The sequence below is a fragment of the Flavobacterium agricola genome (genome assembly GCF_025919725.1).
GTDB classification, from domain to species: Bacteria; Bacteroidota; Bacteroidia; order Flavobacteriales; family Flavobacteriaceae; genus Flavobacterium; species Flavobacterium agricola.
On the sequence record NZ_CP081495.1, the window covers coordinates 1841698 to 1899368 of the forward strand.

57 protein-coding genes, 6 tRNA genes and 2 pseudogenes (2 of these 65 only partly in view) are annotated in these 57671 nt (G+C 33.6%); 47 read left to right on the forward strand and 18 right to left on the reverse strand.

Annotated elements, in window-relative coordinates; all coding sequences use genetic code 11:
* Positions 1 to 1290 carry the 3' portion of an L-glutamate gamma-semialdehyde dehydrogenase gene (gene pruA / locus K5I29_RS09220; protein WP_264432718.1) on the forward strand. Its footprint begins 336 nt before the window's first position, so 1290 of the gene's 1626 nt are visible here — the last part of the coding sequence; its start codon lies off the left edge, out of view; the stop codon is at positions 1288 to 1290.
* Positions 1291 to 1327: 37 nt separating this feature from the next.
* On the opposite strand, the gene K5I29_RS09225 is transcribed toward pruA, so the two are convergent.
* From K5I29_RS09225 to rsmG, 4 genes are all read right to left on the reverse strand, one after another.
* Positions 1328 to 1870, reverse strand: coding sequence for a helix-turn-helix domain-containing protein (locus tag K5I29_RS09225; protein WP_264432719.1), 543 nt, complete (start codon positions 1868 to 1870; stop codon positions 1328 to 1330).
* Positions 1871 to 1899: 29 nt separating this feature from the next.
* Entirely contained in the window at positions 1900 to 2109 is a 210-nt protein-coding gene (locus K5I29_RS09230; protein WP_264432721.1) for a heavy-metal-associated domain-containing protein, read from the reverse strand.
* A gap of 10 nt (positions 2110 to 2119) precedes the next feature.
* Positions 2120 to 4507, reverse strand: coding sequence for a heavy metal translocating P-type ATPase (locus tag K5I29_RS09235; RefSeq protein WP_264432722.1), 2388 nt, complete (start codon positions 4505 to 4507; stop codon positions 2120 to 2122).
* A gap of 276 nt (positions 4508 to 4783) precedes the next feature.
* Positions 4784 to 5416 carry a 16S rRNA (guanine(527)-N(7))-methyltransferase RsmG gene (gene rsmG, locus K5I29_RS09240; RefSeq protein ID WP_264432724.1) on the reverse strand — a complete coding sequence of 211 codons (633 nt, stop codon included), beginning with the start codon at positions 5414 to 5416 and terminating at the stop codon, positions 4784 to 4786.
* Between the two features lie 136 nt (positions 5417 to 5552).
* Here rsmG and K5I29_RS09245 point away from each other — a divergent pair, with 136 nt between their 5' ends.
* From K5I29_RS09245 to K5I29_RS09255, 3 genes are all read left to right on the forward strand, one after another.
* Positions 5553 to 6737 (forward strand): pyridoxal phosphate-dependent aminotransferase, encoded by a 1185-nt coding sequence (locus K5I29_RS09245; RefSeq protein ID WP_264432725.1) that lies wholly within the window; start codon positions 5553 to 5555, stop codon positions 6735 to 6737.
* Between the two features lie 192 nt (positions 6738 to 6929).
* The gene (locus tag K5I29_RS09250) at positions 6930 to 7814 is read left to right on the forward strand and encodes a cation diffusion facilitator family transporter (RefSeq protein WP_264432727.1); all 885 of its coding nucleotides are present in this window, start codon (positions 6930 to 6932) and stop codon (positions 7812 to 7814) included.
* A 12-nt stretch (positions 7815 to 7826) separates the two neighbouring features.
* Positions 7827 to 8402, forward strand: coding sequence for a Crp/Fnr family transcriptional regulator (locus K5I29_RS09255; protein WP_264432728.1), 576 nt, complete (start codon positions 7827 to 7829; stop codon positions 8400 to 8402).
* A 232-nt stretch (positions 8403 to 8634) separates the two neighbouring features.
* On the opposite strand, the gene K5I29_RS09260 is transcribed toward K5I29_RS09255, so the two are convergent.
* The 3 genes from K5I29_RS09260 to K5I29_RS09270 form a co-directional block, all read right to left on the reverse strand.
* Positions 8635 to 10908: a cation:proton antiporter gene (locus K5I29_RS09260; protein WP_264432729.1), complete on the reverse strand. Its 2274-nt coding sequence runs from the start codon at positions 10906 to 10908 to the stop codon at positions 8635 to 8637.
* A 107-nt stretch (positions 10909 to 11015) separates the two neighbouring features.
* Positions 11016 to 11720 carry a LytR/AlgR family response regulator transcription factor gene (locus K5I29_RS09265; RefSeq protein WP_264432731.1) on the reverse strand — a complete coding sequence of 235 codons (705 nt, stop codon included), beginning with the start codon at positions 11718 to 11720 and terminating at the stop codon, positions 11016 to 11018.
* On the reverse strand, positions 11707 to 12369 hold the full coding sequence (locus tag K5I29_RS09270) for a histidine kinase (RefSeq protein ID WP_264432732.1): 663 nt from the start codon (positions 12367 to 12369) through the stop codon (positions 11707 to 11709). The genes K5I29_RS09265 and K5I29_RS09270 overlap by 14 nt, the downstream gene beginning before the upstream one ends.
* 221 nt (positions 12370 to 12590) lie before the next feature.
* On the opposite strand from K5I29_RS09270, the gene K5I29_RS09275 reads away from it, so the two are divergent.
* The 32 genes from K5I29_RS09275 (at position 12591) to K5I29_RS09430 (ending at position 35708) form a co-directional block, all read left to right on the forward strand.
* Positions 12591 to 13307, forward strand: a complete 717-nt coding sequence (locus K5I29_RS09275) for a pirin family protein (RefSeq protein WP_264432735.1) — start codon at positions 12591 to 12593, stop codon at positions 13305 to 13307.
* A gap of 25 nt (positions 13308 to 13332) precedes the next feature.
* Positions 13333 to 13866: a YceI family protein gene (locus K5I29_RS09280; RefSeq protein WP_264432737.1), complete on the forward strand. Its 534-nt coding sequence runs from the start codon at positions 13333 to 13335 to the stop codon at positions 13864 to 13866.
* Positions 13867 to 13972: 106 nt separating this feature from the next.
* On the forward strand, positions 13973 to 14752 hold the full coding sequence (locus K5I29_RS09285) for a HipA family kinase (protein ID WP_264432739.1): 780 nt from the start codon (positions 13973 to 13975) through the stop codon (positions 14750 to 14752).
* Positions 14742 to 15125: a DUF3037 domain-containing protein gene (locus K5I29_RS09290; protein ID WP_264432742.1), complete on the forward strand. Its 384-nt coding sequence runs from the start codon at positions 14742 to 14744 to the stop codon at positions 15123 to 15125. Before K5I29_RS09285 ends, K5I29_RS09290 begins: the two co-directional genes overlap by 11 nt.
* A gap of 156 nt (positions 15126 to 15281) precedes the next feature.
* Complete coding sequence (locus K5I29_RS09295; protein ID WP_264432744.1) at positions 15282 to 16166, forward strand: AraC family transcriptional regulator; 885 nt, start codon at positions 15282 to 15284, stop codon at positions 16164 to 16166.
* Positions 16167 to 16277: 111 nt separating this feature from the next.
* Positions 16278 to 17399 (forward strand): muconate/chloromuconate family cycloisomerase, encoded by a 1122-nt coding sequence (locus K5I29_RS09300; protein ID WP_264432746.1) that lies wholly within the window; start codon positions 16278 to 16280, stop codon positions 17397 to 17399.
* 2 nt (positions 17400 to 17401) lie between these two features.
* Positions 17402 to 17692, forward strand: a complete 291-nt coding sequence (locus tag K5I29_RS09305; RefSeq protein WP_264432749.1) for a muconolactone Delta-isomerase family protein — start codon at positions 17402 to 17404, stop codon at positions 17690 to 17692.
* Positions 17693 to 17726: 34 nt separating this feature from the next.
* A complete protein-coding gene (locus K5I29_RS09310) occupies positions 17727 to 18650 on the forward strand; it encodes a dioxygenase family protein (protein ID WP_264432751.1) in 924 nt (307 codons plus the stop codon).
* Positions 18651 to 18731: 81 nt separating this feature from the next.
* Complete coding sequence (locus K5I29_RS09315; protein ID WP_264432753.1) at positions 18732 to 20075, forward strand: Rieske 2Fe-2S domain-containing protein; 1344 nt, start codon at positions 18732 to 18734, stop codon at positions 20073 to 20075.
* Between the two features lie 10 nt (positions 20076 to 20085).
* Entirely contained in the window at positions 20086 to 20571 is a 486-nt protein-coding gene (benB, locus tag K5I29_RS09320; RefSeq protein WP_264432755.1) for a benzoate 1,2-dioxygenase small subunit, read from the forward strand.
* A 12-nt stretch (positions 20572 to 20583) separates the two neighbouring features.
* Entirely contained in the window at positions 20584 to 21594 is a 1011-nt protein-coding gene (gene benC, locus K5I29_RS09325) for a benzoate 1,2-dioxygenase electron transfer component BenC (protein ID WP_264432757.1), read from the forward strand.
* Between the two features lie 10 nt (positions 21595 to 21604).
* Positions 21605 to 22390: a 1,6-dihydroxycyclohexa-2,4-diene-1-carboxylate dehydrogenase gene (locus K5I29_RS09330; protein WP_264432760.1), complete on the forward strand. Its 786-nt coding sequence runs from the start codon at positions 21605 to 21607 to the stop codon at positions 22388 to 22390.
* Between the two features lie 97 nt (positions 22391 to 22487).
* Entirely contained in the window at positions 22488 to 23267 is a 780-nt protein-coding gene (gene pcaD, locus K5I29_RS09335; protein WP_264432763.1) for a 3-oxoadipate enol-lactonase, read from the forward strand.
* 15 nt (positions 23268 to 23282) lie between these two features.
* Positions 23283 to 24200 (forward strand): 3-oxoacid CoA-transferase, encoded by a 918-nt coding sequence (locus K5I29_RS09340; RefSeq protein WP_264432765.1) that lies wholly within the window; start codon positions 23283 to 23285, stop codon positions 24198 to 24200.
* Position 24201: 1 nt separating this feature from the next.
* Positions 24202 to 24627, forward strand: a complete 426-nt coding sequence (locus tag K5I29_RS09345; protein ID WP_317134313.1) for a CoA-transferase — start codon at positions 24202 to 24204, stop codon at positions 24625 to 24627.
* A 135-nt stretch (positions 24628 to 24762) separates the two neighbouring features.
* Positions 24763 to 25182 carry an FUSC family protein gene (locus K5I29_RS09350; protein WP_264432770.1) on the forward strand — a complete coding sequence of 140 codons (420 nt, stop codon included), beginning with the start codon at positions 24763 to 24765 and terminating at the stop codon, positions 25180 to 25182.
* Positions 25183 to 25193: 11 nt separating this feature from the next.
* On the forward strand, positions 25194 to 26402 hold the full coding sequence (pcaF, locus tag K5I29_RS09355; protein WP_264432772.1) for a 3-oxoadipyl-CoA thiolase: 1209 nt from the start codon (positions 25194 to 25196) through the stop codon (positions 26400 to 26402).
* A 12-nt stretch (positions 26403 to 26414) separates the two neighbouring features.
* Positions 26415 to 26951, forward strand: a complete 537-nt coding sequence (locus K5I29_RS09360) for a TetR/AcrR family transcriptional regulator (protein WP_264432773.1) — start codon at positions 26415 to 26417, stop codon at positions 26949 to 26951.
* A 79-nt stretch (positions 26952 to 27030) separates the two neighbouring features.
* On the forward strand, positions 27031 to 29625 hold the full coding sequence (gene mutS / locus K5I29_RS09365; RefSeq protein ID WP_264432775.1) for a DNA mismatch repair protein MutS: 2595 nt from the start codon (positions 27031 to 27033) through the stop codon (positions 29623 to 29625).
* Complete coding sequence (locus tag K5I29_RS09370) at positions 29625 to 30185, forward strand: HPP family protein (RefSeq protein WP_264432777.1); 561 nt, start codon at positions 29625 to 29627, stop codon at positions 30183 to 30185. The genes mutS and K5I29_RS09370 overlap by 1 nt, the downstream gene beginning before the upstream one ends.
* Positions 30186 to 30264: 79 nt before the next feature.
* Positions 30265 to 31224, forward strand: coding sequence for a DUF2157 domain-containing protein (locus tag K5I29_RS09375; protein WP_264432780.1), 960 nt, complete (start codon positions 30265 to 30267; stop codon positions 31222 to 31224).
* The gene (locus K5I29_RS09380; protein WP_264432782.1) at positions 31211 to 32260 is read left to right on the forward strand and encodes a DUF4401 domain-containing protein; all 1050 of its coding nucleotides are present in this window, start codon (positions 31211 to 31213) and stop codon (positions 32258 to 32260) included. Before K5I29_RS09375 ends, K5I29_RS09380 begins: the two co-directional genes overlap by 14 nt.
* Positions 32247 to 32744 carry a GDYXXLXY domain-containing protein gene (locus tag K5I29_RS09385; protein WP_264432784.1) on the forward strand — a complete coding sequence of 166 codons (498 nt, stop codon included), beginning with the start codon at positions 32247 to 32249 and terminating at the stop codon, positions 32742 to 32744. Before K5I29_RS09380 ends, K5I29_RS09385 begins: the two co-directional genes overlap by 14 nt.
* A gap of 184 nt (positions 32745 to 32928) precedes the next feature.
* A tRNA-Leu gene (locus tag K5I29_RS09390) sits at positions 32929 to 33014 on the forward strand.
* A gap of 33 nt (positions 33015 to 33047) precedes the next feature.
* Positions 33048 to 33123, forward strand: a tRNA-Gly gene (locus tag K5I29_RS09395).
* A 9-nt stretch (positions 33124 to 33132) separates the two neighbouring features.
* Positions 33133 to 33218 (forward strand) — tRNA-Leu (locus K5I29_RS09400).
* 37 nt (positions 33219 to 33255) lie between these two features.
* A tRNA-Leu gene (locus K5I29_RS09405) sits at positions 33256 to 33341 on the forward strand.
* 19 nt (positions 33342 to 33360) lie between these two features.
* Positions 33361 to 33436 (forward strand) — tRNA-Gly (locus K5I29_RS09410).
* 6 nt (positions 33437 to 33442) lie between these two features.
* Positions 33443 to 33528, forward strand: a tRNA-Leu gene (locus tag K5I29_RS09415).
* A gap of 172 nt (positions 33529 to 33700) precedes the next feature.
* Positions 33701 to 33886 carry a hypothetical protein gene (locus K5I29_RS09420; protein ID WP_264432786.1) on the forward strand — a complete coding sequence of 62 codons (186 nt, stop codon included), beginning with the start codon at positions 33701 to 33703 and terminating at the stop codon, positions 33884 to 33886.
* Positions 33855 to 35237, forward strand: coding sequence for an OmpA family protein (locus tag K5I29_RS09425; protein ID WP_264432788.1), 1383 nt, complete (start codon positions 33855 to 33857; stop codon positions 35235 to 35237). Before K5I29_RS09420 ends, K5I29_RS09425 begins: the two co-directional genes overlap by 32 nt.
* A gap of 96 nt (positions 35238 to 35333) precedes the next feature.
* On the forward strand, positions 35334 to 35708 hold the full coding sequence (locus tag K5I29_RS09430) for a YegP family protein (protein WP_264432790.1): 375 nt from the start codon (positions 35334 to 35336) through the stop codon (positions 35706 to 35708).
* A gap of 30 nt (positions 35709 to 35738) precedes the next feature.
* Here the strand turns inward: K5I29_RS09430 and clpX are convergent, their stop codons facing one another.
* The 8 genes and pseudogenes from clpX to K5I29_RS09470 form a co-directional block, all read right to left on the reverse strand.
* The gene (clpX, locus tag K5I29_RS09435; RefSeq protein ID WP_264432793.1) at positions 35739 to 36974 is read right to left on the reverse strand and encodes an ATP-dependent Clp protease ATP-binding subunit ClpX; all 1236 of its coding nucleotides are present in this window, start codon (positions 36972 to 36974) and stop codon (positions 35739 to 35741) included.
* 12 nt (positions 36975 to 36986) lie between these two features.
* Positions 36987 to 37649, reverse strand: a complete 663-nt coding sequence (gene clpP / locus K5I29_RS09440; RefSeq protein ID WP_264432797.1) for an ATP-dependent Clp endopeptidase proteolytic subunit ClpP — start codon at positions 37647 to 37649, stop codon at positions 36987 to 36989.
* A gap of 107 nt (positions 37650 to 37756) precedes the next feature.
* Positions 37757 to 39082, reverse strand: a complete 1326-nt coding sequence (gene tig, locus K5I29_RS09445; protein WP_264432799.1) for a trigger factor — start codon at positions 39080 to 39082, stop codon at positions 37757 to 37759.
* A gap of 104 nt (positions 39083 to 39186) precedes the next feature.
* Positions 39187 to 39534 carry a phage holin family protein gene (locus K5I29_RS09450; protein WP_264432802.1) on the reverse strand — a complete coding sequence of 116 codons (348 nt, stop codon included), beginning with the start codon at positions 39532 to 39534 and terminating at the stop codon, positions 39187 to 39189.
* Positions 39535 to 39634: 100 nt separating this feature from the next.
* A complete protein-coding gene (locus tag K5I29_RS09455; RefSeq protein ID WP_264432805.1) occupies positions 39635 to 41203 on the reverse strand; it encodes a G-D-S-L family lipolytic protein in 1569 nt (522 codons plus the stop codon).
* 30 nt (positions 41204 to 41233) lie between these two features.
* On the reverse strand, positions 41234 to 42523 hold the full coding sequence (locus tag K5I29_RS09460; protein WP_264432806.1) for an OmpP1/FadL family transporter: 1290 nt from the start codon (positions 42521 to 42523) through the stop codon (positions 41234 to 41236).
* 255 nt (positions 42524 to 42778) lie between these two features.
* Positions 42779 to 43544 (reverse strand): annotated as a pseudogene (locus K5I29_RS09465) (alpha/beta fold hydrolase).
* Positions 43544 to 44256, reverse strand: a pseudogene (locus K5I29_RS09470) (pyridoxine 5'-phosphate synthase). Before K5I29_RS09470 ends, K5I29_RS09465 begins: the two co-directional pseudogenes overlap by 1 nt.
* 94 nt (positions 44257 to 44350) lie before the next feature.
* Here K5I29_RS09470 and K5I29_RS09475 point away from each other — a divergent pair.
* From K5I29_RS09475 to murI, 9 genes are all read left to right on the forward strand, one after another.
* Entirely contained in the window at positions 44351 to 45010 is a 660-nt protein-coding gene (locus tag K5I29_RS09475) for a CBS domain-containing protein (protein WP_264432808.1), read from the forward strand.
* 1 nt (position 45011) lies between these two features.
* Positions 45012 to 45893, forward strand: a complete 882-nt coding sequence (locus K5I29_RS09480; protein ID WP_264432810.1) for an NAD kinase — start codon at positions 45012 to 45014, stop codon at positions 45891 to 45893.
* An 83-nt stretch (positions 45894 to 45976) separates the two neighbouring features.
* Complete coding sequence (porG, locus tag K5I29_RS09485; RefSeq protein ID WP_264432813.1) at positions 45977 to 46660, forward strand: type IX secretion system protein PorG; 684 nt, start codon at positions 45977 to 45979, stop codon at positions 46658 to 46660.
* A gap of 5 nt (positions 46661 to 46665) precedes the next feature.
* Entirely contained in the window at positions 46666 to 47406 is a 741-nt protein-coding gene (locus K5I29_RS09490; protein ID WP_264432815.1) for an isoprenyl transferase, read from the forward strand.
* Positions 47407 to 47412: 6 nt separating this feature from the next.
* A complete protein-coding gene (locus tag K5I29_RS13465; RefSeq protein WP_317134275.1) occupies positions 47413 to 48243 on the forward strand; it encodes a POTRA domain-containing protein in 831 nt (276 codons plus the stop codon).
* Positions 48244 to 48283: 40 nt separating this feature from the next.
* Complete coding sequence (locus K5I29_RS09495) at positions 48284 to 50083, forward strand: BamA/OMP85 family outer membrane protein (RefSeq protein ID WP_317134314.1); 1800 nt, start codon at positions 48284 to 48286, stop codon at positions 50081 to 50083.
* Between the two features lie 41 nt (positions 50084 to 50124).
* Complete coding sequence (locus tag K5I29_RS09500; protein WP_264432817.1) at positions 50125 to 51234, forward strand: OmpH family outer membrane protein; 1110 nt, start codon at positions 50125 to 50127, stop codon at positions 51232 to 51234.
* 22 nt (positions 51235 to 51256) lie between these two features.
* Positions 51257 to 51769 carry an OmpH family outer membrane protein gene (locus K5I29_RS09505; protein ID WP_264432819.1) on the forward strand — a complete coding sequence of 171 codons (513 nt, stop codon included), beginning with the start codon at positions 51257 to 51259 and terminating at the stop codon, positions 51767 to 51769.
* Positions 51770 to 51833: 64 nt separating this feature from the next.
* Positions 51834 to 52613 (forward strand): glutamate racemase, encoded by a 780-nt coding sequence (gene murI, locus K5I29_RS09510; protein ID WP_264432821.1) that lies wholly within the window; start codon positions 51834 to 51836, stop codon positions 52611 to 52613.
* 1 nt (position 52614) lies between these two features.
* Here the strand turns inward: murI and K5I29_RS09515 are convergent, their stop codons facing one another.
* Together K5I29_RS09515 and K5I29_RS09520 are read right to left on the reverse strand one after the other, a co-directional pair.
* On the reverse strand, positions 52615 to 53130 hold the full coding sequence (locus K5I29_RS09515; protein ID WP_264432823.1) for a gamma carbonic anhydrase family protein: 516 nt from the start codon (positions 53128 to 53130) through the stop codon (positions 52615 to 52617).
* Positions 53131 to 53161: 31 nt separating this feature from the next.
* Positions 53162 to 54169, reverse strand: coding sequence for a PorP/SprF family type IX secretion system membrane protein (locus K5I29_RS09520; protein ID WP_264432826.1), 1008 nt, complete (start codon positions 54167 to 54169; stop codon positions 53162 to 53164).
* A 179-nt stretch (positions 54170 to 54348) separates the two neighbouring features.
* Here K5I29_RS09520 and K5I29_RS09525 point away from each other — a divergent pair, with 179 nt between their 5' ends.
* Together K5I29_RS09525 and K5I29_RS09530 are read left to right on the forward strand one after the other, a co-directional pair.
* A complete protein-coding gene (locus K5I29_RS09525; protein WP_264432828.1) occupies positions 54349 to 55248 on the forward strand; it encodes a NifU family protein in 900 nt (299 codons plus the stop codon).
* 95 nt (positions 55249 to 55343) lie between these two features.
* A complete protein-coding gene (locus K5I29_RS09530) occupies positions 55344 to 57341 on the forward strand; it encodes a thioredoxin domain-containing protein (RefSeq protein WP_264432830.1) in 1998 nt (665 codons plus the stop codon).
* A gap of 1 nt (position 57342) precedes the next feature.
* Here the strand turns inward: K5I29_RS09530 and tsaB are convergent, their stop codons facing one another.
* Positions 57343 to 57671: the 3' portion of a tRNA (adenosine(37)-N6)-threonylcarbamoyltransferase complex dimerization subunit type 1 TsaB gene (tsaB, locus tag K5I29_RS09535; RefSeq protein ID WP_264432832.1), read on the reverse strand. The gene runs 343 nt beyond the window's last position; 329 of the gene's 672 nt are visible here — the last part of the coding sequence; the start codon falls outside the window, past its right edge; it ends in the stop codon at positions 57343 to 57345.

Genomic DNA, 57671 nt, shown 5'->3' on the forward strand with positions numbered 1-57671 from the left:
TTATTAGCTGGTCCTTACCGTGCAAAAATAAATGCAGCAACTATGATTGCGCAAGGAAAAACGGTACATCAAGCAGAAATTGATTCGGCTTGTGAATTTATCGACTTCCTACGTTTCAACGTTCAGTACATGACTGAAATTTACAAACAACAACCAGTATCTTCTAAAGGAGTTTGGAACCGTGTAGAACAACGTCCATTAGAAGGTTTTGTATATGCAATCACACCATTTAACTTCACAGCTATTTCTGGTAACTTACCATCTTGTGTGGCTATGATGGGTAACGTTGTAGTATGGAAACCAGCTGCAACACAAATTTACTCAGCAAATGTAATTGTTGAAGTATTTAAAAAAGCAGGTTTACCTGACGGCGTAATTAACGTTGTTTACGGAAATTCTGCAATGATTACTGATACTGTATTAAATTCGGTTGATTTTGCTGGAATTCACTTCACAGGATCAACAGGCGTATTTAACGATTTCTGGAAAATAATTGGTCAAAACATAAGCAAATACAAAACTTACCCACGTATTGTTGGTGAAACAGGTGGTAAAGATTTTGTTTGGGCACACCCAACTGCTGATGCAAAAGAAGTTGCAACTGCACTTTCTCGCGGAGCGTTTGAATACCAAGGACAAAAATGTTCGGCAGCTTCTCGAGCGTACATTCCTGCTTCATTATGGGAAGATGTTAAAAAATATGTAGTTGCTGATGTTAGCTCATTTAAAATGGGATCACCAGAAGATATGAGCAACTTTGTTTCTGCTGTAATCACCGAAAGTTCTTTTGATAAATTAGCTAAAGCTATTGATGATGCAAAAGCATCTAACGAAGCTGAAATTGTTGTTGGTGGTGGATACGATAAATCTAAAGGTTGGTTTATTGAACCTACGGTTATTGTAACAACAAACCCAAAATATGATACAATGGAGCGTGAATTATTCGGTCCGGTATTAACGGTTTATGTTTATGAAGATGCGAAATGGGAAGAAAGCTTACAATTAGTTGACAGCACTTCTGAATACGCATTAACAGGAGCTATTTTCTCTGGTTGTCGTTATGCTATTGAAACAGCATCTAAAGCATTAGAAAATGCTGCTGGTAACTTCTACATTAACGATAAGCCAACTGGTGCTGTTGTAGGACAACAACCTTTTGGTGGTGCAAGAGGGTCTGGAACTAATGATAAAGCAGGTTCTATGGTAAACTTGTTACGTTGGGTTTCTCCGCGTACAATTAAAGAAACATTTGTACCAGATACAGATTACAGATATCCTTTTTTAGGATAATCATCATACAAAAAAGCCAGCTGATAGCTGGCTTTTTTTATAACTCATCTAAACCTTTTCGGTTGTTTTTTGTAGCAGTTTTAAAAACTTTTGGCGGTACACCAACTATATTTTTAAATTGTTTGGATAAATAAGGAACGCTGCTATAATTTAATTGAAAAGCAATTTCTTTTAATGACAAATCGTTGTAAATTAAAAGTTCTTTAACCTTTTCAATTCGCAATTCAATAGCCAATTGTTCAATTGTTTTACTTTTATGCTTAAAGTAAACTTCGTTAAGTTTGGCTATTTCTATTCCAATTTTTTGTTCTAAATATTCTTTAAAACCAATTACAAACTTTTCATCATTTTCTGCTGCATAATACTGAATCAAGTTTTGCTTTATTTTATCAACTAAAATATTTTCCTGATCTTGTAACAACTCAAAACCAATCGCTTCGATCGCATTTTTAAATAAATTGATTTGATTAGCAGTGAGCGGTTCGTGAAAAAAAACTTCACCCAACTCAATTTTACGCACCGGTAATTTTTGTTGCGTAGTAATTTGTTCAATCGCTAAAACACAGCGCTGACAAACCATATTTTTAATGGGTAAGCTTGTATGTTGCATTATTGCTTTTCAATCTTAAAACCAACTTGACGCAAAGCAGCTTTTACCTCGTCGGTAACCTCATCTTCAGATTCAATCGTTAAAAGTTTAGCAGGATTATCTGTGTCAACATGCCAAGATTTTACCACTTCTAATTGATTTAAAACTGGAGTAACTTTTGCAACACAACTGCCACAATTTATGTTTGATTTGTACGTAACTTTTTTCATATGTATATAATTATTTAAATTTTAATCGCAAACTATTTGCTACCACGCTAACCGAACTTAATGCCATTGCTGCTCCAGCCCACATCGGGTTTAATAAAAAGCCATTGTAAAAATACAATGCTCCGGCTGCAATTGGAATACCAATAATATTATAAATAAAAGCCCAAAACAAATTTTGTTTGATGGTATTTTGTGTTTGCTTAGAAACGCTAATGGCTTGCGGAATTTTATCTAAATCGGATGAAATAATAGTCATTTGGGCAACGTCCATAGCTACATCACTGCCTTTACCCATAGCTAAGCTAACATCGGCCTGAGCTAAAGCATTGGTATCGTTTACCCCATCACCCACCATGGCTACAACTTTACCTTGAGCTTGTAGTTGCTTTACGTAAGCAGCTTTTTCATCGGGCAAAACACCGGCTTTAAATGTTTTAATACCTACTTGGTTTGCAATGGCTTGTGCCGTTTCATATTGATCACCCGTTAACATAATAACATCAATATGCATTTTTTGTAGGTGATCAATGGCATTTTTAGATGTTGCTTTTACTGCATCTGCAATAGCTAGAACTCCTAACAAGTTGTTATTTTTAGCAAAATAAATAATGGTTTCGGCAAGGTTTTTTCGGTTATTTTTCCAATCTAAAACATCAATTGGTATGCTAATTTTATTTTGCTCCATTAAAGGTAAATTACCCACCCAAAACGTATCGTTAAAATAAGTTGCTTTAACGCCTTGCCCAACTAAATTTTCGATAGTTATGTTTTCTATATAACGAGTTTCATCTTTAAAATAGTTTACAACTGCATCAGCTAACGGATGTTCGGATTGTTTTTCGATGCTGTATAAAACTTCTATTTCTGGAGCTTGTAATCCGTAAGTTGCTTGTACGCTAGGTTCGCCTTTTGTAATGGTTCCGGTTTTATCTAAAACTACGGTTGTAATATGTTGGGCGCGTTCTAAACTTTCGGCATCTTGAACTAAAATTCCTTTTTCGGCAGCTTTACCCATACCAACCATTATAGCAGTTGGTGTTGCTAAACCTAAAGCACATGGGCAGGCAATAACTAAAACGGTTACAAAGGCGTTAAGTCCTAAAACAAAACCGTTTTGTGAGGCTAGAAACAACCAAACAAAAAAACTTAAACATGCGATTGCAACAACAATTGGAACAAATATTTTAGAAACCTTATCTACCAAATGTTGAATGGGTGCTTTACTGCTTTGCGCTTGTTCTACTTTTAAAATAATTTGACTTAATAAAGTTTGGCTGCCAACTTTGTTAGCTTGTATTCTAAAACTACCTTTTTGATTTAAAGTTCCGGCATAAACAGTATCATTAATCTGTTTAGCAACAGCAATGGGTTCGCCCGTTATCATGCTCTCATCTACATACGATGAGCCAGAAATTACGTGCCCATCTACAGGAATTTTATCACCTGGTTTAACAACTACCCAATCGCCTACTAAAACTTCATCAATTGTAATTTCAATTTCTTGATTGTTACGAATTACCCATAAATTTTTTGCTTGTAAACCCATTAATTTTTCGAGCGAATCAAAGGTTTGTATTTTGGCTCTTTCTTCTAAAAAACGTCCAAAAAGCACAAAAGCAATTACAATTCCTGCCGATTCGAAATATACATGTGCATGAATGCCACGTGCATGCCAAAAATCAGGAAAAAACAAAACGAATAAGCTGTAAATATAAGCTACACCGGTGCTTAAAGCGACCAACGTATCCATATTTGCACTTTTAATTTTAGCTTGTTGATAAGCACGGACAAAAAAAGAATTACCAAAATACAAAACCAACGGCGTTGCAAGCACAAACATAATCCAATTGGCATATGGCACATCCATAAAAAACATACCAATAACCAATAAAGGCAATGCAAAAATGGTTGCCCCGATTAGCTTAAATTGCAATTGTTTAAATTGTTTGCGCTTTATTTCTTTCTGTTTTTCTTTATCTTTTTTTAAATCTTCAATCAATAAATCAAAACCTGCATTTTGAACCGCTGTTTTTAATTGGTGGGGTTGCACAATATTTGCTGCATATTTTACAACGGCTTGCTGCGTAGCGTAATTAACTTCGGCACTAAAAACACCAACCTGATCTTGTAATATAGATTGGCTTGATGATGCACATGCTGCACACGACATGTTAAGCACCGGATAAGTGCTTTCTATTAAATCAAGATTAATTTGCTGCTGTTTTAAAAAAGCAACAAATTCTAACCAATGATCGGGATCGAAGGCTTTGCCAGATTCAACCTGTAAAACATGTTGTTGATTTTTTGGCTGCCAAGATGTATTATTTTGAATCCAATCTAAAACTGCATTTGCTTGTTGCGTAGATAAAGACGGAAAATTGATAGTAAACGAATGCATAGCTTGTTGTTTGAATATCAAAGTTCGGAAATTAAACTTAAAATGTTTTATACAATTGCCGCTATTTGTTATACTGCTTTTGTTACTAACAGTTATTAACAAAATACCAACTTATAAACATTTAATGTTAATAACTTAATAAACATAAGCAAAACAGCTATTTATATAAATTAGTTATTAACAATATTTATTAACAAAGTTTGCAGTTATTAACAGCCAGTTAAAAATAAGCAACAAAAAATCCCAAAACAAATAGCTTTGGGATTTAGATATTTTTTATAATCCTTTATATTTTAAAGGTAAATGCACTACTTTTTTAGTTTCAAAAAATTCATCTTCAAAAAAATCAGACAAATCATATAAGGTTGCGCGTGGATAATCTTGCAATTCTTCTGTTAAATCTCCACCTTTTAAATATAATACACCGTTTAACAGCTCGTGCTGATTATCTTTTTTAGTACGGTGTCTAATCCATTTCACAAAATCGGGCATGTTTGTAACCGCTCGAGAAACAATAAAATCGAATTGCTCTTCTACCTTTTCAGCTCTTTTTTGTTCGGCTTTAATGTTGGTTAAACCTAAACCTGCAATTACCTCGTTTACCACTTTAATTTTTTTGGCAATAATATCAATCGCATAAAAATTAGTTTCAGGAAACAAAATTGCTAATGGAATTGCCGGAAAACCACCACCGGTACCCACATCCATAACATGCGCACCTGGATTAAATTTTTGCACTTTGGCAATACCTAATGAATGTAAAACGTGTTTGGTATATAACTCGTCAATATCTTTACGAGAAATAACGTTAATTTTTGCATTCCAATCTTTATATAAAGGTTCAAGTTTTTCGAATTGTGTAACCTGCTCTGGGGTTAGGTCTGGAAAATATTTTAAAATATCTTTCATGATAATAAATTTTAGGCAAAAGTACATTTTTTTATGTATTATATTTAGGTAAAAAAAGCGAAAAGATTCAACTTAATATGCTAAATTTGATATTCGTTTACGAACAACCAAATTTTAATTTATTATTATACATAACATGAATCCACTATCTGACAGAATCAAAAACCTATCTGTTTCTCAAACCTTAGCTATGGCAGCTAAAGCAAGAGAACTAAAAGCCCAAGGAATTGATATTATTAGTTTAAGTTTAGGGGAGCCAGATTTTTTTACACCTGATGTAATTAAAGAAGCAGCAAAACGTGCGATTGATGAAAACTGGAGTACCTACTCACCAGTTGATGGGTACGTAGAATTAAAACAAGCTATTCAACATAAATTTAAACGTGACAATAATTTAACTTACGATTTAAATCAAATTGTAGTTTCTACCGGAGCAAAACAATCTTTATACAACATAGCACAAGCTATGATAAATCCTGGGGACGAAGTTATTTTACCTGCTCCTTATTGGGTTTCTTACTCTGAAATTGTTAAAATGGCTGGTGGAATTCCGGTTGAAGTTCCGACTACGGTAGAAAGCGATTTTAAAATGACGCCAGCGCAATTAGCAGCAGCTGTTACGCCTAAAACAAAAATGATGTGGTTTAGTTCGCCTTGTAACCCATCAGGTTCTATTTACAATAAAGAAGAATTAACAGCATTAGCTGAAGTTTTAGTTAAAAATAATATTTACGTAGTTTCTGACGAAATTTACGAACACATAAATTTTACGGGCAATCACTGCTCAATTGCTTCAATACCGGGCATGTTTGATTTAACCATTACCGTTAATGGTGTTGCCAAAGCATTTGCTATGACCGGCTACCGAATTGGTTATATTGGAGCGCCAGAAGCTATTGCAAAAGCTTGTACAAAACTGCAAGGGCAAGTAACTTCTGGAGCAAACTCAATTGCGCAACGCGCTACCATTACAGCCATTGAAACCGATCCGAAAACATTTAGTTACATGACTGAAGCTTTTCATAAACGCAGAGATTTAGTAGTTGGTTTACTAAAAGAAATTCCTGGTTTTAAAATTAACATACCAGAAGGAGCGTTTTATGTTTTTCCTGATGTTTCTGAGTTTTTTGGTAAAACCTTAAAAGGGACCTTAATTAACAATGCCGACGATTTTTCGTTATTTTTACTAGAGCATGCTAATGTTGCTACGGTAACCGGAGCAGCTTTTGGTAATGCTAATTGCATCCGTTTATCTTATGCTATAAGCGAAGAATTACTTAAAGAAGCATTACGCAGAATTAAAGATGTTACCGCTTTTTAAAAACAACAAATCAAAAATACAAATCCCAATCGTTTAGATTGGGATTTTTTTGGCCTAAATAAAACGCGTTAATTTTAATGCAAACCAAGCTTTGTCATTATTCAATAAAAACAGAATGCGTATATTTGGCGTACATCGGCTAGAAATTAATTTTTAAAAAACTTAATTTAAACTTTAAACTTTATCAATCTCATGTCAACAGCAAAAAAAGAAGCAATTCGCACCACCTATTTTAGCATTGTAAGCAGTTTTTCGCTGGCTTTAATAAAAGGCATTGCTGGTGTTTTAGGTAATTCGTATGCGCTAATTGCTGATGCAATAGAATCTACTGCTGATGTTTTTGCTTCGATTTTGGTTTTATTTGGTATTAAATACGCGCACAAACCTGCTGATTACGACCATCCGTACGGACACGGAAAAGCTGAAGCTTTAGTAACTTTTGTTGTTGTAGGTATTTTACTTTTTTCGGCCGGATTTATTGCTTATCAAAGTATTGAAAACATAACAACACCCCACGAAGGTCCGAAGGCTTGGACCTTGCTTGTTTTGTTAGGAATTATTGTTTGGAAAGAATATTCGTTTCAGGTCGTAATGAAAAAAGCAAAAAAAATTAATTCATCTGCCTTAGCGGCTGATGCCTGGCACCACCGAAGCGATGCCATTACATCGGTTACCGCATTTGTAGGAATTACAATTGCTTTAACCATGGGGCCGGGTTATGAATCGGCTGATGATTGGGCCGCCCTTTTTGCTGCCTTATTTATTATATACAACAGCTATAAAATTTTTAAACCTGCTTTAAATGAGGTAATGGATGAAACCTCGTACCCTGAAATTGAAGAAAAAATCAGAGCGATTGCCGCACAAGTTCCCGATATTTTAGGCACCGAGAAATGCATTATTAGAAAATCAGGAATTAAATATCATGTAGAACTTCATGCACTGGTTGAGGAAAACATGACAGTAAGAAAAAGTCATGATTTGGGCCATGTTTTAAAAGATACGCTTAATAAAAAAATTCCCGAATTGGGTTATATTATTATTCATATTGAACCTAATAATTGTACAAACTGTTAAATAACAACAACTTTGGATTTACTTATACAAAACTTTCAGAAACATGTTGATCTTACTGAAGAAGAACAACGCTTAATTTTAAGCTTAGTGGAGAAAGAAAGCTATAAAGCACGTACCATTTTATTAAAACCCGGAGAAATTGCCAATATTACTTATTTTGTAATTGAAGGCATGATTCGCAGTTACACGGTAGATACCAACGGAACCGAACATGTTTTAAGTTTGGCATCACCCAATTGGTTTATAACTGATATGTACAGTTTGGTTTCTAGAAAACCGGCGCAACAATATTTATCTGTAATAAACGATGCGATTGTTTATAAACTGAGCCGTGAAAATCAGGAAAAACTTTATGTACAAGTACCTAAGTTAGAACGCTTTTTTAGAATTTTAATTGAAAAATCGGTTGTAGCACATCAACAACGTTTAATTGATAATTTGTCGTTAACGGCAGAAGATCGTTATGCTAAATTTTGTTCTAAATATCCTGATTTTATTCAATGCATTCCGCAAAAATACATTGCATCTTATATTGGGGTTACGCCCGAATTTTTTAGTAAAATGAAAGCACGTTTATTAAAACGGTAATTGTTAATAACTTTGTTTATAACTACGTTTAAAACTTATTTATCAATTATAAATGAACAAATAAACAACACAGTTATCAACAATTCAAACAGAAGCAAAACCCTGTAAATCAATGCATTTACAACATTATAAACAAATAGTTTATAACTTAAAATAAGGTTATAAACAATTATATAATAACTTAACTAGTTATCAACAAAAAAAGGTTCGTAATTACGAACCTTTTTTATTATTAGGATTTGAATATTAATACGGAAGGAATATTTTTTAACCAAATGCTTCGGGTTTCAATCAATTTTTTCCAACTTTCAATACTTACCACCATTAAATCTTGTTGTGAGAAAATTTCGGGCGAAATATCTTTTGGATCGATCACTGAAATATGATTTGGTTTAACCTGCTCGATAGATCGGATCAGTTCTTTAATCATAAAGTTATGATTTACCTGATGCAGCACATCAATTATAATAACTTGCGAATCGTTGTTGTGAATAAACTTTTGTGCATATTCAATTAAAAATATATCATCTTTTGTAAAAATTGGAATAATAATGGTATCTATTTTTTCTAGATTTTTATCAATTAAAATTCCGGTTGGTATTTTACTATGTAAGGTAATTTGATGGGTTGTTTCGTTAAACGGTGTGTTTTCGAACAATCCTTCTTTACGCATTACTTTGTTTAAAATTCGATCTGGATTTACTATTTGCGTGGTAAAACCTAGCAAACGGCCTAACAAGGTTCCTTCAAAAATAGATTCGCCTGCATCAACCAAAAGTAAATCGTAATCGCCATTATTGGCCACATTAATAATTTCGGTTTCTACATCAGAAGAAACCTTAAACATGGTATTTACCTTTTGATTTAAAGCTTGACATTCTTCAATAACCGGATCTAAATGTTCTTCTTCATAATTATCCTCGAAACCAAAAATTTCGTCAGAAGGCGCAACTAACAAGGCAGTTACCGATGAATTATTAATTTGCTTTTTAGAAAGCGCGTTACTTAATAACAATAGCTTTTTACCTTTTGCCTGATTGGCAAACGAAAACAAAATTTTAAATTTATTTTTATATGAAACTTGTTCGATTACCTCGTCAGAAGATTTGAATATTTTATTAATTATATCGATAGATGGACCGGTCATAAACGTTGTTACCAGAGCCATAATTACCATCATGGCAAAAACTTCGCCGTTTAAAACACCTAAATCAAAACCGATATTAAGCACCACCAATTCCATTAAACCACGCGTATTCATTAAAGCACCAATGGTTAAGCTATCTTTCCAACTTTGCCCAACAAATTTGGCGGCAAATGCACTACCTATAAATTTACCAACTACGGCAACTAAAATAATTAGCCCAGTAATTTTCCATAAGTACGCATCGTTAATTAATCCCATTTCGGTTCGTAAACCGGTGTAAACAAAGAACAAGGGTAAGAATAAGGTTAAGGCAACATCCTCTACCTTTTCAATAAAAGCTTGTCTAAAACGCATATTATCTGGCATAATAGCACCGGTCATAAAAGCACCAAATAAGGCATGAATACCAATAACCTCAGTTGCATAAGCGGATATAATTAAGGTAATTAAAAATATAGCTACCAACGATTTGGTTAAGTTTTTACCGTTTGAGCTCGAATCGGCAACGCGTTTTAAAAACGGACGTACCATGTACAACATTAGTAATACGTATATAATTGCTAAGGCAATAACATATAAAGAACTAATAAAAGAACCTGCTTTAACAATAGCAATTACCGCGGCTAAAATACACCATGCAGTAATATCATCAGCCGCTGCGGCTGTAATAACTACCGTTCCTAATTTGGTTTTATGAATGTCACGTTCTTGTACAATACGTGCTAAAACCGGAAAGGCAGTAATGCTCATAGCAATACCTAAAAATAAGGCGAAGGATAAAAATTCTACCCCAGGAGGAGCAAATTGCGTAAAAATAGAATACGCCAACACCATTCCTAAAGTAAATGGAATAATAATACTTAAATGCGATATTACAATGGCATCGTTAGCTTTGCTTTTTATCACTTTTAAATCTAGCTCCATCCCTACAACAAACATGAATAATATTAAACCGATTTGGCTTAAAAATTCTAAGTTACCTAAAGATTCAACAGGAAAAAGTGCTGCAGAAAGTTCTGGAAAATAACTACCAAAAAAAGATGGCCCTAAGGCAATACCAGCAATAATTTCACCAATAACAGAGGGTTGTCCGATTTTTTTAAAAATCCATCCAAAAAAACGTGCTACCAAAACAATGGTAATAATTTGAATTAATAACACCGCCAACGGATGTTCTAAATTATGTTGCAACGAATTTAAAAAATCTTGAAAATAACCTTCTGAAGTTACTGCTTGCGTAACTATATCACTACTATTTTTCTGCTCAAGGAATTTACCTTGATTGCCAACCCAATACATAATGAAGCCAAAAAGGGCAATCATTAACATATAAAAAACTGAATTTCTATATTTTGCCATAATCATTTAATTTGATTACAAATAAATTACGTTTTACGGACAAATAACGCGTTTATGTAGTGAAATATGCGGAAAATGGAACAAGAACGGCAAAAAATGTAATCAAATTATTTTAAACGGAATTTAGCTGCAAAATTGGGGCTTAAAACCAATTCTAAAAAACCGTTGTTTTTACGAATTTTGGTAGTAATAGCATCAGCAGTAAAAAAATTAACGGCACTATAAGCAATGATTTCTTTTTTATTGATTTGACAAAAAAGCTCGGCAGGAAGTATTTTATTTAATTCTTTAAACGTAATGTTTTTTAATACAACTTCTACTAATTCTGGTAGCAGCGCAATTTTATCTCTCGGATCAGCATCCGAAACTTTGATGTATAAAATATCAGAAAATTGCAAAACCATTTTACCACGATCAGTATTTAAGGTACAAAAACTTACCGGTTCTGGTTTTATTGCAGTTGTCATTTGAGCCTTTGCAATGGCTTTTTCTAATCGTTCTTTTTGTATCGGCTTGGTTAAATAATCTACCGCGTTTAATTCAAAAGCTTCAACGGCAAAATCTCGAAATGCGGTAGTAAAAATAAATTGCTTGTTTTGCATAATATTAGCCAAAGCTAAACCATCTAACACTGGCATTTGTATGTCAGAAACAACCAAATCAAAATCTAAATTTTTATACTCGGCTAAAAATTTTTCTGACTGATTGTAAACTTTTACAACTTCTACCGTATCAATTTGTTCTACAATCGCTTTTAAGTAGGTTAAGCTCGGTAGCTCATCATCAATTAAAATACATTTAATGGGTTCCATTTCGTAAATCTATTTTTAAATAGGCATTAAATATTTCGTCTTGCACCACACGTTCTAACTTAAACTTGTTAAAATACAAGTGCTGCAAACGCGTTTCTAGAGATTGTCCGCCAATACCCGAATGCGGTTTTAATAACGGAGGTTTTTGTGATATTTTGTTAGAAACAGTTAGGATAAAAAATCCATGGCTTAATTCCATCTGAATTGAAATAAACGAATGTTCGCTCTGAATATCGGCATGCTTAAAAGCATTTTCAATCAAATCAATACAAATTAGAGGTGCTAAAACTTTTTGATGCAGTAATGCATCGTTTTCATCAAACTTAAATTTAGATTTTAAATCAAACAGCGGGCTTAGTTTAATTTTATTAATTTCTATAAAGTTCTTAGCGAATTCCATTTCGTGATAAGGTGTTACAAATTGGTTGTTGGTTTCGTACAACACATAATCTAAAACATTAGCTAATTTATCAATGGTATAATACGATTGATACGCATGCGATTGAATAGAATTTAAAATATTTTTAAACAAATGCGGATTCAGCTTATTTTCAACAAATGTTAATTCGTTGTTGTGCTGACTTTGCTGAAACAAATCGTTCATGGTTTGATGCAAAATTTTATTTTTTTGATATAATTTAAAAACCAAAAAAATTAAAATTAACAAACTAATAAGCAAAAACGGTATAAAAATTGTGATAATAGTTGTGTACATAAGTTTGCATTGGTAGTTAGTTTTTTCACTAATTCATTTTATAATTCGTAATTTATGTTTCAATTTTAAGAATTATTTGCTACAAATATAATTTCTTAATATAGATTAATTAGAATAAAAAATAGTTAAAGTAACTTTGATAAAAAATAAAACAGATGCTAACAACAACATTACATAAAGCAAATACACGTGGTTTTGCCGACCACGGATGGCTAAAAAGTTATCATACTTTTAGCTTTGCTGACTATTTTGATGAAAACCGTGTACATTTTGGTGCGCTTCGCGTTTTAAACGACGATTACGTAGCGGGTGGCATGGGCTTTGGTCAGCATCCACATCGTGATATGGAAATTATTTCGATTCCGTTAGAAGGTGATTTGGAGCACCAGGATTCTATGGGAAATAAAGAAATTATTCGTCATAGCGATGTACAAGTTATGAGTGCAGGAACTGGAGTTATGCACAGTGAATATAATAAAAACAGTGATAAAGCCGTTAAGTTTTTACAGATTTGGGTAATTCCAAATCAGCAAGGCGTAACCCCACGTTACGATCAAATTACGTTAAATCCTGCCGATCGTAAAAACACGTTTCAGCAAATTGTTTCGCCAAACGCAAACGATGCCGGAGCTTGGATACACCAAAACGCATGGTTTAATTTAGCCGATTTTGATGCTGGGTTTGAAAAAAAATATACCATAAATCAAACAAGCAACGGATTGTACATTTTTGTATTATCTGGTTCTGTAACAGTTGCCGATCAGGTTTTAGAAACCCGAGATGGATTAGGAATAGAAAATTTTACAACTTTAAACATTAAAGCCCTAGAAAATAGCTCGTTTTTGTTAATGGAGGTACCTATGTTAAAATAAGTAATAACACTAAAATTATATAATTATGTCAAATATTAAATGGACAGTTGATCCAACACACACAACAATTGGTTTTAAAGTTAAACACATGATGTTTACTAACGTTAAAGGTCAATTTGAAGATTACACAGCATCTGCTGAAACTGCAAACGAAGAAAACTTAGTAGGTGCTAAATTGCATTTTGAAGCAAAAGCAACATCTATTAACACAGACAACGCAGACAGAGATAACCACTTAAGAAGTGCTGACTTTTTTGATGTTGAGAAATACCCAACATTAAAATTTGAATCGACTGCAATTACTCAAAAATCTGGTAACGATTACGTTATTGAAGGTAATTTAACTATTAAAGATGTTACTAAATTAGTACAATTAAACGGAGAATATTCTGGAAAATTAACTGATCCATGGGGTAACACAAAATCAGGATTAAATATTCAAGGAGCTATTAACCGTAAAGATTTCGGATTAAGCTGGAACTCAGCTTTAGAAACTGGTGGTGTTTTAGTTTCTGAAGAAGTAAAGTTTGATATCGAATTACAATTCATCAAACAATAATTATTTAGTAAAGGTTAATTATAAAAAAGCTGCATCATGCAGCTTTTTTTTATGCTTAAAAAGTACATTTAAAAAACAAAAACTAAAAAATTGTATCTTTGTAGCTATGGAAAACATGAATTTACGAACGGTAACCGTAACCCGCTATATAACACCTTTACGTGAAGGCGGTTCTTTGCCGGCTTTAGCTGATGCTGATGATGGCTTTAAATACGTTTTAAAATTTAGAGGTGCAGGCCACGGCGTAAAAGCTTTAATTGCCGAACTTTTAGGCGGATTAATTGCACAAGCTTTAGCACTACCGGTACCCGAATTGGTTTTTGTTAATTTAGACGAACAATTCGGAAAAACAGAAGCCGATGAAGAAATTCAGGATTTACTTGTTTTTAGTAAAGGATTAAATATGGGCTTGCATTATTTACAAGGTGCTTTTACCTTTGATTTTGCCACAAACGATTGCGACGAACTTTTAGCCAGTAAAATTGTTTGGTTGGATGCCTATATTACAAACGTTGACCGTACCTACCGCAACACCAATTTATTGATTTGGAAACAAGAATTGTGGTTAATAGATCATGGTGCTGCTTTTTATTTTCATCATTCATGGAGCAATTGGGAACAAGCTGCTAAAACACCTTTCGCCTTAATTAAAGATCATGTTTTAATTAGCAAAGCCACAAAATTAGATGAAGTTCATGCTGAATTTACTAAAAAATTAACCCCAGAAGTTTTACAAAACATTGTACAAACCATTCCTGAAGATTGGTTATTATGGGAAGGTAGTGAACAAACACCTGACGAAATTAGAGCTGTATATTATAATTTTTTAACGCTACGTTTGGCAAACGCCGAAATATTTTTAAATCAGGCAAAAAATGCAAGATAAATATATTTTTGAATACGCAGTAATTCGCGTAGTACCTAAGGTAGAGCGTGAAGAATTTGTAAACGTTGGTTTAATTTTATTTAGCAAACGACTAAAGTTTTTAAAAATTCAGTATCAAATACCAACACATAAAATTCAGTGTTTATGTGCAGATTTTGATATAGATCAGTTAGAAAAAAACTTAGCTGCTTTTGAAAAAGTTTGTACAGATAAAACCAATCGCAGTCCTATTAGTCAATTTGAGATTGATGAAAAGTTTAGATGGATTACAGCCGTTAAAAGCTCGAGCATTCAAACCTCACGCCCGCATCCGGGATACACGGTAAATATAAACGAAACTTTTGAAGCTTTATATCAAGAGCTTGTTTTGTAATTTTTAAGAAACAAAACTGTAATTCCGATTTCATTATTAGCAAAATAGTCGGCATAAATCTAATTTATTATAATTTTTTCTTTACAAATAGTTAAAACAAATTCTTCATTTCAATTTTTATTTAAATATTTATAAATTTGAATAAATAACAAAAACATGTACAACAAAGTATTTTTTCAAGGCTTATACGGTAGTGATTCCATCGAGTTTGCTCGCGGGCTAATTAACGTGCATCCGTTTGGCGAAATAGGAAAAAACAACAACAATAAGGTTGAAGTACATGCGCACAACAATTTATTTCAGATTTTTTATATTGAATCAGGAATTACTGAAATTACCTATCAAAACAAATCTACCGAAATAGAAGGACCGAGTATTATCACCATTCCTAAAAATACACCACACGGTTTTATTCACCATACCGAGGTTAGCGGTTGGATTATTTCCTTATCTGATTCTGTACTAGAAAGTTTATTGAACCGAGAAGCTGAAGTGCTTTTTACCTTGTATAAAATTTTTGCAAAAAACATTGATGTTTTAGATGCTAATGATTTAGTTATTATTAACATATTAAAACAATGTGTACAAGAATATAATGAGAATCAACCCGGTAAACTAATCATGTTGCAAAATCTAGTTGGGCAACTTATTATTCATTTATATCGCTTACAACACCAAGATAATGTGTTAGAACAAGTAATAGATAATTCGTACAAAGTTTATTTCAGAAACTTTATGATGCTCATTGCAGAATCACGTTCGTTTAAAAAAACGATTGATGAATACGCACAAGAATTAAGGATTACAACCACACATTTAACGCGTGTAACAAAAAACATCTCCAACAAATCGCCTCGAGAAGTAATTGTAGATTATTACATATCCGAAGCTAAACTTTTACTATCTAACCTAAAGTACAACATTAACGAGGTTGCTCGTGAATTGGACATAGAAGATCCAAGTTATTTCTCTCGTTTATTTAAAAAGAAAACAGGCATTACGCCCAAAGAATTTCAGAGGCAAATTAAAGTAAAAGCGTAAATATCAGGTATTAAAAGTACCATTTTTACAAAAATAATCCTACCTCAATCAACTCATAAAGCTATAAATTTGTGGAAAAGTAAGTGGTCACTTACCGTAAAATTTCACAAAATGCACAACATAACAATAAAAAGAATAGAAGCTACAATTGTAGATCTACCAACCATTCGTCCACACCATTTATCAATGGCTGTAATGATGAAACAATCTATGGTAATAATCCGCATTATTTGTAGTGATGATATCGAAGGAATTGGTGAAGCTACTACCATTGGTGGTATTTCATACGCAGATGAATTTCCAGAAGGAATTAAATTAGCGATTGACACCTATTTTACTCCTTTGTTAGTTGGACAAAATCCTACACAAATAAATAGTTTAATGAAAATGTTAGATAAAAACATTTCAGGAAACAATTTTGCAAAATCAGGAATTGAAACTGCTTTATTAGATGCTCAAGGTAAACGTTTAAACGTGCCAATTGCAACTTTATTTGGAGGTTCTATATCAACTCAACTTCCGGTTTTATGGACTTTAGCAAGTGGTGATACACAAAAAGATATTGATGAGGCAAAAAAATTAATTGCTGAAAACAAACACAATACATTTAAACTTAAAATTGGTAGAAAAGACCCGAATGTTGACGTAGCTCACGTTTCGGCAATTAAACAAGCTTTAGGTGAAAATTATAAAGTAACGGTTGATGTTAATCAAGCTTGGAGCGAGCAAGTTGCTAAAAAACAAATTCAAAAATTACAAGATGCTGGTGTTGATTTAATTGAACAACCTTTAGTAAAAACAAATTTTGAAGGCTTAGCACGTTTAACCGAATATTTTGAAGTGCCAATTATGGCTGATGAAGCTGCAGGAACCGTTTCTGATGCGTTTAAATTAGCTAAAATTCATGCTGCAAATGTATTTGCATTAAAAATTGCTAAATCGGGTGGTTTAACAAACATTGCACGTCAAGCAGCAATTGCACAAGGAGCAGGAATTTCATTATACGGAGGTACCATGTTAGAAGGTTCCATTGGAACCTTAGCATCTGCGCACCTATTCTCAACCTTACCTAACTTAGATTGGGGAACTGAACTTTTTGGTCCACTTTTATTAACAGACGATATTGTTAAAAAATCTATTGTTTATCAAAACAATACATTAGAAATTCCTGAAGGACCAGGTTTAGGAGTTGAATTAGACATGAATCAAGTAGAAAAATATAAAAGAAAATAAACATGGTATACGTTGTTGAAATGGATGTAAAAATCCCAGAAACTTGGAGTGAAGAAAAAATTGCAGATTACGTTGCTAGAGAAAAAGAAACTTCTCAAAAATGGCAAAAATCTGGAAAATGGGTTTACCTATGGCGCGTTGCTGGTAAATATTCTAACATCTCAGTTTTAGATGTAGAAAGCCCAGAAGAATTTCATCAAATCATCAGCTCATTACCTTTATTTCCGTACATGACAATTAAGGTAACAAGCGTTACAAAACACCCAAACGCAGTACGCGAAAACATACTATAACAAAACATAACAACAATAAATAAACATTAAAACTATGGCAAGAATGGATCAGTCGTTAATCGACGCAACTTTAGAGCTAATAAAATCGCAAGAAAAAGCAGGAGAAGGAAACGAAAGAGTAAAAGAAATTGTAAATAGATTATTAAAAGATTTATTTAATGCAATGGCTGACTTAGACATTACTTCTGAAGAAATGTGGAAAGCTTGTGATTGGTTAACACAAACAGGTAAAAACAACGAATGGGGATTAGTTTTTGCTGGTTTAGGAATTGAAAAATTCATTGATGTTAAAATGGATTGGGAAGATGAACAAGCTGGTATTCACAACTTAACACCTCGTACAATTGAAGGACCTTTATACGTAGCTGGATCACCAGAATCGTTAGGTTATGCTGAATTAGAAACTGAGGTTGAACCAGATGCTGAGCGTTTATTTATGAGCGGTTATGTTAAAGATGAAAACGGTAACCCAGTTGAAAACGCGTTAGTTGAAGTATGGCACTGTAACTTAAAAGGTTTATATTCTCACTTTGATTCTACACAACCAGAATTCAACTTAAGAAGAGCAATCCGCACAGGTGCAGATGGTAAATATGAATTTAAATCTGTATTACCAGTAGGATATGCATGTCCTCCGGGTGGATCTACAGATACGTTAATGTCGTTATTAGGTCGTCACGGAGCACGTCCAGCGCACATTCACTTCTTTGTAACACATCCAGATTTTAGAAAATTAACTACACAAATTAATATTGAAGGTGACCCATTAACTTATGATGATTTCGCTTTCGCAACACGTCCTGAGTTAGTTCCAGCAGTAAATCGCATTTCTGCAGAAGATGCAGCAAAATACGGAAAAGACGAAGCGTTTGCTAAAATTGACTTCGACTTCAACATGGTTAAAGAAAAAGAGCAAGCACCAGCAGGAGAAAACCACCGTACAAGAGCTTCTGTATAATCTCAAATATTAATAGTTATTCATAGTTATAAGGGATTCGAAGCTTTATTATTCGAATCCCTTATTTTTAAAAATAAGGATATGAGCAAAAAAGTAACCACTGAATATTTAGATTCTTTGTTAGTTCACGATAAAGAAAACGGCATTTACCGTCATAACCGTGAATCATTTACAAACGAAGAATTATTTGATTTGGAGATGAAATATATTTTTGAGGCAAACTGGGTGTATTTAGCTCACGAAACTCAAATTCCAAATATTAATGATTATTACACAACTACAATCGGAAAACAATCGGTTGTAATTACCAAAGATAAAAACGGAGAATTACATGCATTAATTAATTCATGTACGCACAAAGGTGCACAGTTATGTCGCTACAAAAAAGGTAATAAATCTTCATTTACTTGTCCGTTTCACGGATGGACGTTTAACAACGCAGGTAAATTATTAAAAGTAAAAGATGCTAGAACAGGCGGATACCCAGAGCAATTTAACTGCGACGGATCTCATGATTTAGTTAAAGTTGCGCGTTTTGAATCGTACAAAGGTTTCTTATTCGGTTCATTAAGTGCTGACGTTTTACCTTTAGAAGAATATTTAGGAGAATCTAAAACAATTATTGATCATATTGTTGACCAAGCACCAGAAGGTTTAGAAGTTTTAAACGGTAGTTCACAATACATTTACAACGGAAACTGGAAATTGCAAATGGAAAACGGTGCTGACGGATACCACGTATCTTCTGTACACTGGAACTATGTTGCAACTATGGGACGTAGAGATTATGCAAAAGAATCTACAAAAGCAGTTGACGCAAACGGATGGTCTAAATCGGTTGCTGGAGTTTACGGATTTGAAAACGGACATATGTTATTATGGACCAATAAATTAAACCCAGAAGTAAGCCCAATTTACGCACAAAAAGATCGCTTAATCGCTGAGTTTGGTGAAGACAAAGCTGGTTTCATGGTAAACATGACACGCAACTTAGCTGTTTATCCAAACTTATTCATCATGGATCAGTTTTCAACACAAATTCGTGTAGTAAAACCAATTTCTGTAAACGAAACTGAAGTAACTATTTACTGTTTTGCTCCTAAAGGAGAAAGCGCTGAAGAAAGAGCAACACGTATTCGTCAATACGAAGATTTCTTTAACGTTACCGGAATGGGAACACCAGATGATTTAGAAGAATTCCGTTCTTGTCAAGTAGCATATTTATCTACAGAATTAAAATTCAACGACATGAGCCGCGGTGCAACACACTGGATTTATGGGCAAGATGAACAAGCACAAAAAATGGGCATTAAACCATTAATTTCTGGTATTAAATCAGAAGACGAAGGCTTATTCTTGACACAACATGAATACTGGCAAAAAGAGCTTAAAAAAGCGATTGAATTAGAAAACTTAGAAAAGTAACAATTTGACCATGGAAAACTACAACAAAATACTTGCATTTCTATACAAAGAAGTACGTCATTTAGATGATAAAGAATGGGATGAATGGCTAAAATTTTACGATGAAGATTGTACCTATTGGATGCCAGGATGGACAGATGAAGATGAGTTAACTACAAACCCACATACCGAAATTTCGTTAATCTACTACTCTAACAAAGGTGGTTTAGAAGACCGTATTTTCCGTATTAAAACAGAGCGTTCATCTGCTTCTACTCCAGAAACAAGAACATCACATAACATTAGCAATGTTGAAATTTTAGAAGAAAATGAAAACGAAGTTAAAATCCGTTTTAACTGGCACACGCTTTCTTTCCGTTACAAAAACACCGATCATTATTTCGGAACAAGTTTTTATACGTTAAAAAAAGTAGACGATTCTTTCTTAATTGCTAACAAAAAAATTATACTTAAAAACGATTATATCCGTCAAGTTTTAGACGTATATCATATCTAGAATACAAAACATATGGCAAAAGTTGCACTAAATTTTGAAGATGGTATCACTCGTTTTATTGAAACGTCAGGATACGAAACAATTGCAGAAGCTGCGTATAGAGAAGGAATCAACATTCCGTTAGATTGTGCAGATGGAGCATGCGGAACTTGTAAATGTTTATCTCGTAGTGGATCTTTTGATGCAGGAGATTATATTGAAGAAGCTTTATCAGACGAAGAAGCAGCACAAGGTTACGGATTAGCGTGCCAAATGCGCCCAGAATCTGATATGGTAGTAGATATTTTAGCAAGCTCATTAGCTTGTAAAGTTGAAGCTACAAACTACCAAACTGAAATTACAGAATTAACATTCTTATCTTCAGAAGTAGTAAAATTAAGAGTAAAAACAAACGACGGCGCAACTATTGCTTTTTTACCAGGGCAATATGCTAACATTTTAGTACCAGGATCTGGCTTAACACGTTCGTACTCGTTTTCATCAGTTTCAGGATCAGACGAAATGGAATTTATCATTCGTTTAATCCCAGAAGTTGGTTTAATGTCAAACTTTTTACGTCAAGCAAAAGTGGGTGATCAATTAGAAATCACTGGTCCGTTAGGAAGTTTTTATAACCGTGAAATTACAAAACCAACATTATTCTTTGCTGGTGGAACAGGAATTGCACCTTTCATTGCGATGATGGAGCAATTAAATGCAGAAAAATGTGCGCAAAACATTCAATTGTTTTACGGTGCAACAACTACAGAAAATGTGGTTGAGTTAGAGCGAATTAAAGGTTACGCAAACATTAATGTAGAAACTTTCGCTTGTGTTTCTAACGAAGAATCAACAACATTCCCTACCGGTTTTGTAACACAATGGATCAATACAGATACCTTAACAGCGCCATCTTACGACATTTACATTTGTGGACCAAACGCCATGGTTGATGCAGTTAAAAATGCATTAGAAGCGAATCAAATTAAATTTGACAACTTCTACACTGAAAAATTTGTACCAACAGGTACAACAACCGCTTAATAACACGACAATGATTTTCGAAAACAGATTTTTAGATAAAGTTGCTATTGTAACCGGTGCCGGACAAGGAATTGGTAAAGGCGTTGCAGAACGTTTAGCTAATGAAGGAGCAAAAACCGTTTTGGTAGACCGCTCTGATATTGTTTTAGGCGTAGCCGATGAATTAGCAAAACAAGGCTTACAAGTACTTGCTGTACTTGCTGATTTGGAAACGTATGCTGGTTTTGAAAAAGTAGTGGCAGAAACCCTAAAGGCTTTTAATCGTATTGATATATTAATCAACAACGTAGGCGGAACCATTTGGGCTAAACCATACCAACATTACAAAGAAGACGAAATTGTTAAAGAAATAAACCGCTCTTTATACCCAACATTATGGGGGTGCCACAGCGTACTACCTGCAATGATAGAAAATAAAGGTGGGGTAATTATTAACGTTTCATCTATTGCTACACGTTCAATCAACCGCATTCCTTATGCAGCTGCAAAAGGAGGCGTAAATGCATTAACTGCATCATTAGCGTTTGAACAGGCACCGAACAACATTCGCGTAGTTGCCATAGCTACCGGAGGTACAGAAGCTCCAGCACGTATTGTTCCTCGTAATGAGAATAAAATGACTGCTGAAGAAGAAGTTTGGTACCAACAAATTGTAGATCAAACTAGAGAGTCAACTTTAGTAAAAAAATACGGACAAATAGAAGATCAGGTTAACGCCATTCTATTTGCCGCCTCAGACGAAGCCAAATACATTACCGGAATTACAATTCCTGTTTCTGGCGGAGATTTAGGATAATATAAGTAACTATCTGTAATTTTTATTATAGATAGTTTCTTGTTTTTATTACAAGCTTTTAGCTACCTATTATTTTAATCAAAAAAAACAAAGTACTATGCCTAAAATTGAATTAAAGAATTTCACTTGTAACTATTTATACGAAAACTTCGGACACGATCATACGTTAGTGTTTTCAAATTCATTAGGTACAAACTATTCAATGTGGGAAGATAATATTGACGAACTAAGTCATTATTTTAACATTCTACGTTACGACAAAAGAGGACATGGTGAAAGTACCATTAATCAAGACAAAGTTTCAATTGCAGAGCTTGGCGAAGATGTAGTTGAACTTGTTGATGCATTAAAACTAGAAAACGTTTTTTTCTGTGGCCTTTCAATTGGCGGATTAACCGGACAATGGTTAGCAATTAACAGACCAGATCGTTTTAAAAAATATATTATTTGTAATACCTCTGCTAAAATTGGAACGGTAGAAAGTTGGGAAGCACGTATTAAACAAGTTACCGAACATGGTTTAGGTAGCATTTTACAAGGTACTGCCGACCGTTGGTTTACGCCACATTACCGTGCAAACAATCCAGAAAAAGTAGAAAAAATATTAGCCGATTTTCAGGCAAATACTTTACAAGGCTACACCGCATGTTGTCACGCAGTTGCTCATGCCGATTTTAGAGAAGAATTACACAAATTGGTAAAACCTTTACTAATTATTGCAGGAAGCAAAGATGAAGTTACAACGGTAGAAGATGCTAAGTTTATTCAAAAACATGCAGGCGTTACCAACCTAATTTCATTAGATGCTGCGCATTTATCAAACATGGAACATCCGAGAGAATTCTCAAAACATATTATACATTATTTACAACATTAATAAACACACAATTATATGAAACAAGTTCCTCAAATTTCTTTACAAGAAGCGGTAGCTATGGTAAAGGACGGCGATGTATTATTACAAGGTGGATTCGGGATGACAGGAAACCCAGTTCACTTAATGCATGCTTTAGCAGAAACTGGAACAAAAAACTTAACATTCATTGGTAACAATGTTGGTGAAGTTGGTATTGGCGGCGGACGTTTATTACGTAACGGTCAATTAAAAAAAATGATTGGTTCTTTCTTCACTTCAAATCCTGAAGCAGTAAAAGCAGCTCAAGATGGTGTAGTAGAATATGAATTATTACCTCAAGGAACTTTAGCAGAAGCTTTACGTGCAGGTGGTGCAGGAATTGGTGGTTTTTTCACACCAACCTCAGCAGGAACAGCATTAGCAGAAGGCAGAGAAACTAAAATATTTAACGGCGAAGAACAAGTTTTAATTCCAAGCTTACGCGGAAACGTTGCATTTATTCGTGCTTGGAAAGCAGATACAGCAGGAAACTTACAATACCGTATGACCGAGCAAAACTTTAACCGTGCTATGGCAACAGCTGCCGATTTAGTAATTGTTGAAGTAGAAGAAATTGTACCGGTTGGCGAAATTTTACCAGAATTTATTCACACACCAGGTTCGTTTGTAGATTATTTAGTACAAGCAACTTTAACGTTAGAAGATTTAGGAAGTTCAGCATCAGTTTCTTCAAGCAAAAAAGTTTCTGAAAGCCGTATGAATATGGCTAAACGTGCTTTAAAAGAATTACAAAAAGGTGATGTAGTAAACTTAGGAATTGGAATTCCAACTTTAGTTGCCGATTTAATTTCTGAAGAAGACGGTATCATTTTACATACCGAAAACGGAATGTTAGGCGTTGGTCCTGCTCCTACTGATGGTGGTGGTGCTATGGAATATCCGGTAAACGGGTAAAATTCCGGTAACAGCATTAGATGGTGCTTCATATTTTGATTCTGCAGATTCATTTGCTATGATTCGCGGTAAGCATATTGACGTAGCTGTTATGGGTGGTTTACAAGTTGACGAAGCGGCAAACTTAGCTAACTGGGCAGTTCCTGGTCAACCTTTATTAGGCGTTGGTGGTGCAATGGATTTAGCTTCTGGAGCTAAAAAATTAATCATTACCATGATGCATACTGAAAGAGATGGCGATGCAAAAGTAGTTCCTGCATGTACCTTACCATTAACAGCATTAAAAGCAGTTGATATGGTAATTACAGACAAAGCTGTTTTTGAATTTATTGACGGACAATTAACCTTAACAGAAGTTATGCCAGGCGCAACTTTAGAAGAAGTTCGTGCAACAACAACAGCAAAATTTGCTGAAAAGTTAAGCTAAATTAAATGTAGATGTAGTAATTTGGGTAAACCAAATACAAACCATATGGAGAATTTCATAAAAAAAATTATTACATCACAGTTACTCATATATATTTTCAGATGTTTACTGGGCTTTACAATCGGGTATAACTTAATGATTCAATATCCCCATTACGAACCGTTTTGGGGATTACTTTCAATCATTCTTGTTATTTCTCCCGAGGCAAAAGATTCTAGAAAACTTTCTAAAGAACGCGTAAAATCGAACCTTATAGGTTCTATCGTTGGGCTTTGTTGCGTGTACATTAACAACGATCCACCAATTTATTTGGTGATGATCGGCATTGTTAGCACTTGCGTAATTTGTTATTTATTTAATATTATGAACATGGCTCGCGTAGCTATTGTAGCATTAATAATCATCTTAATACAACCGCACGTTTCAAACATAGCCATAACACCAATTTTACGTTTTGCATCTGTAGCTGTTGGCTGTGGAATTGGTTTTTTAATCACCTTGTTTACATCAATGGCGCTTAGAAAGCTAAAAAAATATTACAATATTGTAGAATAAATTTAGACAAAATGAACAAAGAAGCTTATATAATTGATGGGATTAGAACCCCAGTAGGAAGCTTTGGCGGAGGTTTATCTGCTGTTAGAACAGACGATTTAGCTGCCATTGTGATTGAAGAATTAGTAAAAAGAAACCCAAATATCCCGACCGATAAAATTGACGATGTTATTTTAGGATGTCACAACCAAGCTGGTGAAGATAACCGTAACGTGGCTCGTATGGCAGGTTTGTTAGCTGGTTTACCAGTAACTGTACCAGGCGAAACGGTTAACCGTTTATGTGCATCAGGTATGGCAGCCATTGTAAACGCATCTCGCGCTATTAAAACTGGCGAAGGTGATATTTTTATTGCAGGTGGTGTAGAACATATGACACGCGGACCGCTTGTGGTTTCTAAACCCTCTAAAGCTTTTGGTACAGATTCTAAAATGGAAGATTCTTCTTTCGGATGGCGTTTTGTAAACCCAAAAATGAAAGAAATGTACGGAACCGATCCAATGGGAATCACGGCGGAAAACTTAGTGGATATGTATAATATTTCTCGCGAAGATCAAGACAAATTTGCTTTAGCTTCTCAGTTAAAAGCAGCTCAAGCAACTGCAAATGGTCGTTTAGCAGAAGAAATTGTACCGGTTGTCATTCCACAACGTAAAGGTGAACCTGTTGTTTTTGATAAAGACGAATTTATCCGTGGCAACTCAACTTTAGAAAGCTTAGCAAAATTACGCCCTGCATTTAAAAAAGACGGAACAGTAACCGCTGGTAACGCATCAGGTTTAAATGACGGAGCTGCTGCCGTTTATGTAGCATCTGGCGAAGCTGTAGAAAAATACAACCTAAAACCAATGGCACGTATTGTTGCATCAGCAGTTGTTGGTGTAGAACCGCGTATTATGGGTATTGGTCCAGTAACAGCAACGCAAAAAGCGTTAGAAAGAGCGGGCTTAACGTTAGACGATATGGATGTATTAGAATTTAACGAAGCTTTTGCAGCACAAGCTTTAGCTTGTACACGTGCTTTAGGGTTAGCTGATGATGATGCACGCGTAAACCGTAACGGTGGTGCTATCGCTATCGGTCACCCACTAGGTATGTCAGGTACAAGAATTACATATTCTGCTGCTTTAGAATTACAAAAAACGAACAAAAAATATGCGTTAGCAACCATGTGCATTGGCGTAGGTCAAGGTTATGCAATTGTATTAGAACGCGTATAATTCCCAAATAAAATGTCGAAAAAACAGGAAATTTTAAATGCTTCCCTTATTCTTTTTACAGAACAAGGTGCGCGAGCGACCTCAACTAAATCAATAGCAAAACAGGCAGGCGTATCTGAAGCTTTAATTTTCAAATATTTTGGCACCAAAGATAACTTGCTCGAAGAGCTGATTAAAAAAGATTATTTAGAGGCGATAGATTTTACTCGAAATAAATTGGCGCGTAATGCTCCTAAAGATTTTTTAATTCGTTTTATAGATTTACCTATTGAGTTGGTAGACGATAAATTTGATTTTTGGCGTATGATTTATAAAATTTTACCCCTAAATCCTATTGCACAGCAATATCATACCAACTTTATGAAACCCAGTCATGATAAATTACGACGTTGTTTTGAATCATTGGGATATCCTAAAGCTGAGTACGAAGCTGAAATATTATTACTTTTTACAGATACCGTTTGGAAAAACTATGTTTCTGGCAACTTAACTAAAGAAAGTTACCAAGAAATTGCCACGTTACTCAAAAAGAAATATGCACTTATATAAATTAAAGCAATCCGTAAATGGGTTGCTTTTTTTTGTGTTTTACTTATGGTATATTTGTAGTTTAACTTCAAAAAACAAGATGGCTAAAAAAGAAAAAGAGGTAAAAGAAACGCCATTAATGCAACAATACAACCAAATTAAAAATAAATATCCAGACGCGTGTTTGTTATTCCGCGTAGGCGATTTTTACGAAACTTTTGGTGAAGATGCAGTTCGTACTGCAAAAGTTTTAGGCATAACCTTAACCAAACGCGGCGCAGGCAGCTCAAGCGAAACCGAATTGGCTGGTTTTCCGCATCATTCCTTAAACGTATATTTACCTAAACTGGTAAAAGCAGGATTGCGCGTGGCTATTTGTGATCAGTTAGAAGATCCAAAAATGACTAAAACCCTTGTAAAACGTGGCGTGACCGAATTGGTTACACCGGGCGTTGCTATTAATGACGAAGTTTTACAAGCCAAAACCAACAACTTTTTAGCTGCCATTCAGTTTGGTAAAAAAAATATTGGTATTGCTTTTTTAGATGTTTCTACGGGCGAATTTTTAACTTCTCAAGGCAATGAAGAATATATTGATAAGTTATTACAAAACTTCCGTCCAAGCGAAGTTTTAGTGCAAAAAGGAAATAAAAATCATTTTTTACACCATTTCGGATCCGATTTTAATCTGTTTTATTTAGAAGATTGGGTTTTTAAAGAAGATTATGCATACGAAACCTTAACCCAACATTTTAAAACCAACTCTCTAAAAGGTTTTGGAATTGAAGAGCTGACCGAAGGCGTAATTGCAGCCGGTGCCGTTTTATATTATTTATCAGAAACGCAGCACAACCGCATCCAGCACATTGCAAATATTCAGCGAATTGCTGAAGATGCCTATGTTTGGATGGACCGTTTTACCATTCGCAATTTAGAATTACACCACAGCACCAACCAAAACGCAACCACGTTATTGGATGTAATTGATCAAACCTTATCGCCCATGGGCGGCCGTTTATTAAAACGTTGGTTGGCTTTACCATTAAAAGACAAAAATAAAATTATTGCACGTTATGAAGTTGTTTCGTACTTAAAAGAAAACACTGAAATGTTGCAATTTTTTCAATACCAAATCAAGCAAATTTCAGATTTAGAACGTTTAATTTCTAAATTAGCTATCGGTAAAGTTTCGCCACGCGAAATCCTTTATTTAAAAGATTCGTTGGATGCTATTATTCCTATCAAACAAAAAGCTTTGCTTGCCAAAAACGAAGCTTTAAAAACCATTGGCGATAATTTTCATGCGTGCGAATTGCTTCGCGAAAAAATAAGCACAACCATTGCAACCGATGCACCAGTTGCTTTAAATAAAGGCAATGCTATTGCAGCTGGCGTAAACACCGAATTGGATGAGCTACGCAACATTTCTCAAAACGGCAAAAACTATTTAACCGATTTAGAAGCGCGCGAAAGCGAACGCACCGGCATTCCGTCACTAAAAGTTGCTTTTAACAACGTATTTGGCTATTATATTGAAGTTAGAAATACGCACAAAGATAAAGTTCCGGCAGAATGGATTCGTAAACAAACCTTGGTAAACGCTGAGCGTTATATTACAGAAGAACTTAAAGAATACGAAACTAAGATTTTAGGAGCCGAAGAGCGCATTGCGCGAATTGAAGCCGAGATTTACGAAAAGTTTATTATTTGGTGTGCGCAGTACATTCAGCCTGTACAATTAAATGCTGGTTTGGTGGCACAATTAGATTGCTTACAAGCTTTTGCACAATTGGCTATTGATAATAATTACGTTCGTCCTAATTTAGTTGACGATTTTGTTTTAGATATTAAAGAAGGGCGCCATCCGGTAATAGAAAAACAACTTCCGTTTGATGTACCTTATATAGCAAACGATGTTTATTTAGATACCGAATCGCAACAAATTATCATGATTACTGGGCCAAACATGTCGGGTAAATCGGCTATTTTACGTCAAACGGCGTTAATTGTTTTATTGGCTCAAATGGGAAGTTTTGTTCCGGCAACCGAAGTTACCATGGGCATTGTAGATAAAATATTTACACGCGTAGGTGCATCAGATAACATTTCTATGGGCGAATCAACTTTTATGGTTGAAATGAACGAAACCGCATCTATTTTAAATAACCTTACCAATCGCAGTTTAGTTTTATTGGATGAAATAGGCCGCGGAACCTCAACTTACGATGGAATTTCGATTGCATGGGCCATTGCCGAATACGTGCACGAGCACCCTAACAAAGCTAAAACCTTATTTGCTACGCATTATCATGAATTAAATGACATGCAAAATCAATTTTCGCGCATTAAAAACTATAACGTTTCGGTTAAAGAACTTAAAGATAATGTTTTGTTTTTACGCAAACTAGTTCCTGGCGGAAGCGCACATAGTTTTGGAATTCACGTTGCAAAAATGGCCGGTATGCCACAAACGGTAATTACTAAAGCTCAAAAAATATTAAAAAAATTAGAAGCTAGCCATAAAACGGATAGCAAACCTGATTTAAAAATTCAAGACATTCAACTTAATATGTTTGACATGGGTGATCCGGTTTTAGAAGAGATTAAGCAAGATTTAGCTAATCTTGAAATAAATACCTTAACTCCGGTTGAAGCTTTATTAAAGTTGAATGAATTAAAAAAGAAATTAGTTTAATGTTAATTAAAAAAAGTAGAACTTTTAGAAAAGCAAAATATGTAATTTACAAGGAAACCTTAGTTAACAAACAAGAACATTTTTGGGCGTTTGTAGGTTCGTTTTTAGGTTTAGGTACTATAAGTTATTTGCATTACAACCAATTTAATGAATTGGGTTTTACTTTACTTATTGGTTCTTTTGGAGCAACTTGTGTCTTAATTTATGGTGCAGTTAACAGCCCATTGGCACAACCCAGAAATTTATTTTTAGGCCATTTTATATCGGCGTTAATTGGGATAAGTTGTTTTAAATTATTGCCTAATTTAATCTGGGTTGCTGCCCCCCTAGCCGTTTCTTTATCTATTATTTGCATGCAAATTTTAAAGGCATTGCATCCCCCAGGTGGAGCAACAGCATTAATAGCTGTAACTGGAGGACCGAGCATTACCAATATGGGTTATATTTATGCCTTTAGCCCGGTATTAACAGGCGTTTTTATTTTGTTTGTTTTTGCGCTAATTTGTAACAATATTCCAAAAGGCAGAAAATATCCTATTCAAAATATATTTAAAAAATAACCTTAGCATATATGTTAAGGTTATTTTTTTATGCAATAAATCTAGTTTTATTACATTTATAGTAAATAATCGTAAGATCATGGAAAAAATATCTAAAAAAGATGTGCGCGTAATTGCTGCACAATCGGATTGGAGTTCGCAAAACATAAAACAATTTCTTTCACAAAATATATATCCTAACACAAAACAATGGTTTACTTTTTTTGAAAGGGCAACCTTAGTTTTAGGCGTGGGCCTTTTTGTTATTGGTGTTGTTTTCTTTTTTGCTTACAATTGGGAAAGCTTGCATAAGTTTAGTAAACTGAGTCTTATTTTTAGCTTACTTATTGCCCTTACCATTCCTCAATTTATATCCAAAATTTCAGTAATTGTTAAGCAAATTACATTAACTGCTGCCTGTTTAGTACTTGGCGTTTTATTTGCTGTTTACGGCCAAATTTATCAGACAGGTGCAAACGCTTACGATTTTTTCTTGGCTTGGGCTGTTTTTAGTTTTTTATGGGTTATAACAGCTAACTTTAAACCGCTTTGGCTGCTTTATATATTATTGCTTAATGTAACCTTATTTTTTTATTTTGAACAAACACAAGCACCTACAAGTTATAATTTAGAAAACAACCTTTTTTACTTTATTATACTTAACAGCATTCCTGTTGTTGTAGAATGGTATTTGGCTTTTTCAAGCCAACGCAAACACCCAAGTTATTTAACTTATGTATTCCTAGGTATCAATTTACTTATTGCAACTAATATTCTATCTTTTACTATTGCGGGTGAACATGTTTTAGGTTGGTCAATTTTATTAAGTTTATGGGTACTATTAGATACTGCTTTTAGCTTGTTTTATTATAAAAACATATTTTTTGCTGCTTTATTAGCTGTTAGCACATTAAGCTTATTAATTGCTTTTATTTATGCTTTTGTAGAAATGAATATTGGCATCTTTTTAATTATCACTTTGGTTGTAATCGCTTACATTACTTTATCGGTAGTAGCAATTATGGCTTTACAAAAAAAATGGAAAAATGAACTTAATTAATAAAATTCAGCATATAAATACATTGCAAAGCCAAGCAATACAGTACAATAAGATGGAAGAGGAAAGCCCAAGTTTTATTGTTTACTTTTTAACTTTATTAGGCGGCTGCATTGCCAACATTACCTTTTTGTTTTTTTTATTTTTAGTTACCGAATTTAAAAATAACATAGTGCTTTTACTTGTAGCATTTGCGTTGTTAGGTCTTACATTTTTGGTAAACCAAAAAACAAATTCAAAAATTATTCAAACCTTTTTAACCACAACATTTCTAACCGGGATAAGCTGCTTTTTAAGTTATTTAATTTTAGAAAGCCTAACAGCAGAAACCATATATGTTATATTAATAATTATAAATCTTTTAGCTTTATATTACTTATTAAGCCCTATAATTAAGCTTATATCAGCAATTGGAGTTTTAACCGCATTAACATTGCTAGTTGTTTCTTTTTTTGGTACTACAGCATTTAATTACTTAAACCTTATAGCACTTATAGCATTGGTTTTAGTTTATAAAAAAGAAGTCTTATGGTTTGGTAATGCTACTTGGCAAAAATTTTATACACCTGTTTTGCTAGCCATTCAACTATATTTATTACTAATCTATCAATTACAAAAAATAACAAGTAGTTTTCATATATATGACATAACACAAACAGGGTTATTTACAAAAAATATAATTCCAATTGCATTACTACTTATTTTATATGTTACATTTTTAAAAGGAACTGATTTAAAACATTATAAACATCCCATACAATTTGCTTTATATTTACTAACTGCACTGTTATTTGGCATATTAATATATTATGAACCGTATTTGCTTTATGGTTTATTGTATATCATTTTAGCATATAAATTTAAAGATGATATGTTCTTTATAACATCTTGCTTATATTTTATTCTATTTTTAGGATTTATGTATTACGATTTACAAACAACTTTATTAAACAAATCGTTACTATTAATGGGCAGTGGCCTTGTTTTTTTGTTGCAATATGTATTAATTAAACTTCTTCGAAAAAATGAAAAAAATTAAATTATTTTTAATTACAATAAATCTCGTTTTAGTTGGAGGTTATTTTTTGAATTCTGTAAAACTAAAAGAACAAACTCTAAGCCAAGGAAAATTATTATTACTTCAATTAGCGCCTGTAGATCCTCGTTCGTTAATGCAAGGCGATTATATGGTATTGAACTATGCTGTAAACAATGAACTTCCAGATAATATACCATCAAAAGGTTATGTCATTTTCGAAAAAGATAGTACGGCAAACTACAAACCCATTTTATTTACAGAACAATTTCAACAAATACCAAATCATCAAATTATTCTAAAATACACGCATCAGCCTAATGATTGGAATAATGGAAGAATAAAATTAGGGGCAGAAAGTTATTTTTTTGAAGAAGGCCAAGCTGATAAATTTGCTGAAGCAGTTTTTGGAGGTTTAAAAGTGGATGAAAAAGGGAATTCAATTTTAGTTGGTTTATATGATAAAAACAAAATACAAATCGAATAAACAAATAAATATTTATAAAAAAACAACTACAATTAATTTATTAAAAACTAAGAATCAAACAATTAAAAAAAAGATGTTTTTTTTTAGCTTAATAGGTTTGTAAAAACAAAAAAACCTTATATATTTGCACTCGCAATACCAAAGTAATAAACACATTTTTTACAACAGTTTTGTTAGTACTTCTGCTTGAGTGGTGGAATTGGTAGACACGCTGGACTTAAAATCCAGTGAGCAGTAATGCTCGTGCGGGTTCAAGTCCCGCCTTGAGTACTAAGATTAAAATGTTCTTATTTTAATGTAAACGCGAAAATAGCTCAGTTGGTAGAGCGCAACCTTGCCAAGGTTGAGGTCGCGGGTTCGAACCCCGTTTTTCGCTCCAATAATTAACGCTTGAGTGGTGGAATTGGTAGACACGCTGGACTTAAAATCCAGTGAGCAGTAATGCTCGTGCGGGTTCAAGTCCCGCCTTGAGTACTATTTTTATAGTAAAAATCACGTTAATTAACCTTTTGCTTGAGTGGTGGAATTGGTAGACACGCTGGACTTAAAATCCAGTGAGCAGTAATGCTCGTGCGGGTTCAAGTCCCGCCTTGAGTACAAAATTAAATAATGATTTGCGAAAATAGCTCAGTTGGTAGAGCGCAACCTTGCCAAGGTTGAGGTCGCGGGTTCGAACCCCGTTTTTCGCTCCAAACTTCGCTTGAGTGGTGGAATTGGTAGACACGCTGGACTTAAAATCCAGTGAGCAGTAATGCTCGTGCGGGTTCAAGTCCCGCCTTGAGTACAAAAGCCTTAAATGTAACAATTTAAGGCTTTTTTCGTTGAACTGCACAAATACACGATGAACGTCACCATGTTAATTTTTTACTAAATTTTTAAAATTGTTACTTTGTATAAACACAAAAATATAGTAAAAAATGAGGATGATTTATTGCAGTATCATTGTTGCCCTAACAATGAATACTTTAAAAGCCCAACAATCGTCGAACCTTGAGGTTATAAATCTAGAAGAAAAAACGATAATCGCAAATTTCGATTATTCGGTTTTACCTACTACAATAAATACAGACAAAAGTAACATAGCAGTTACCTCATTTAAAGACAAATTTGTTGTGGCTTCGTACAAAAGCTACGCGTGCTAAAGTTAGAACCAACAAAATAACAAAAGAAAAAATTCCGAATATTTTATGCACCGAGGTTTCTACCGATTATGATCTTAAATATCCTACTTTATTTTCGTACATTTTACGTTCGGATTTAAACGAAGGAGTAATTACATTCAACAAAGAAAATAACGTTGCCTATTTATCAAGAAAAAAAGATTTAGCTTCAGAAGATTTTTTTCTGTACAAAACTGAATTAATTGATGAAATAAAAGGAATTTGGTCTGACCCAGAAGAAGTTTTAATTGATAATAAAAGTATTGCTTTAAGCACACCGAGATTAAGCCAAGACAACAAAAAGTTATATTTTGCTGCAGAATTACCAGGCGGTTATGGCGGCTACGATTTGTATATTGCAGATATAAATGAAGACAAATCAATAGGTAATGTAAAAAACTTAGGACCAGAAATTAATACACAGTACAATGAAATTTCTGTTGTTGAAGAAGGGCAGTTTATTTACTTTTCATCAGATATGCCAGGAGGTTTTGGAGGTTACGATATATACAGAGCTTCACAACGAGGCGATAGCTACAAGTACAAAATTAATATTGGTAAAAAAATTAACACACCAAACAACGAGATTAATTTAGTACCAATAACAAAATCTGAAGGTTACTTTACATCAAACAAAAATACAGGCGAAATTTTTGACGTATTTAGATACAACATTAATTTTAATGATGTAATGGTTGAAACAAAATTTGTTGACAAAAAAAGCGAAAGCATTGGCAACTTACCTGTTCAGATTATTAATGAAGATGGAGAAGTTTTATTTGAAGGAAATACAGACGAAAACGGAATGGTAAGCATTAGCTTATTACCTTTTACAGAAATTAATTATGATTTTGATTCTGATAAGTATTTTTCTAATGAAAGATTATTTTATACAATAAAAGACGATAATCCTAAGCATTATAAAACCATTGAGCTAGACCAGTACCAATTAGAGCCAGCTGCAGAAAAACTTGACTTTATTAAGATTGCTGCTGACAACACGGTATATTTTGCTTTTGATAAGTTTAGCGTGAAACCAAACGAAATACAAAACGTACTAAACATTGCTAATTTATTAAAAGAATATCCTGATATGGATGTTGTAATTTCTGGATATGCCGATGCCGCAGGTCCACATTCATACAACTACAAGCTTACTGAAAGAAGGATTAATGCTGTAATCACAATTTTAAAACAAAACGGAATTGAAGAGCGCAGAATTATAAAAGATCCGAAAGGAAATGCAACTTTATTTATTCAATGTACTAAATGTACTCGTGAACAAAATGCATTAAACCGAAGTGTAAGGTTTAAAGTTGAAGATAATAAATAAGTAAAATAACATATTAATTAAAAAAAGATACTGAGCATTCAGTATCTTTTTTTATGGCATATTTTTTAAGTAACTTTACTAGTTAATATTTATGAAATGGGGACTTTTGCAATTAGTTTAAAAGATAATGGATCGTATAAATTTACCTACAACAACCGACGTGGAAAAACGGTGGTAACCAGCATACCACAAGAAAGCATAGAAGCATGCCAAAACACAATTGACATACTAAAAGCAGAATTACCTCAACTAAATTTCACGAAGTTTAAAACCGCAGCTGGAAAGTTTTATTTTAAAATCAGTTTGCGAGATGAAACATTATGTACTAGCAGAAAATTTACAACCGTTTTACGAGTTGAAAAAGCAATTTCGGAGATTAAAACCTATATGACAGAAGCCGAAGTTTTAGATTTTACTACCTATGTATTTCCAGAGATAAATTTTGATTCTGACGACGAAGATGAAGAATAAAAAAAGACCGCTTATAGCGGTCTTTTTTATTTATTGATTAGATATTTCTAAACTATTTAAAAGGTTTGCGCTTAACGCATGTTCTGCATATGCTTTATCTACATGTAAAATTCCTTGATCAGATCCAGGAATATCAAACATAGCATCAGTTAAAATAGCTTCGCAAAGCGAGCGTAAACCACGTGCTCCTAGTTTATATTCTAAAGCTTTATCTACAATATAATCTAAAGCTTCATCATCAATGGTGAATGTGACATCATCCATAGCAAAAAGTTTAGCATATTGTTTAATTAAGGCATTTTTAGGCTCTGTTAAAATAGATCGTAACGTTTCACGATCTAACGGATCCATATGTGTTAAAACAGGTAAACGCCCAATAATTTCTGGAATTAAACCAAAATCTTTAACATCTTTTGGTGTGATATATTGCAGTAAATTATCCTTATCAATATTGTCTGATTGCACAGATGATCCGTAACCCACAGATTGACGATTTAAACGTTTGGATATTACACGATCAATACCATCAAAAGCTCCACCGGCAATAAACAAAATATCTTTTGTATTTACCTCAACAAATTTTTGATCTGGGTGTTTACGCCCACCTTTTGGTGGCACATTAACTACGGTACCTTCAAGCAGTTTTAATAAAGCTTGTTGTACGCCTTCTCCAGAAACATCACGCGTGATGGATGGATTATCGCTTTTACGTGCAATTTTATCAACTTCATCAATAAAAACAATACCACGCTCAGCTTTAGCTACATCGTAATCAGCAGCTTGTAATAATCGGGTTAGAATGCTTTCAACATCTTCACCCACATATCCTGCTTCGGTTAAAACAGTTGCATCAACAATTGCTAAAGGCACATTAAGCATTTTAGCAATGGTTTTAGCAACTAATGTTTTACCTGTTCCGGTTTGTCCGACTAATAAAATGTTTGATTTTTCGATATCAATATCGTCATCACCAATAACTTGCATTAAACGTTTGTAATGGTTATATACGGCTACTGATAATGTTTTTTTAGTTTTATCTTGACCAATTACGTATTGATCTAAAAAGCTTTTAATTTCTTTTGGTTTGTATAAAACTAATTCGTTTGTTAAATCTGAATGTTCGGTTTGCTTTAGTTCTTCTAACACAATTCCGTGAGCTTGTTCGATACAACGGTCGCAAATGTGCGAATTAATTCCGGCGATTAACAAGTTGGTTTCGGGTTTGCGACGTCCACAAAAAGAACATTCTAGTATTTCTTTTGCCATTAATTTTTGTTATTATTTAGCACGTACTAAAACCTCATCAATCATACCGTATTCTTTAGCTTCTGCAGCTTTCATCCAGTAATCACGTTCAGAATCTTTGTACACTTTTTCGAAAGGTTGTTTTGAGTGTTGAGAAATAATTTGATATAACTCATCTTTTAGCTTCAACATTTCTTTTAAATTAATTTCCATATCTGTTGCAACACCTTGCGCACCACCAGAAGGTTGGTGAATCATTACGCGAGAATGTGGCAAAGCAGAACGTTTACCATCTGCTCCGGCACATAATAACACAGCGCCCATAGAAGCTGCCATACCGGTACAAATTGTTGCCACGTCTGGTTTTACAAATTGCATGGTATCGTAAATACCTAAACCTGCATATACGCTACCGCCTGGTGAATTAATATAAATTGAAATATCTTTAGATGCATCAACACTTTCTAAAAAAAGTAATTGCGCTTGGATAATGTTTGCTACATAATCATCTACTCCGGTACCTAAAAATATAATACGATCCATCATTAATCTAGAAAACACGTCCATTGAAGCTACGTTTAATTGGCGTTCTTCAATAATATATGGTGTCATACTACCAACAATTTTATCGTAATACAGGCTATTTACCCCATGGTGCTTTGTAGCGTAATTTTTAAATTCTTTACCGTAATCCATATTTTTTAGTTTTCCTTAACTTTAATAATAAAAGAGCGTCAAACAATAAGGTTGACGCTCAAATATAACTATTTTTTGATAAAGATATTATTTATAAATCTTTAAAATTATGCTTCTCCGTACATTACTTTAACGAATTCGTCAAAAGTAACATCTTTAGAAGTTGCTTTAACTTTATCTTTAAATAAGTTTACGATTTTTTCGCTCATTATTTGGTCTGATAAACGTTTAGCTTCTTCTTGGTTTGATAATACACGGTTTACAATGTTTTCAACATCTGCATCAGATGGATCTGTTTGTCCAAATTGAGCCATTTGTTGTTTAATTACTGTAGCTGCGTATGTTTTAATTTCTTCAAAAGTTAATTGTAAGTTATTTTCTGTTACAACTTTACCTTCAATTAATTGGTAACGTAAACCTTTTTCAGATTTTGCAAACTCTTCTTCAGCTTGATCTGCAGTTAATGGTGTTTCACCTACGGTTTGGATCCATTTTTTTAAGAACTCAGCTGGTAATTCAAATTTAGTATTTTCTAATAACGATTCTGTTACGTCGTTTAAAAATTTTTGATCTGCTTGTTGTTCGAATTGTTTTAAAGCATCTTCTTTAATTTTTTCTTTTAATTCTTCAACAGAATTAACAACACCAGCACCAAATAATTTGTCAAATAATTCTTGGTTTAACTCAGCTTTTGTATTTGTAGTAATTCCTTCAATAGTGAATTGAACTTCCACATCTAAACCATGAACTGCTTCGTGATCTAAACCTAAGTATTCCATTAATTTATGCTCATCGTCAAATAAACCTTTTGTGTTTACTGTAACAACGTCACCAACTTTTTTACCAATGAATTTTTTGATATCAGTTTTACGTTTAAATGTATCAACCGTAATTGAAGTTGTGTGGTTAATACCCGCTTCTTCGTTTACGAATGTACCTTTTAAATCATCACCATCTTCAACTTTTTCTTTAGTTACAAGAGCTCCAAATTGTTTTTGGATTCTTTCTAACTGCTCTTCTAACATTTCGTCAGAAACAGTGATGTTGTATCTTGTAACGTTTGCTTTAGATAAATCTACAGAAAATTCTGGAGCTAAACCTAATTCAAATTCAAAAGTAAATGCATCTGCATCAAAGTCAAATTCTTTAGTTTCTTTAGGAATTGGATTTCCTAAAATTTCAATTTTTTCTTCAACTAAATATTGGTTTAAACGCTCTTGTAATAATTTATTAACCTCGTCTAAAACTACAGCTTTACCGTATTGTTTTTTAATTAACGACATTGGTACTGCACCTTTTCTAAACCCAGGAATAGAAGCCGTTTTACGGTAATCACCTAATATTTTTTCTACTTTTGATGCGTAGTCTTCTTTAGCTACCTCAATAGTAACCACTGCATTTAATGCATCAACGTTGGTTTTTGTAATATTCATTATTATTTATTTTAATACTAAAATTGGCTTGCAAAAATAAAAAATATTTAATTGCGAAACAAAATTTTAATACATTGTATTTCAATAATCTATTAACTTGTTAATTATTGCTGGTTGCTTACAAATATGGAATCTATAATTCCTTTTGCAAAAGACAATACAATTGAAAATAATAACGCGTACCAAAAGCCTGAAACTTGAAATCCGTTTATTAGTTTTCCGGCTAAAATTACAATCACTGCATTTATCACAAATAAAAACAATCCAAAAGTTACTACGGTTATAGGAAAGGTAAAAAATACCAAAACAGGTTTGATAAAGGTATTTAATAAGGCTAAAATAATAGCTACGCCTAAAGCTGACCACCAACTTGTTACTTGAATTCCGGGTAAAAAATTAGCTAATAATAAAATAATTAATGAGGTAATAATAAAATCTAATACTAATGCCATAATTCAATTTTTTATAGTTAATTACTTAAAATTACAGTTTTATTATGAAAAAAAAAGTTTTACCTGCAGGTAAAACTTTTTTTTTATTATTTATTACGAATTAGTTAGTTGGCAAAATAGTTGCACCAGGGAATGTATTTGGCACATATTCTGGCAATTTAGCTCCATAATGTTTTTCAATTACTTTCATAACTTCATTAGCAACAAATGCATAACCACGTGCGTTTGGATGTACCCCATCTAAAGAGAAAAGTACGATACCAACCGTTGCAGTAGAAAAATAGTTTGCATTGTATTTAATACCGCTGTAAACAATTCCGTTTGTAGATAATTGTTGCATAATAGCATTCATATCAGCTACCGGAATATCTTTTGCACCTGCAATTTGACGAATGGTTTGATTAAATGATGTAGTTGCCGTTGTAATATTAGCTTGTTCATCTGGCGTTAACACAAACTGATCTGTTAAAGGCACTGTTACACCAAATGCGTTAAATGGCGCTGGTAAAGAACCTTGCTCAGTTCCAATAACCGAACTTGCTGTTAAAACTAATAAATCTGATGCTGTTGCATGACGTGCCTTACCTAATAAGGTTCCTAACTGAGGAGCTAAAGCAGCATAAGGCGTTTGACTTATTACCGCTGTAATTACCGCGCTCATATCTGGTAATGTTTCGTCAACAATTAAAACAGGATTTCCTGCTGCTGTACTAAAAGTAGTAAAACGTTTTGCTTGTTGCGCCGATTCTAAACCTTGGTTTAACCCAACAAATAATGCATTTAATGTATTAATTGTAGCTTCTCCTACTTCAGGGTTACCTTGTCCTAATGCCGTTGCTGTTAACGGGTTAAAAGGAACCGTTGTAAAATAAGGAATTGATGTTACATTTGGAATTGTTGCTACAACACCTTTTGCTCCGTTAGCTGTTAAAGCATCCATAATTGCTGCATAAGCTCCTGCAAAAACAGTTGTACTCGTAATATCATTAGCTCCCCAAGTTGTAGGATCTGTTTCTGCAGCAGAACGAACAACTCCTGCCCCTCCAGATAAGGCGTAAGACAATACGTCGTTACTACCAATCCAATTGGTAAAAAAAGTTGGGTTTAATGAAACTGCATCAGCTAAAACCGTTGTATTAGGCGTAGTTGCCATTCTAACAAAATACGGGTTTGCTGCAGCTGGCAAACCTGCTGGATTACCATAGCCCGGTGCTACTAAATGAAAAGATTTTGCTCCTGGAACCCCCATATTATTAAACGCTTTAGCTTGGGGCGCTAAAGTTACTGTTGGAGTTGCATTAATAACCTGCGGCCCACCAGCTTTTAAGTTAATAATCATTTTTGGAGATTGAATAACATTTCCGTTAGCAATAATCCCCCCAACATTATTTACGTCATCAGCATAAGAAGGTTGCGTAAATTCGCCACCACCAACTAAAGCAAATTGTTTTGCTAATAAATTAGGAAAAGAATATGATTGCCCGGTACGGTACATTGCTCCATCCATATAACCAGAAGTTAACGAGTTACCAACAGCAACATATCGGCTAAAATCTGCCGTTCCGGCAGAATAGGATGCATTTGATAATTCATCTTTAAATTCTGGCTCACAAGATATAACACCTGTTGCAAGAGCTAAAGAGAATAATATATATTTTGTAGATTTCATATGTTTCGTTTCAAGAATTAATTAATTCAATTAAATTTTATAGCTTAACCCAATACCTGGAGAAAATGCTGAGTTTTTGTATGTACCTCCAAATGTAGAACGTTGTCCTCCACTTACAGGTTCTGGATGATAATCATACGATGCATTAATTTGACTAAATCTTAAGTATAAAAAGGAAGCATCAATAGATAATTTTGAGTTGATGTTGTAAGACAATCCACCTGTAAATGCATACGAATCGTTACGTGGCGTTTCTGGCGCAAAATAACCAGCTTGTACCGGAGATTCATCATAATACCAACCAGCTCTTACCGTCCATTCAGGGTTTACTACATATTGAGCACCTAAACGGTATGTGTTTACGTTTTTGTAGTTACGTGGGTTTACGTTTGGATTACTTGGGTTTACTGGCGCTCCTGGCATTTCTGTAAAATCTACTGTTAAGTTATCATAAGCAGCCCATTGTGTTCTGTTATAATCAAAAGCTAGTAATAATTTTTCGGTAACTTGGTACGATAAACCAACCGTAATTTCGGCAGGTAAAGGTAAAGACGCATCAAACTTAGTTGTTCCGTTTTTGTATCCCAAACCACCCATAAATGCAGGAATGTTGGTAAATTCAGCTTTTCCATCTTTCGCTTTCATTACAATTTCAGAACGGTAGTTAAAACCAAGTCTTAATTTATCAGTCGGGTTTAACATAAAACCAACATTATACCCCCATTGTACAATTCCATCACCTTTAATGTCAACATTTGGATGGTTTCCGTTTTCGTCTAATACGCCATCACCACGGAATAAGTTTTTATTAAAGTTTACACCACCAACGGCCATAATTGGTCCACCACCGATTGAGAAATAATCTGATAATTTAATTGCAATGGTTGGTTGAATAAAAATAGCTTGTAATGAGATTTTATTTACTAAATGCGATCCAGCCCAGTTTTGATCCCATTTTACTGTACTTCCGTACGGAGAATAAACACCTAAAGCAGCTGTAAACCATTCGTTAACACGATAAGATGCGTAAGCGGAAAAAGGTGTTCCTTTGTTCTTAGATTCGTAAGCTAAATTATTTTCTACGCTTTGAAATTTGGTATGACTTACCAAGTAATTTCCTCCAACAGAGGCGTTAAATTTCCCTTCTAAAAAAGACAAACCTGCAGGGTTAAAAAAAGTAGATTCTGCGCTACTAACCACAGCTACCCCTGTATGCCCCATACCAAGTTGCTTTTGTCCTTGCATCGAAATACGATACCCGCCAGCAAAAACACTCGAAGTTGTTAAGACAGCAACTGTTAACGACATTAATTTTCTCATAATTAATTTTGTTTTTTTTATTATTTATTTTGCTAAATCAAATATAAAACTAATTACCAATTTAGCAATTTTTTTTACTAAAATATTATGTATGCATAATATTTTTATTGTTTTTCGGGGTTAAATATAATATTATATTTTTTTTTCAATCAAAGGCATATTTTAATTTAAATGAACAAATCAGTTAATTTAACAAATTATAAACAAAAAAAATCTCCCTAAAAAGGGAGATTTTATAGTATTATAAGTAAAGTGTTATTTTTTTAGAAAATCGGTTACTAAGTCAAAAAACTGCGTGGGGTTTTCGGCATGTACCCAATGTCCAGCATTTGCTATGGTTGCGATTTTAGCTTGTGGAAAATGCTCGTGAATGCTATCTAAATCAGAATCAAGAATATAATCAGATTTTTCACCTCTTAAAAACAAAGTTGGTCCATCAAAAACCAAATCAGCAGGAACTGCTTCGCCAATAACTTCAGGATCTTTGTTAAATACGGGTAAATTAAACCTAAAACCCAATTGTCCGGGTTCTACCCAATATAAATTTTTCAATAAAAATTGCTTGGTTCCTGGTTCTGAAATATACGTTGAAACAACCTCGTCAACTTCTGCGGGATGGTTTAGTTGAAAAATCAACGGCATTTAATGCTTGTAAAATGGTTTGATGATGTGGTGCATAATATTTTGGTGCAATATCGGCAACAATTAACTTTTCAATTAACTCAGGTTGTATCGCAGCTAAAAACATAACCAACTTACCGCCCATAGAATGCCCTAAAAAATGTGCTTTAGTAATGTTATGATGCGCACAATACGCAACAACATCTTGAGCCATTACTTGGTAGTTAAATACATCAGAATGAAAACTTTTACCGTGGTTACGAACATCTAAAGCATGAACCTGAAAACCTTCGGCAGCAAATTTAGTAGATAACGATTTCCAGTTATCACTCATCCCCATATAACCGTGAATGATAATAAACGGAAATCCGGCTCCTTCTATTTTTGAATTAAGCAGCATTATTTTAATTTTTGATTGTACATATTCACCACGTTTTCTATTCCTAAATAAATAGATTCTGAAATTAAGGCATGCCCGATTGAAACTTCTAACAAGCCCGGAATATTTTGTTTGAAAAATTGAATATTATCTAAAGATAAATCGTGCCCTGCATTTACCCCTAAGTTTAGGTTGTTTGCTAATGTTGCAGCAGCTACGTAGGGCTCAATAGCTTTTAAATTTCCTAATCCGTATTGGGTAGCAAATTCTTCGGTGTACAATTCAATACGATCTGCACCTGTTTCTTTTGCTCCTTCAATCATTTCTAAAACAGGATCTACAAATATCGAAGTACGAATGCTGTTTCTAGAAAATTCTTGGTTTACCTCGCGTAAAAATTCTTTATGTTTTATGGTATTCCATCCGCGTTAGATGTTAAAGCATCGTCTGCATCGGGCACTAAAGTTACTTGTGTTGGTTTAAGTTCAATAACCATATCAATAAACTTAGCAATAGGATTTCCTTCAATATTATATTCGGTATAAACCACATTTTTTAAATCGTACGCATCTTGGTAACGAATGTGTCGTTCGTCCGGACGCGGATGAATTGTTATGCCTTGTGCCCCAAAATTTTGTACATCTTGAGCAACTTTTAATAAATTTGGAACATTCCCTCCTCTGGAGTTACGTAAGGTTGCAATTTTATTTATATTTACAGATAATTTTGTCATAGCTTAATGTGTTTTTACAAAAATACAAACTAATTATGAAGTTAATCTGCTTGGGGTTAATAATTTTAATCTTTTAAATAAAGGTGCACGTAGTATGGAAGGAATTCAGGAATATCTAGTAAACGACATACAACCTTTGTCTGGTTCAGATACAACACAAAAGGTTTTAAAAATTGCACAAAAGCACAAATGCAACCACATTCCTATGGTACATAACGGCGTGTTTATGGGCTGTTTAAACGTAGAAGATGTCGAAAATGCAAGCACAAAAGATTCACTTACTGACTTTATTTATAACTTAGAAAAGTTTTTTGTTTTAAACACCGATTCTTGGTTTGAAGTTTTACAAGTTTTTACAAAAAACCAAACCAATTTGGTTCCTGTTCTTAATCAAAACAACCAATATATTGGTTATTATGAGTTAGACGATTGTATTAAATTTTTGGCTGCATCACCTTTTTTTACTGAAGATGGCGGAACGCTTGTAATTGAAAAAGAAATTCATGCATATAGCTTTAGTGAAATTGCACAAATTATAGAAAGCAACAACGGCAAACTTTTAGGTTTGTTTATTAGCCAGTTTACCGATGATGTTGTTCAAATCACATTAAAAACAAGCATTTTAGATTTAAACGGTTTACTACAAACGTTTAGAAGATATGCCTACAACATTGTTAGCGAAAACCAAGACGACAATTACATGAATCGTTTAAAAAAACATTCGGATTACTTAGATAAATATTTAAACATATAATATGAAATTTGCTATTTACGGCCAAGCTTATAAATCAGTAACGGCAAACATAATTAACCGCTTGTTGGTTGAGTTTCGCAAAATTGGCGCTATTGCTATTTTTGAAGCCGACTATTACAACATTTTGTTAGAAAACCATATTATTGAAGATAGCTTTGAAACTTTTAACGATTACAGCAATTTACCCGACGATGTGATTTTTTTTATTAGTATTGGTGGCGATGGTACCATGCTACGTGCTGCAAATTTTGTTAAAAGTAAAAACATACCTATTGTAGGAATAAATGCAGGAAGATTAGGTTTTTTAGCCAACATACAACAAGATGCTATTGAACATTTAATTTCTAAACTGATAAACAACGATTTTCAGATCTCAAAACGTACCTTGTTAACGTTGCAAGAAGGTTTTGCTGCGCAGCAATTTAAAATAAACTTTGCCTTAAACGAAATTACGATTTCGAGAAAAAACTCCACATCCATGATTATCATCAAAACTTATATTGATGATGAATATTTGGCAACATATTGGGCAGACGGCATTATTATCTCTACCCCAACAGGTTCAACCGGTTATTCGTTAAGTTGTGGTGGTCCAATTATTACCCCAGATTCAAATTGTTTGGTAATTACCCCAATTGCTCCGCACAACCTAACTACGCGCCCGTTAATTATTAACGACAAAAGCAGAATTAAAATGCAAATTGAAACGCGTGAACCTGAGTTTTTAGTTTCTGTAGATTCAGAAACACAAGCTTTACAAAACGATACCGAAATAAATATTTGCTTGGCATCGCACACGGTAAACATGGTTGTTTTTCCGGGCGTTACATTTTTAAAAACCTTACGTAATAAACTTTTATGGGGTGAAGATGTGCGAAATTAAATTGGCACTCAAATCAAAATCAATCAATTAAAAATTATAATAAGATTTGAATATTATTATATTTGCAAATTATTCTAAACCAAATGAAAAAACTATTTGTATTATTTATACTGCTTACCTTTAGCAACCTACACGCTCAGATTAATGAAATTGGCGTCTTTGCTGGTGGTACAAGCTTTATAGGTGATGTAGGAAAAATGAATTATGTAGGTTTAGACGAACCCGCTGTTGGTTTACTTTACCGCTGGAATCGCAGTACCAGACATGCTTGGCGCGCTTCGTTAACGCACGCTAAAATTGCAGATTTTGATAGTAAAAGTAATATGCCAAGCCGCTTAAAACGCGGATATTCGTTTCATAATACGGTTACAGAATTAGCAGCAGGTTTAGAATTTAATTTTTTTGATTACGATTTACATAGCTTAAACAATCAGTTTACGCCTTATGTTTTTGTTGGTTTAGCTGGTTTTTCTTATCATGAATTGGCTATTTATTACGGTCAGAACTACCGATTAGAAAAAAACAAATTTAGCATGGCAATCCCAATGGCAGTTGGAGTGAAATCTAAATTTACGCGCAATTTTACAGTTGGTGCAGAAATTGGATTTAGATATACCTTTACCGATAATTTAGACGGTAGCCATCCTAGCAACGAAAAATACCAAAGCTTGCGTTTTGGTAATTTAAATAGTAATGATTGGTATGTATTTACTGGTATTACGTTAACATATACCTTTGGCCAGAACCCTTGTTTCTGCCCTTTTTAAATAGAATGAATACAATACAAGATATAGATAAAAATAACGTTCCGGCACACATTGCTGTGATTATGGACGGAAATGGGCGTTGGGCAAAAAAACAAGGCATGATGCGTGTTTTTGGGCATGAAAATGGAGTTACTTCCGTAAAATCTACCATTGAAGCTGCAGCAAAAATCGGGGTTAAATATTTAACCTTGTATGCTTTTTCTACTGAAAACTGGAACAGACCAAAATTTGAAGTTGATACCTTAATGAGTTTACTTTTTAAATCTTTAAAAAAAGAATTAAAAACTTTAAACGATAACAACATTAAATTAAACGTAATCGGCTCTATTGACAACCTACCAAATAACGTAAAAAAAGAACTTGAATTTGTAATTGAACAAACCAAAAACAACACGCATATGACTGTAACCTTGGCATTAAGCTACGGTTCTCGAAATGAAATTGTTGAAATGGTAAAAAAAATTAGTTCAAGTGTTAAAAATAATATAATTTTAGAAACTGATATTGACGAATCAATTATAAATAAGCATCTTTATACATCAGATTTACCTGACGTAGATTTGTTAATTAGAACCAGCGGCGAATGCCGTATTAGTAATTTTATGCTGTGGCAAATTGCTTATGCAGAACTTTACTTTACAGAAGTGCTATGGCCTGATTTTACAGAAACGCATTTTTATAACGCTATTTTAAGTTATCAGAACAGAGAGCGTAGATTCGGAAAAACAAGTGAACAAATTAAATAACCAAGAATGTTTCAAAAAGCTATAAAGCAGTTCATAATAACATCAATTCTGTTAGGTACTGTACAATCGGCAACAGCTCAAGATCAGAATGAGTACGTTGCAGGACAAAAATACATATTGGCCGATATTGATGTTACGGGTAAATTAAACTTTAATAAAGAAACAGTAGTTACATTTACTGGTTTACATAAAGGACAGCAAATTACCGTTCCAGGAGAAGAAATTAGTAGTGCAATTAAAAAACTTTGGAAACTTGGTCTTTTTAGTGATGTTAATTTCTATATAACTAAAGTACAAAACGACAGCATTTATCTTGAATTAGATATTAACGAATTACCTAAATTAAACGAGGTGAAATTTGTTGGTATTAAAAAAGGAAAAGCAGCTACGTTAACCAAAGATACAGATCTTAAAAAAGGAAAAGTTGTTAACGAAAACTTGCTAACAACATCTAAAAACTACATTACCAACAAATATAAAAACGACGGTTTTTTTAATACCAAAGTTAATATTTCTACGCATCCAGATACCACAGAAAACTCGGTTAACATGACCGTATTAGTTGACCGTGGTAAAAAAGTAAAAATATCTGACATTGTTTTTACGGGTAATGAAAACTTAAAAAACGGAAAGCTTAAAGGTGCTATGAAAAACACCAAAAAGAAATCGCCGTTAAACCCAATGCGTATCTTCAAATCTTCTAAATATGTTCCTGAAAAATATAAAGAAGATTTAGTTGCTATTATTGATACTTACAAAGAAAACGGTTATCGTGACGCTCGTATTACTGAAGAAAACGTAACCTACAATCCAGAGAAAAAACACTGTAAAAGTTGATATTGCCTTAGAAGAAGGTAGAAGATATTACTTTGGAGATATTCGTTTTGTTGGAAACACTGTTTATACAGAAGATCAGTTAAAACGTGTTTTAAGTATTGAAAAAGGAGATACATACAACGGTAAATTATTACAAGAACGTATTTTAAATAAGAAAAACCCAGATGCAAATGATATTACCAATTTATATCAAAACAACGGGTACTTATTTTCTAACGTAAATGCTGTTGAAACAAGAACGCATAACGATACCATAGATTTTGACATTCGTATTATAGAAGGTCCATTAGCTTACATTAATTCGGTTAATGTAATTGGTAACGACAAAACCAATGACCACGTAATTTACCGTGAATTACGTACGCGTCCTGGAGATAAATGGAGTAAAGAAAATGTAATTAGAACCATTCGTGAATTGGGGCAATTAGGATTCTTTGATCCAGAAGCTTTACAGCCAGATATTAAACCAAACCAAGCTGATGGAACGGTTGATATTGAATACAAAGTTGTAGAAAAAGGTGCCAGCCAAGTAGAATTACAAGGGGGTTATGGAGGAGGAAGTTTTATTGGTACTTTAGGGTTATCATTTAACAACTTCTCGGTTAGAAACATGTTCAACAAAAAAGCGTACAAACCATTACCAATGGGTGACGGACAGCGTATGGCATTACGTGCTCAGTTTTCTAAATACTACCAAACCTACAGCTTGTCATTTACAGAACCTTGGTTAGGGGGTAAAAAACCTTTAGCATTTAGTGCATCGATTTCTCACTCTAAACAATTTTTGTATAATTGGTATACATATGATGTAGATAAATCACAAAGCTTTAACATTACATCGATTTCGTTTGGTTTAGCAAAAAGATTATCTGTTCCAGACGATTACTTTGTATTATCACAAGCTGTTTCATATCAGTATTTTGACTTAAATAATTACAATACGGGCTTATTTACTTTTGGTGACGGACAAGCAAATAACTTATCTTATACCATTAGTTTATCTCGTAACAGTAAAGGTTTCAACCCAATTTTCCCAACGTACGGTTCAGAATTCACCGTTTCGGGTAAATTTACACCACCCTATTCTTTGTTTGAAAAAACAAACTATAAAACATTAGGTGATGAAGAAAAATACAAACGCCGCACAGTAGCAAATACAACAACACCAAATGGTAGTTATGTACCAGCTGGCACGTATTTAGATGCAAGCGGAAACCCAGTTGAAGGCAATGATTACAGATTAGCAGCAGTTGATCAAGGTAAAATTGACCAAAAACGTTTTAAAATGTTAGAATACTACAAGCTTAAATTTAAAGGCGATTGGTATACATCATTAACAAAAATTGGCGATCAACCGTTAGTTTTACGTTCGTTAGCTGAATTCGGGTTTTTAGGTGCTTACAACAGTGCACGTGGAATTGTTCCTTTTGAGCGTTTTTATTTAGGTGGAGATGGATTAGCTAACTTTACGATGGACGGACGTGAAATTGTTCAGTTACGTGGGTACGAAAACTACGCCTTAACACCAGTAAATCAAAACGGAGAACAAATTGGAGGTACTATATACAATAAATTCACGTTAGAATTACGTTATCCAATTACCTTAAAACAATCTGCATCTATTTATGCCTTAGCATTTGCAGAAGCTGGTACATCATACGCAAGTTTTAAAGACTACAATCCGTTTAACTTAAAACGTTCAACAGGTTTAGGATTACGCGTATTTATGCCAATGTTTGGATTATTAGGAATTGATTTTGCTTACGGGTTTGATGAAGCGCCGGGTAGAACACAACCTAGTGGATGGCAAACGCACTTTATTATTGGACAACAATTCTAAAGTTTGGCACGATACTTGAATTCTTAATAACGAAACAAACCATGAAGAAACTTTTTTTACTGGCATGTATAATGAGCTTCTCATTAGCTCAAGCACAAATTGCTACCAAAGTAGGATATATAGATATGGACTATATATTAGAAAAACTACCAAAATATGGTGAAGCAAAAAGTAAGTTAGAAGAAAAAGCCAATGGTTGGAAACAAGAAGTTGAGCTTAAAAAAACCGAACTAGAAAAACTTAAAAAAAGTTTAGAAATAGAACGCATCATTTTAACTAAAGAATTAATTGATGAACGTGAAGAAGAAATTTTAAATTTTGAAAAAGAATTATTAGAATTTCAAGATAAAAGATTCGGACCAAGAGGCGATTTAGTTATTCAGAAAACAACAATCATTAAACCAATCCAAGATCAGATTTTTAATATTGTTCAAGACATTTCTGAAAAAAGAAAATACGATCTAATCTTTGACAAATCATCCGATTTATCAATTATTTTCGCATCGGGCCGTTTTGATATAAGTGATATGGTTTTACGCGAGCTGTTAAGAGCCGAGAAAAAAGAAACCTTAACCCAAAAGCAACTTAAAGAGCAGGAAGCACAAGATAAGTTAATTGATGATCGTCGTGAAGATCCAAGAATTGGTGAGCGCGAAAAGGCACAAGAAGAACGTCAGCAACAAATTTTAAATACGCGTGAAGAAAGACAACGCGTTTTAGAAGAAAGAAAGGCAGAAGCAATTAAAAAACGTCAAGAACTTCAGCAAGCAAAACAACAAGCTATTGAAGAAAGAAAAGCTGAAGCTGAAAGACGCAAAACAGAATTGCAAGCTAGAAAACAAGGTGCCACCGAAACTAAAGAAGCAGTAACCGAAACAAAAGCTGTTAAAGCAGAAAATAAACAAGAAAATACGCCAACTAAAAACAAGGTTGAAACGCAAGCCGAAGCACCGAAAAACAATACGCAAAGTGCAGAGCAAAACAGATTAGACCAAATTGAGGCGCGTAAAAAAGCTTTAGAAGAACGCCGAGAAGAAGCCAACAGAAAAAAAATAGAACAGCAAGAAGCTAGACAAAAAATAATTGACGACAGAAAAGCAGAAGCCGAAAAAAGACGTCAGGAAATAGAAAACAGAAAAAATAATAATTAAGAATTTAAATAACTATAATACAATGAAAACAATTAAAACCTTATTTATTGCAGCTGTAATGTTTTTAGGTGCAAACCAAGCGATGCAAGCTCAGTCTAAAATTGCTCATATTAACGTTCAGGAATTGGTTACTAACCTACCTGATATGAAAAATGCTGAGGCACAAATTAGAAAAATTGCTGAAAACTATGATAAAGAGTACACCACTATGGCTACTGAATATCAAACAAAAATGGGCAAATACGAATCTGAAGCAAAAAATGTAACAGATGCAGTTAACGAATCTCGTATGAGAGAAATGGAAGAAATGGGTCAACGTATCCAAGCTTTCCAAGCTGATGCTCAAAAACAATTACAACAAAAACAACAAGATTTATTAAAACCAGTTTTAGAAAAAGCACAAGCTGCAATTGCTAAAGTTGGTAAAGCAAAAGGATTTCAATACGTTTTAGATTCTTCAATCGGAGCTGGAGTTCTTTATGCTGACGGAAACGACATCTTAGCTGATGTTAAAAAAGAATTAGGCGTAAAATAATTTTTTATACAAAAACAAATTAAGCTACTTTATTAATAAAGTAGCTTTTTTTATATTTGTAATAATGAGTACAGAAAACACAATTGGTATTTTTGATTCGGGCATTGGTGGCACTTCAATATGGAAAGAAATTAATCATTTACTTCCGTATGAAAATACTATTTATTTAGCCGATACAAAAAATGCTCCTTACGGAACAAAATCAAAAGATGAAATAATAGCATACAGCATTAAAAACACAGAGTTTTTATTGAATAAAAATGCAAAACTAGTTGTAGTTGCTTGCAACACGGCAACCTTAAATGCTGTAGCTGTTTTACGCGAAAAATTTGATGTGCCGTTTATTGGTTTAGAACCTGCAATAAAACCGGCAGCTTTACAATCGCAAACCAAAAACATTGGTGTTTTAGCCACGCAAGCTTCTATACAAAGTGAAAACTTTAAAAATGCAGTTCTAAACTTTCCAGATGTAAATATTATACCACAGATTGGTTACAACTTGGTTCAGTTAATAGAACAAGGACATATTGATAGCCCAGAAATGGATCAGCTATTACAACAATACGTGCAACCAATGGTTGAAAAAAACATTGATTATTTAGTTTTAGGTTGTACCCATTATCCGTATTTGTTTGATAAAATAAAAGCGATTGTACCTCCAACAGTACAAATTATAGATTCTGGCGAAGCAGTTGCCAAACAAACCAAACACATTTTAGAAAGTAATAAAGCCTTAAACCTTTCTAATAAAATGGGACAAAACTTGTTTTACACCAACGGCAATGCTACAGTATTAAAAAGTATTTTAGGCTTTACTACTAATGTATTTGAATCTGATTTTTAGGTTATTCTTTTAACCAGCTAGAATACATTACATAATTTTCTGAAATCCGAGCTATTTCACCAGCAAAAGCAGATTTATCAATATCTTTTACTTTTTTAGCTGGAATACCAGCATAAATACTACCAGGTTCTACCACCGTATTTTGTGTAACAATAGCTCCTGCAGCAATAATAGAATTGCTATGTATTTCACAATTATCCATTACAATAGCTCCCATGCCAATTAAAACGTTATCGTGCACTTTACAACCGTGTACAATAGCTTTATGCCCAATAGAAACGTTATTACCAATTTCTGTAGGATGCTTTAAATAAGTGCAATGAATAATTGCTCCGTCTTGAATATTTACTTTATTTCCTATCTTAATATAATGTACGTCACCACGCACTACAGCGTTAAACCAAACGCTACAATTGTCACCAAAAGTTACATCACCAATAATAGTTGCATTTTCAGCTACATAACAATCTTCAGGAATTACAGGGCTTTTGCCACGAACTTCTTTAATTAAAGCCATATTTATTTTTTTAAATAAAGATACCTAATTTTTAATTTACCCCTGGACAATTACATAAAAAACGTTGGCGTTTACATAAAAAATCAAAACCAATGGTTAGTTGATGAAAACCCGAAGTATCAAAAGCAACATCGCCCATAACATAAGAATAGCTATAACTAATCATAAATTTACCCATATTTACACCAACAAAAGGCGTAATATATTGTAACTTTTGTTCTGCTAATTTACCTGCAGTTAAATATTCGGTTGCATCAAAGCCGTTTCTATAAGATATCCCACCCCAAAGCGTACCGTTTTGTAACGGTTTATAAAGTTTTAAATTTAAATCAAGAGTTTTGCCCTTGGTATGTTCTGTATATTGAAACAAAACCGAAGGTTCGTACCATAATTTTTCACGATCGCCAAACGTATAACCTAAAGCGCCAATAAATTTGCGCATATTAAAGCTTTCATAATCACTATATATTTTACGTTTGGTACCTAAAGCATTTTTAACCACAGCGTGCGAATAAAAATCGCCGTAGAAATAAGAAAAACCAAAATCAACATTAAAATCATTTCCTTTAACTAACATGCTTTGTGAAACGTTTGGATCATGAATAGCTTCAGACGTAAAACGGGTTTGATCTAAGGTTGTCTGATCAAATCCGGCAGAAAGCCCGAAAGAAAACTGATTTAAATCTTCATTACCGTAATTAAATATTAAATGATGCGCAAAGGTAGCTTTGGCTCCGCGTTGGCTATGAAAACCATTTTGGTCATTGTACATAACCAAACCAATTCCGGAATTTGAATCTTCAGCCATTTTAGAATTAAAAGACAATGTTTGCAATTGCGGCGCATTAGGTTGCCCAAACCATTGCTGACGTGCCGTTATGCGTAGCTTAGCACAATTTGCAGCGCCGGCCATTGAAGGAAATAACAAATAATAATTATCTGACAAATAATCTGAGTAAACCGAAATGCCTTCTTGTGCAGGTGAAACCGCAAAAAATAACAAAAAAAGCCCTATTAAAAATCGTTTTACTGCAACCATATATTAAAATCTATGCTAATAAAACGCAGAAAAAGACTATTAATTTTATTTATTAAAAAATAATTTGTAAGATTTTATTTTATAAAACGTTGAGTTCAATAAAAAAATCAATTAAAAAAAAATATAACATCTTTTAACGATTGTATTTCTTAATTTTGTATAAAACTTAATTGATAGCTATGTTTAAAGTAACCATAAAAGAAACCCAAAACCCGACCATTATAAAATTCGAGTTTCCTGATTTTATTACTAGAAGTCAGAACTTTGAGTATAAAAATATTGACGAAACAAAATCATCACCTTTAGCAAAAAAGTTATTCTTTTTACCATTCGTAAAAACCGTTTATATTTCTGCAAACTTTGTTGCGGTAGAACGTTTTTCTATTGTTGAATGGAGCGAAGTTCAGGACGAAGTTGCTAAAATGATTGAAGAATTTATTGAGGCAGGTGGTAAAGTAATTGATATCGACGAATCGTCAATTAAAAAAATTCCGATCGAGGTTTACAGCGAATCTACTCCTAACCCATCGGTACTGAAATTTGGGGTAAATAAAAAATTAACCTCAACTCATGTAGAATGTAAAAATATTGACGAAGCTGCAGTTTCGCCATTAGCAAAAGCATTATTCAACTTCAATTACGTAAAAGAAGTTTTTATTGATGAAAACGTAATTTCTGTAACCAAATATGACGTAGTTGAATGGATGGAAGTTACAACTGAGATTCGTTCTTTCATTAAAAAATTTATTGAAGAAGGTAATATTGTAGTTGATGAAGATGCATTAATAAAAACAGAAGCACACGTACAAAAACAAGATGAGTATTTTGATAATTTAGATGTTACTTCGCAACAAATTATCAACATTTTAGAAGAATATGTTAAACCGGCTGTTCAGTCTGACGGTGGAAATATTGCTTTTAAATCGTACAACGACGAAACTAAAATGGTTCATGTAATTTTACAAGGTGCTTGTAGCGGATGTCCGTCTTCTACCTTTACGTTAAAAAACGGAATCGAAAACATGTTACGCCAAATGTTAAACAACAACGAAATTGTAGTTGAAGCAACAAATGCTTAACAAAAACAAATAACGAAAAAGAAAAGGCTTAGAAAATTCTAAGCCTTTTCTTTTTACAAAATATACCATAAATTGTACACATAAAATTAAAAGTCATGAACCTTTTACATCTCGAAACTAGCCCATATTTATTGCAACACCAAAACAATCCGATTTATTGGAAAGCTTGGAATGCAAAAACCTTAGCGCAAGCCAAACAAGAAAATAAATTACTTTTGGTTTCTGTTGGTTATTCTGCCTGCCATTGGTGCCATGTTATGGAACACGAATGTTTTGAAGATGATGAAGTTGCTCAGGTTATGAATGCGCATTATGTAGCAATAAAGGTAGATCGTGAAGAACGCCCCGATGTAGATGCCATTTATATGAAAGCTTTACAATTAATGACACGTCAAGGCGGTTGGCCCTTAAACGTAGTTTGCTTGCCAGACGGACGACCAATATGGGGAGCAACTTATGTAAACAAATTAGAATGGATAGATACGCTGCAACAACTACAAAATTTGTTTGAAACCAATTACGAGAAAGTTTTAGATTATGCCGAAAAATTACAATTAGGCATTAATCATATCGGCTTGGTAGAAAACAAAGATGTAGCACCAAATAATTTAGATAGCAAACAAATAGAACCTTTACTTAAAAACTGGAAACGCAGTTTTGATTGGGATTATGGCGGACCAGCCAGAGCACCAAAATTTATGATGCCAACCAATTTAAACTTTTTACAAAGTTATGGCAGTTTAAAGCAGGATAATGAATTACTTGACTACGTAGATTTAACATTAACCAAAATGGCTCAGGGCGGCTTATTTGATGTGGTAGAAGGTGGTTTTTCTCGTTACTCGGTAGATATGCGTTGGCACATTCCGCATTTCGAAAAAATGTTGTACGATAACGGACAACTTTTAGAAACTTATGCTAATGCATACAAACGCACCAAAAATGAAAACTATAAAACCGTTTGCGAAAAAAACATAAAGTTTATAGAAACAAATTGGCTGGCTCCAAATGGTTTGGTTTATAGCGCTTATGATGCCGATAGCTTAAATGACCAAAATAAAATGCAAGAAGGTGCATTTTATTTTTGGACAAAAAAAGAACTTAAGCACCTATTAAAAGACGATTTTAATTGGTTTGAATTGCTGTACAACGTAAACGATTTTGGTTTTTGGGAAGATGACTTTTATGTTCTTATTCAATCGCAATCCATCGCTCAAATTGCAGAACAAGTACAAATTCCGCTTGCTGAATTAGAAATTAAAAACAAAGAAGCGCTTAACTTATTAAAGCAACATCGATTGGCTAACCGACAAAAACCAGGTTTAGATGATAAATGTTTAACCTCATGGAATGCTATGTGGGTAATTGGTTTATTAACTTGTTATGAAGCTTTTAAAAACGAAAATTACATAAATCTAGCCAAGCAAACCTTGGATGCCATACTGAACAAGATGTTAAATCCGGATACGGGAATTTTATATCGCAATGCAAAAAACAACAACGTAAACATTTCTGGTTTTTTAGAGGATTACGCGTTTACAACAAAAGCTTTACTAAAAATGTACCAAAATACTTTGCAAGAAAGTTATTTACAAACAGCTAAACAATTTACAGATTATTGTTTGGATCATTTTTACGAACCGCAAATTGGCTTATTTGAGTTTAAAAACAAACAAGACGAAGCTTTAATTGCAAAACATTATGAAATTGAAGATAATGTTGTGCCGTCTGCAAATGCAATTATGGGGCAAAACTTATGGATTTTGCATTTAATTTATCAGCATGATTTTTATAAATCAACAGCAATAAAAATGCTACAACTTGTTATTCCAAGCATAGATTATGCTTCTGCATTTTCAGATTGGTTACAACTTTTACTTTGGGTACAAAACGATGCGGAACATGTTATTTTTACCGGAAAAGATGCTAAAGAACATGTTTTAAACGAACTTGAAAAATGGCAACATTCGGTTGGTATTTGGGGAACAACTACAACAAGCTCCTTACCTATTTTTAGCTTAAAACACGATGCAAATAAAAATCAGAAATTTATTTGTAATAATACTTCATGCCAAGTACATGAAGTTATATAATTTATTTTTTAGGAGAAGTTGTTAAAACAAAATCTTTTAAATAATATGGTTCGAAATAAGCCACATCTTCAAATTGGTTTGTTTCGAACTTTTTGTATGCTAAAACACCCATTTGTTGCGCAGAAGGATATAAAATTTCTGGATGATAAATAAAATTAGAACCTTTCAGTATTTCTTGGCATTTTAAAGCACCATCGCCAATAATATGCAAAGGTTCCGAATAAGATGCTAAAGTATTTTCATCAATAATTTCAGCTTTTACAGATTCAACAGCATCATAATTAGAAGAATAAACACCCATAAAAACTTCCATACGGCGTGCATCTAACA

Coding starts and splice junctions, on each gene's coding strand:
- K5I29_RS09225 (WP_264432719.1), bottom strand. CDS start 1,870: ATGGTTTGTCAGCGCTGTGTTTTAGCGATTGAACAAATTACTACGCAA.
- K5I29_RS09230 (WP_264432721.1), bottom strand. CDS start 2,109: ATGAAAAAAGTTACGTACAAATCAAACATAAATTGTGGCAGTTGTGTT.
- K5I29_RS09235 (WP_264432722.1), bottom strand. CDS start 4,507: ATGCATTCGTTTACTATCAATTTTCCGTCTTTATCTACGCAACAAGCA.
- rsmG (WP_264432724.1), bottom strand. CDS start 5,416: ATGAAAGATATTTTAAAATATTTTCCAGACCTAACCCCAGAGCAGGTT.
- K5I29_RS09245 (WP_264432725.1), top strand. CDS start 5,553: ATGAATCCACTATCTGACAGAATCAAAAACCTATCTGTTTCTCAAACC.
- K5I29_RS09250 (WP_264432727.1), top strand. CDS start 6,930: ATGTCAACAGCAAAAAAAGAAGCAATTCGCACCACCTATTTTAGCATT.
- K5I29_RS09260 (WP_264432729.1), bottom strand. CDS start 10,908: ATGGCAAAATATAGAAATTCAGTTTTTTATATGTTAATGATTGCCCTT.
- K5I29_RS09265 (WP_264432731.1), bottom strand. CDS start 11,720: ATGGAACCCATTAAATGTATTTTAATTGATGATGAGCTACCGAGCTTA.
- K5I29_RS09275 (WP_264432735.1), top strand. CDS start 12,591: ATGCTAACAACAACATTACATAAAGCAAATACACGTGGTTTTGCCGAC.
- K5I29_RS09280 (WP_264432737.1), top strand. CDS start 13,333: ATGTCAAATATTAAATGGACAGTTGATCCAACACACACAACAATTGGT.
- K5I29_RS09285 (WP_264432739.1), top strand. CDS start 13,973: ATGGAAAACATGAATTTACGAACGGTAACCGTAACCCGCTATATAACA.
- K5I29_RS09290 (WP_264432742.1), top strand. CDS start 14,742: ATGCAAGATAAATATATTTTTGAATACGCAGTAATTCGCGTAGTACCT.
- K5I29_RS09295 (WP_264432744.1), top strand. CDS start 15,282: ATGTACAACAAAGTATTTTTTCAAGGCTTATACGGTAGTGATTCCATC.
- K5I29_RS09300 (WP_264432746.1), top strand. CDS start 16,278: ATGCACAACATAACAATAAAAAGAATAGAAGCTACAATTGTAGATCTA.
- K5I29_RS09305 (WP_264432749.1), top strand. CDS start 17,402: ATGGTATACGTTGTTGAAATGGATGTAAAAATCCCAGAAACTTGGAGT.
- K5I29_RS09310 (WP_264432751.1), top strand. CDS start 17,727: ATGGCAAGAATGGATCAGTCGTTAATCGACGCAACTTTAGAGCTAATA.
- K5I29_RS09315 (WP_264432753.1), top strand. CDS start 18,732: ATGAGCAAAAAAGTAACCACTGAATATTTAGATTCTTTGTTAGTTCAC.
- benB (WP_264432755.1), top strand. CDS start 20,086: ATGGAAAACTACAACAAAATACTTGCATTTCTATACAAAGAAGTACGT.
- benC (WP_264432757.1), top strand. CDS start 20,584: ATGGCAAAAGTTGCACTAAATTTTGAAGATGGTATCACTCGTTTTATT.
- K5I29_RS09330 (WP_264432760.1), top strand. CDS start 21,605: ATGATTTTCGAAAACAGATTTTTAGATAAAGTTGCTATTGTAACCGGT.
- pcaD (WP_264432763.1), top strand. CDS start 22,488: ATGCCTAAAATTGAATTAAAGAATTTCACTTGTAACTATTTATACGAA.
- K5I29_RS09340 (WP_264432765.1), top strand. CDS start 23,283: ATGAAACAAGTTCCTCAAATTTCTTTACAAGAAGCGGTAGCTATGGTA.
- K5I29_RS09350 (WP_264432770.1), top strand. CDS start 24,763: ATGATTCAATATCCCCATTACGAACCGTTTTGGGGATTACTTTCAATC.
- pcaF (WP_264432772.1), top strand. CDS start 25,194: ATGAACAAAGAAGCTTATATAATTGATGGGATTAGAACCCCAGTAGGA.
- K5I29_RS09360 (WP_264432773.1), top strand. CDS start 26,415: ATGTCGAAAAAACAGGAAATTTTAAATGCTTCCCTTATTCTTTTTACA.
- mutS (WP_264432775.1), top strand. CDS start 27,031: ATGGCTAAAAAAGAAAAAGAGGTAAAAGAAACGCCATTAATGCAACAA.
- K5I29_RS09370 (WP_264432777.1), top strand. CDS start 29,625: ATGTTAATTAAAAAAAGTAGAACTTTTAGAAAAGCAAAATATGTAATT.
- K5I29_RS09375 (WP_264432780.1), top strand. CDS start 30,265: ATGGAAAAAATATCTAAAAAAGATGTGCGCGTAATTGCTGCACAATCG.
- K5I29_RS09380 (WP_264432782.1), top strand. CDS start 31,211: ATGAACTTAATTAATAAAATTCAGCATATAAATACATTGCAAAGCCAA.
- K5I29_RS09385 (WP_264432784.1), top strand. CDS start 32,247: ATGAAAAAAATTAAATTATTTTTAATTACAATAAATCTCGTTTTAGTT.
- K5I29_RS09420 (WP_264432786.1), top strand. CDS start 33,701: ATGAATACTTTAAAAGCCCAACAATCGTCGAACCTTGAGGTTATAAAT.
- K5I29_RS09430 (WP_264432790.1), top strand. CDS start 35,334: ATGGGGACTTTTGCAATTAGTTTAAAAGATAATGGATCGTATAAATTT.
- clpX (WP_264432793.1), bottom strand. CDS start 36,974: ATGGCAAAAGAAATACTAGAATGTTCTTTTTGTGGACGTCGCAAACCC.
- clpP (WP_264432797.1), bottom strand. CDS start 37,649: ATGGATTACGGTAAAGAATTTAAAAATTACGCTACAAAGCACCATGGG.
- tig (WP_264432799.1), bottom strand. CDS start 39,082: ATGAATATTACAAAAACCAACGTTGATGCATTAAATGCAGTGGTTACT.
- K5I29_RS09450 (WP_264432802.1), bottom strand. CDS start 39,534: ATGGCATTAGTATTAGATTTTATTATTACCTCATTAATTATTTTATTA.
- K5I29_RS09455 (WP_264432805.1), bottom strand. CDS start 41,203: ATGAAATCTACAAAATATATATTATTCTCTTTAGCTCTTGCAACAGGT.
- K5I29_RS09460 (WP_264432806.1), bottom strand. CDS start 42,523: ATGAGAAAATTAATGTCGTTAACAGTTGCTGTCTTAACAACTTCGAGT.
- K5I29_RS09475 (WP_264432808.1), top strand. CDS start 44,351: ATGGAAGGAATTCAGGAATATCTAGTAAACGACATACAACCTTTGTCT.
- K5I29_RS09480 (WP_264432810.1), top strand. CDS start 45,012: ATGAAATTTGCTATTTACGGCCAAGCTTATAAATCAGTAACGGCAAAC.
- porG (WP_264432813.1), top strand. CDS start 45,977: ATGAAAAAACTATTTGTATTATTTATACTGCTTACCTTTAGCAACCTA.
- K5I29_RS09490 (WP_264432815.1), top strand. CDS start 46,666: ATGAATACAATACAAGATATAGATAAAAATAACGTTCCGGCACACATT.
- K5I29_RS13465 (WP_317134275.1), top strand. CDS start 47,413: ATGTTTCAAAAAGCTATAAAGCAGTTCATAATAACATCAATTCTGTTA.
- K5I29_RS09500 (WP_264432817.1), top strand. CDS start 50,125: ATGAAGAAACTTTTTTTACTGGCATGTATAATGAGCTTCTCATTAGCT.
- K5I29_RS09505 (WP_264432819.1), top strand. CDS start 51,257: ATGAAAACAATTAAAACCTTATTTATTGCAGCTGTAATGTTTTTAGGT.
- murI (WP_264432821.1), top strand. CDS start 51,834: ATGAGTACAGAAAACACAATTGGTATTTTTGATTCGGGCATTGGTGGC.
- K5I29_RS09515 (WP_264432823.1), bottom strand. CDS start 53,130: ATGGCTTTAATTAAAGAAGTTCGTGGCAAAAGCCCTGTAATTCCTGAA.
- K5I29_RS09520 (WP_264432826.1), bottom strand. CDS start 54,169: ATGGTTGCAGTAAAACGATTTTTAATAGGGCTTTTTTTGTTATTTTTT.
- K5I29_RS09525 (WP_264432828.1), top strand. CDS start 54,349: ATGTTTAAAGTAACCATAAAAGAAACCCAAAACCCGACCATTATAAAA.
- K5I29_RS09530 (WP_264432830.1), top strand. CDS start 55,344: ATGAACCTTTTACATCTCGAAACTAGCCCATATTTATTGCAACACCAA.